At 40.0% G+C, this 57,671-nt stretch carries 50 protein-coding genes and 4 pseudogenes (1 of these 54 running past the window's edge); 33 read left to right on the top strand and 21 right to left on the bottom strand.

Going from position 1 to position 57,671, the window contains the following annotated elements:
* The 6 genes and pseudogenes from PTT44_RS11650 to trxB form a co-directional block, all read left to right on the top strand.
* On the top strand, window positions 1–348 hold a 348-nt coding region (locus PTT44_RS11650), incomplete at its 5' end, for an ArsC/Spx/MgsR family protein (protein ID WP_273795648.1).
* A 57-nt stretch (window positions 349–405) separates the two neighbouring features.
* A complete protein-coding gene (locus PTT44_RS11655) occupies window positions 406–726 on the top strand; it encodes a metalloregulator ArsR/SmtB family transcription factor (protein ID WP_168158511.1) in 321 nt (106 codons plus the stop codon).
* A 6-nt stretch (window positions 727–732) separates the two neighbouring features.
* On the top strand, window positions 733–1,206 hold the full coding sequence (locus tag PTT44_RS11660) for an arsenate reductase ArsC (RefSeq protein WP_168158510.1): 474 nt from the start codon (window positions 733–735) through the stop codon (window positions 1,204–1,206).
* Window positions 1,207–1,213: 7 nt separating this feature from the next.
* Entirely contained in the window at window positions 1,214–2,257 is a 1,044-nt protein-coding gene (arsB, locus tag PTT44_RS11665; RefSeq protein ID WP_273795649.1) for an ACR3 family arsenite efflux transporter, read from the top strand.
* Between the two features lie 5 nt (window positions 2,258–2,262).
* Window positions 2,263–2,968, top strand: a pseudogene (gene arsH, locus PTT44_RS11670) (arsenical resistance protein ArsH).
* 17 nt (window positions 2,969–2,985) lie between these two features.
* Entirely contained in the window at window positions 2,986–3,939 is a 954-nt protein-coding gene (gene trxB, locus PTT44_RS11675; RefSeq protein WP_151836238.1) for a thioredoxin-disulfide reductase, read from the top strand.
* A gap of 134 nt (window positions 3,940–4,073) precedes the next feature.
* On the opposite strand, the pseudogene PTT44_RS11680 reads toward trxB, so the two are convergent.
* Window positions 4,074–5,006 (bottom strand): annotated as a pseudogene (locus PTT44_RS11680) (IS5 family transposase).
* Between the two features lie 164 nt (window positions 5,007–5,170).
* Window positions 5,171–7,741 carry a bifunctional diguanylate cyclase/phosphodiesterase gene (locus PTT44_RS11685; RefSeq protein WP_168158508.1) on the bottom strand — a complete coding sequence of 857 codons (2,571 nt, stop codon included), beginning with the start codon at window positions 7,739–7,741 and terminating at the stop codon, window positions 5,171–5,173.
* A gap of 246 nt (window positions 7,742–7,987) precedes the next feature.
* Here PTT44_RS11685 and PTT44_RS11690 point away from each other — a divergent pair, with 246 nt between their 5' ends.
* Complete coding sequence (locus tag PTT44_RS11690) at window positions 7,988–8,935, top strand: sensor domain-containing diguanylate cyclase (protein ID WP_004981592.1); 948 nt, start codon at window positions 7,988–7,990, stop codon at window positions 8,933–8,935.
* 55 nt (window positions 8,936–8,990) lie between these two features.
* On the opposite strand, the gene PTT44_RS11695 is transcribed toward PTT44_RS11690, so the two are convergent.
* Both PTT44_RS11695 and PTT44_RS11700 read right to left on the bottom strand, forming a co-directional pair.
* A complete protein-coding gene (locus PTT44_RS11695) occupies window positions 8,991–10,370 on the bottom strand; it encodes a heavy metal sensor histidine kinase (RefSeq protein WP_168158583.1) in 1,380 nt (459 codons plus the stop codon).
* Entirely contained in the window at window positions 10,367–11,038 is a 672-nt protein-coding gene (locus tag PTT44_RS11700) for a heavy metal response regulator transcription factor (protein WP_004981589.1), read from the bottom strand. The genes PTT44_RS11695 and PTT44_RS11700 overlap by 4 nt, the downstream gene beginning before the upstream one ends.
* A gap of 105 nt (window positions 11,039–11,143) precedes the next feature.
* Between PTT44_RS11700 and PTT44_RS11705 the strand changes: the two genes are divergently transcribed.
* The 3 genes from PTT44_RS11705 (at window position 11,144) to PTT44_RS11715 (ending at window position 12,478) form a co-directional block, all read left to right on the top strand.
* Window positions 11,144–11,632: a GlcG/HbpS family heme-binding protein gene (locus tag PTT44_RS11705; RefSeq protein WP_171527511.1), complete on the top strand. Its 489-nt coding sequence runs from the start codon at window positions 11,144–11,146 to the stop codon at window positions 11,630–11,632.
* A 10-nt stretch (window positions 11,633–11,642) separates the two neighbouring features.
* Entirely contained in the window at window positions 11,643–12,044 is a 402-nt protein-coding gene (gene uraH / locus PTT44_RS11710) for a hydroxyisourate hydrolase (protein WP_168158506.1), read from the top strand.
* A gap of 179 nt (window positions 12,045–12,223) precedes the next feature.
* On the top strand, window positions 12,224–12,478 hold the full coding sequence (locus PTT44_RS11715; protein WP_058952279.1) for a TIGR03643 family protein: 255 nt from the start codon (window positions 12,224–12,226) through the stop codon (window positions 12,476–12,478).
* A 14-nt stretch (window positions 12,479–12,492) separates the two neighbouring features.
* Here PTT44_RS11715 and PTT44_RS11720 read toward each other — a convergent pair whose 3' ends face one another.
* Both PTT44_RS11720 and PTT44_RS11725 read right to left on the bottom strand, forming a co-directional pair.
* The gene (locus tag PTT44_RS11720) at window positions 12,493–12,627 is read right to left on the bottom strand and encodes a DUF2256 domain-containing protein (RefSeq protein WP_159128059.1); all 135 of its coding nucleotides are present in this window, start codon (window positions 12,625–12,627) and stop codon (window positions 12,493–12,495) included.
* Between the two features lie 3 nt (window positions 12,628–12,630).
* Window positions 12,631–14,154, bottom strand: a complete 1,524-nt coding sequence (locus tag PTT44_RS11725; RefSeq protein WP_168158582.1) for a cryptochrome/photolyase family protein — start codon at window positions 14,152–14,154, stop codon at window positions 12,631–12,633.
* Window positions 14,155–14,537: 383 nt separating this feature from the next.
* On the opposite strand from PTT44_RS11725, the gene nudC reads away from it, so the two are divergent.
* The 9 genes from nudC to PTT44_RS11770 all read left to right on the top strand — a co-directional run bounded on the left by nudC (window position 14,538) and on the right by PTT44_RS11770 (window position 23,650).
* A complete protein-coding gene (gene nudC, locus PTT44_RS11730) occupies window positions 14,538–15,311 on the top strand; it encodes an NAD(+) diphosphatase (RefSeq protein ID WP_168158505.1) in 774 nt (257 codons plus the stop codon).
* A gap of 169 nt (window positions 15,312–15,480) precedes the next feature.
* The gene (locus PTT44_RS11735; protein ID WP_168158504.1) at window positions 15,481–16,029 is read left to right on the top strand and encodes a lipocalin family protein; all 549 of its coding nucleotides are present in this window, start codon (window positions 15,481–15,483) and stop codon (window positions 16,027–16,029) included.
* A gap of 134 nt (window positions 16,030–16,163) precedes the next feature.
* On the top strand, window positions 16,164–17,150 hold the full coding sequence (locus tag PTT44_RS11740; RefSeq protein WP_168158503.1) for an acyl-CoA desaturase: 987 nt from the start codon (window positions 16,164–16,166) through the stop codon (window positions 17,148–17,150).
* Entirely contained in the window at window positions 17,147–18,430 is a 1,284-nt protein-coding gene (locus PTT44_RS11745; RefSeq protein ID WP_168158502.1) for an NAD(P)/FAD-dependent oxidoreductase, read from the top strand. The genes PTT44_RS11740 and PTT44_RS11745 overlap by 4 nt, the downstream gene beginning before the upstream one ends.
* Window positions 18,431–18,439: 9 nt before the next feature.
* Window positions 18,440–19,228, top strand: coding sequence for a DUF1365 domain-containing protein (locus tag PTT44_RS11750; protein WP_004981574.1), 789 nt, complete (start codon window positions 18,440–18,442; stop codon window positions 19,226–19,228).
* Window positions 19,225–20,430 (top strand): SAM-dependent methyltransferase, encoded by a 1,206-nt coding sequence (locus PTT44_RS11755; protein ID WP_168158500.1) that lies wholly within the window; start codon window positions 19,225–19,227, stop codon window positions 20,428–20,430. Before PTT44_RS11750 ends, PTT44_RS11755 begins: the two co-directional genes overlap by 4 nt.
* Before the next feature lie 24 nt (window positions 20,431–20,454).
* Complete coding sequence (locus tag PTT44_RS11760) at window positions 20,455–21,234, top strand: DUF1295 domain-containing protein (protein ID WP_168158499.1); 780 nt, start codon at window positions 20,455–20,457, stop codon at window positions 21,232–21,234.
* An 8-nt stretch (window positions 21,235–21,242) separates the two neighbouring features.
* Window positions 21,243–22,292, top strand: a complete 1,050-nt coding sequence (locus tag PTT44_RS11765; protein ID WP_168158498.1) for an SAM-dependent methyltransferase — start codon at window positions 21,243–21,245, stop codon at window positions 22,290–22,292.
* Window positions 22,293–22,327: 35 nt separating this feature from the next.
* Complete coding sequence (locus PTT44_RS11770; RefSeq protein WP_168158581.1) at window positions 22,328–23,650, top strand: sensor histidine kinase; 1,323 nt, start codon at window positions 22,328–22,330, stop codon at window positions 23,648–23,650.
* Between the two features lie 17 nt (window positions 23,651–23,667).
* Here PTT44_RS11770 and PTT44_RS11775 read toward each other — a convergent pair whose 3' ends face one another.
* The 4 genes from PTT44_RS11775 to PTT44_RS11790 form a co-directional block, all read right to left on the bottom strand.
* On the bottom strand, window positions 23,668–24,354 hold the full coding sequence (locus PTT44_RS11775) for a response regulator transcription factor (protein WP_004981566.1): 687 nt from the start codon (window positions 24,352–24,354) through the stop codon (window positions 23,668–23,670).
* Between the two features lie 11 nt (window positions 24,355–24,365).
* Window positions 24,366–24,863: a chalcone isomerase family protein gene (locus PTT44_RS11780; protein ID WP_168158497.1), complete on the bottom strand. Its 498-nt coding sequence runs from the start codon at window positions 24,861–24,863 to the stop codon at window positions 24,366–24,368.
* The gene (locus PTT44_RS11785) at window positions 24,839–25,411 is read right to left on the bottom strand and encodes a nuclear transport factor 2 family protein (RefSeq protein WP_004981561.1); all 573 of its coding nucleotides are present in this window, start codon (window positions 25,409–25,411) and stop codon (window positions 24,839–24,841) included. Before PTT44_RS11785 ends, PTT44_RS11780 begins: the two co-directional genes overlap by 25 nt.
* A gap of 113 nt (window positions 25,412–25,524) precedes the next feature.
* Window positions 25,525–26,418: a LysR family transcriptional regulator gene (locus tag PTT44_RS11790; protein WP_168158496.1), complete on the bottom strand. Its 894-nt coding sequence runs from the start codon at window positions 26,416–26,418 to the stop codon at window positions 25,525–25,527.
* A 102-nt stretch (window positions 26,419–26,520) separates the two neighbouring features.
* Between PTT44_RS11790 and trpB the strand changes: the two genes are divergently transcribed.
* Both trpB and trpA read left to right on the top strand, forming a co-directional pair.
* A complete protein-coding gene (gene trpB / locus PTT44_RS11795) occupies window positions 26,521–27,732 on the top strand; it encodes a tryptophan synthase subunit beta (protein ID WP_004981558.1) in 1,212 nt (403 codons plus the stop codon).
* Window positions 27,729–28,514 (top strand): tryptophan synthase subunit alpha, encoded by a 786-nt coding sequence (gene trpA, locus PTT44_RS11800; RefSeq protein WP_168158495.1) that lies wholly within the window; start codon window positions 27,729–27,731, stop codon window positions 28,512–28,514. The genes trpB and trpA overlap by 4 nt, the downstream gene beginning before the upstream one ends.
* 123 nt (window positions 28,515–28,637) lie before the next feature.
* On the opposite strand, the gene ribA is transcribed toward trpA, so the two are convergent.
* Window positions 28,638–29,240: a GTP cyclohydrolase II gene (ribA, locus tag PTT44_RS11805; protein ID WP_168158494.1), complete on the bottom strand. Its 603-nt coding sequence runs from the start codon at window positions 29,238–29,240 to the stop codon at window positions 28,638–28,640.
* Window positions 29,241–29,715: 475 nt separating this feature from the next.
* The gene (locus PTT44_RS11810; protein ID WP_168158493.1) at window positions 29,716–30,447 is read right to left on the bottom strand and encodes a Fic family protein; all 732 of its coding nucleotides are present in this window, start codon (window positions 30,445–30,447) and stop codon (window positions 29,716–29,718) included.
* Window positions 30,448–30,594: 147 nt separating this feature from the next.
* Here PTT44_RS11810 and PTT44_RS11815 point away from each other — a divergent pair.
* The 4 genes and pseudogenes from PTT44_RS11815 to wecB all read left to right on the top strand — a co-directional run bounded on the left by PTT44_RS11815 (window position 30,595) and on the right by wecB (window position 35,221).
* Window positions 30,595–31,594 (top strand): annotated as a pseudogene (locus PTT44_RS11815) (Fic family protein).
* Window positions 31,595–32,038: 444 nt separating this feature from the next.
* A pseudogene (locus PTT44_RS11820) lies at window positions 32,039–32,521 on the top strand (tyrosine-type recombinase/integrase); the annotation flags it as partial.
* Window positions 32,522–32,894: 373 nt separating this feature from the next.
* A complete protein-coding gene (locus PTT44_RS11825) occupies window positions 32,895–34,073 on the top strand; it encodes a tetratricopeptide repeat protein (protein ID WP_171527510.1) in 1,179 nt (392 codons plus the stop codon).
* 2 nt (window positions 34,074–34,075) lie between these two features.
* Entirely contained in the window at window positions 34,076–35,221 is a 1,146-nt protein-coding gene (gene wecB / locus PTT44_RS11830) for a non-hydrolyzing UDP-N-acetylglucosamine 2-epimerase (protein ID WP_168158492.1), read from the top strand.
* A 1-nt stretch (window position 35,222) separates the two neighbouring features.
* Here the strand turns inward: wecB and PTT44_RS11835 are convergent, their stop codons facing one another.
* From PTT44_RS11835 to PTT44_RS11860, 6 genes are all read right to left on the bottom strand, one after another.
* On the bottom strand, window positions 35,223–36,092 hold the full coding sequence (locus tag PTT44_RS11835; protein ID WP_168158491.1) for a hypothetical protein: 870 nt from the start codon (window positions 36,090–36,092) through the stop codon (window positions 35,223–35,225).
* Window positions 36,093–36,094: 2 nt separating this feature from the next.
* A complete protein-coding gene (locus PTT44_RS11840) occupies window positions 36,095–37,918 on the bottom strand; it encodes a hypothetical protein (protein ID WP_168158490.1) in 1,824 nt (607 codons plus the stop codon).
* Complete coding sequence (locus PTT44_RS11845) at window positions 37,915–39,168, bottom strand: glycosyltransferase family 2 protein (protein ID WP_168158489.1); 1,254 nt, start codon at window positions 39,166–39,168, stop codon at window positions 37,915–37,917. Before PTT44_RS11845 ends, PTT44_RS11840 begins: the two co-directional genes overlap by 4 nt.
* A complete protein-coding gene (locus PTT44_RS11850; protein WP_168158488.1) occupies window positions 39,165–40,058 on the bottom strand; it encodes a hypothetical protein in 894 nt (297 codons plus the stop codon). The genes PTT44_RS11845 and PTT44_RS11850 overlap by 4 nt, the downstream gene beginning before the upstream one ends.
* Window positions 40,055–40,816, bottom strand: a complete 762-nt coding sequence (locus tag PTT44_RS11855; protein WP_168158487.1) for a hypothetical protein — start codon at window positions 40,814–40,816, stop codon at window positions 40,055–40,057. Before PTT44_RS11855 ends, PTT44_RS11850 begins: the two co-directional genes overlap by 4 nt.
* Window positions 40,817–41,294: 478 nt before the next feature.
* Complete coding sequence (locus PTT44_RS11860) at window positions 41,295–42,095, bottom strand: undecaprenyl-diphosphate phosphatase (protein ID WP_168158486.1); 801 nt, start codon at window positions 42,093–42,095, stop codon at window positions 41,295–41,297.
* Window positions 42,096–42,728: 633 nt separating this feature from the next.
* On the opposite strand from PTT44_RS11860, the gene kdpA reads away from it, so the two are divergent.
* From kdpA to PTT44_RS11885, 5 genes are read left to right on the top strand one after another with little or no spacing between them, the layout of a single operon-like run.
* Complete coding sequence (gene kdpA / locus PTT44_RS11865; RefSeq protein WP_168158485.1) at window positions 42,729–44,426, top strand: potassium-transporting ATPase subunit KdpA; 1,698 nt, start codon at window positions 42,729–42,731, stop codon at window positions 44,424–44,426.
* 16 nt (window positions 44,427–44,442) lie between these two features.
* On the top strand, window positions 44,443–46,455 hold the full coding sequence (gene kdpB, locus PTT44_RS11870) for a potassium-transporting ATPase subunit KdpB (protein ID WP_168158484.1): 2,013 nt from the start codon (window positions 44,443–44,445) through the stop codon (window positions 46,453–46,455).
* A 9-nt stretch (window positions 46,456–46,464) separates the two neighbouring features.
* A complete protein-coding gene (gene kdpC / locus PTT44_RS11875) occupies window positions 46,465–47,100 on the top strand; it encodes a potassium-transporting ATPase subunit KdpC (protein ID WP_168158483.1) in 636 nt (211 codons plus the stop codon).
* A 12-nt stretch (window positions 47,101–47,112) separates the two neighbouring features.
* The gene (locus tag PTT44_RS11880) at window positions 47,113–49,761 is read left to right on the top strand and encodes a sensor histidine kinase (protein WP_168158482.1); all 2,649 of its coding nucleotides are present in this window, start codon (window positions 47,113–47,115) and stop codon (window positions 49,759–49,761) included.
* Between the two features lie 10 nt (window positions 49,762–49,771).
* Window positions 49,772–50,482 (top strand): response regulator, encoded by a 711-nt coding sequence (locus PTT44_RS11885; protein ID WP_273795650.1) that lies wholly within the window; start codon window positions 49,772–49,774, stop codon window positions 50,480–50,482.
* A 38-nt stretch (window positions 50,483–50,520) separates the two neighbouring features.
* On the opposite strand, the gene PTT44_RS11890 is transcribed toward PTT44_RS11885, so the two are convergent.
* The 3 genes from PTT44_RS11890 to PTT44_RS11900 form a co-directional block, all read right to left on the bottom strand.
* Window positions 50,521–51,411, bottom strand: coding sequence for a DMT family transporter (locus tag PTT44_RS11890; RefSeq protein ID WP_435781931.1), 891 nt, complete (start codon window positions 51,409–51,411; stop codon window positions 50,521–50,523).
* A gap of 76 nt (window positions 51,412–51,487) precedes the next feature.
* Window positions 51,488–53,038, bottom strand: a complete 1,551-nt coding sequence (gene garD / locus PTT44_RS11895) for a galactarate dehydratase (RefSeq protein ID WP_234951282.1) — start codon at window positions 53,036–53,038, stop codon at window positions 51,488–51,490.
* 76 nt (window positions 53,039–53,114) lie between these two features.
* Window positions 53,115–54,476, bottom strand: coding sequence for an MFS transporter (locus PTT44_RS11900; protein WP_168158478.1), 1,362 nt, complete (start codon window positions 54,474–54,476; stop codon window positions 53,115–53,117).
* Between the two features lie 480 nt (window positions 54,477–54,956).
* Here PTT44_RS11900 and kdgD point away from each other — a divergent pair, with 480 nt between their 5' ends.
* The 3 genes from kdgD to PTT44_RS11915 form a co-directional block, all read left to right on the top strand.
* Complete coding sequence (gene kdgD / locus PTT44_RS11905) at window positions 54,957–55,868, top strand: 5-dehydro-4-deoxyglucarate dehydratase (RefSeq protein WP_168158477.1); 912 nt, start codon at window positions 54,957–54,959, stop codon at window positions 55,866–55,868.
* Between the two features lie 30 nt (window positions 55,869–55,898).
* Window positions 55,899–57,485 (top strand): aldehyde dehydrogenase (NADP(+)), encoded by a 1,587-nt coding sequence (locus PTT44_RS11910; protein WP_168158476.1) that lies wholly within the window; start codon window positions 55,899–55,901, stop codon window positions 57,483–57,485.
* A gap of 67 nt (window positions 57,486–57,552) precedes the next feature.
* Window positions 57,553–57,671, top strand: the 5' portion of a protein-coding gene (locus tag PTT44_RS11915; protein ID WP_004981514.1) for a type II toxin-antitoxin system Phd/YefM family antitoxin. It continues 73 nt past the right edge of the window; 119 of the gene's 192 nt are visible here — the first part of the coding sequence; its start codon is at window positions 57,553–57,555; its stop codon lies beyond the right edge, outside the window.

Genomic DNA, 57,671 nt, shown 5'->3' on the forward strand with positions numbered 1-57,671 from the left:
ATTGAACCTGAAGTGATTGAGTACCTTGTAACACCTCCATCTAAAAATGAACTGATTCAAATGATCGCGGATGCAGGTTTAACGGTGCGAGAGGCGATTCGTAAGAATGTTGATCCATATATAGATTTAGGAATTGACAATGAAGACTGGACCGAAGACCAATTATTGTGCTTTATGCTTCAGTATCCAATTTTAATTAACCGTCCATTCGTGGTGACTGAACGAGGAACTCGTTTAAGTCGTCCTTCTGAAATTGTGCTGGAGATTTTGCCTTTACCGCAAAAGGGTGCTTTCACTAAAGAAGATGGTGAACAAGTAATTGATGCGAATGGGCAGAGATTGAAATAAAAATTTCATGGATATATGTGAATATTGATATATCCATATGTTTGAGTGAGTAAAAATATGGATCAAATCAATTTCTTTAAATGTTTGGCTGATGAAACTCGATTCAACATTGTCATGTTGGTTCTTGGGAATAATGAACAGTGTGTCTGTGATTTGACTGAAAAATTACAGCTGAGCCAACCTAAGATTTCACGGCATTTAGCCTTACTGCGTTCTTCGGGTCTCTTACAAGATCGACGTCAAGGGCAATGGGTTTATTACAGTCTTAATTCCAATTTACCCATTTGGTGCCTAGACATACTTAACACCCTTAAAAATGCCGATTTACAGCCAAAAATTGCCCCATCATTTCAGCAAATCAATAGTTATTGCGAGTAGAACAAGATGAAATTTCTTTTTTTGTGTACTGGAAATAGTTGCCGTAGCATCCTGTCCGAAGTGCTATTTAATAGTCGTGCCCCAGAGGGTTGGAAAGCATACAGTGCAGGTAGTAAGCCATCAGGGCAAGTACATCCATTGACCATAGAAACTTTAGAAAATCTAGGTCTGTCAACTGAAGGGTTGTGGAGTAAAACCATTGATGATTGTGAACAATACCAACCTGATGTGGTAATTACGGTTTGTGATTCGGCCGCTCAGGAAGCATGTCCACTGTATTTAGGTGGAGCAATCAAGGCACATTGGGGGTTGGCTGATCCATCACACTTAGACTTACCGAAAGAAGAGAAGCTCAAAGCATTCCAAGTGACTGTAGACCATATTAATCGTCGTTTAGATGCATTGTTGGCACTCGATACAGCGCACATGTCTCGTCCTGAATTGATTGCTGCAATCAATCACATCTCAGATATTGAATGAGAACATCATGGCTCAACAAAGATTATCTTTTTTAGATCGTAACCTCACGCTATGGATTTTCATTGCGATGGGGTTGGGAATAGCGATAGGTGTGTTCTTTCCACAAGCCTCAGTGGCGTTGGATAAAATGAGTGTGGATTCCGTCAATATCCCGATTGCAATCGGTTTGATTTTGATGATGTATCCGCCATTGGCAAAAGTGGACTATGCGACGTTGCCGCAAGTATTTAAGGATAAGAAAACACTAACTTTATCCTTAGTACAAAACTGGCTGATCGCTCCCGTGCTCATGTTTGCATTGGCAATCATATTTTTACAGAGTTATCCGGAATACATGACAGGCGTAATCCTGATTGGTTTAGCACGATGTATTGCGATGGTTTTAGTCTGGAATGGTTTGGCCTGTGGTGATAATCAATATGTCGCAGCATTGGTCGCTTTTAACAGTATCTTTCAGATTTTGTTTTTTAGTACTTATGCTTGGTTATTCTTGACCTTCTTACCGCCTTATTTTGGCGTTGCAGGGCAAGTGATCAATGTTGATTTTTGGACCATTACCCATGCTGTTTTGGTTTATCTCGGTATTCCGTTTTTATTAGGTTTCTTAACGCGCTTAATTTTGGTGAAACAAAAAGGCGTGGAGTGGTATCAAACCAAGTTTATTCCGAAAATCAGTCCTCTAAGTTTGATTGCTTTGCTGTTCACGATTTTGGCTATGTTTAGTCTCAAAGGGAACGATGTGGTGAGCTTGCCACTCGATGTCTTGCGTATTGCGATTCCTTTAACAATTTACTTTGTATTGATGTTCTTTATTAGCTTCTTTATGAGCAAATGGATGGGCAATGATTATCCGAAGACAGCAGCAATCTCTTTTACTGCGGCTGGAAACAACTTTGAATTAGCACTTGCCGTTGCAATCGCCACATTCGGTTTAGCTTCACCAGTCGCTTTTACAACGGTGATTGGGCCATTGGTTGAAGTGCCTGTACTGATTGCTTTGGTGAGCGTTTCATTGTGGTTAAGAAAAAAGTTTTTTAAAGCAGAGGTGTAATTTCTATGACTCTCCCAAATGTAGATGTGAATCTTCTCGATCAACCGACTTTAGAAAAAGTACAAGCTAAAGAGTTAGATCATCCACCGCGTATTTTGCTGCTGTATGGTTCAAACCGTGAGCGTTCATACAGCCGATTGGCGGTGATGGAAGCAGGGCGTATCTTGGAGCAGTTTGGTGCCGAAGTAAAAATCTTTCATCCTAAAGGTTTACCTTTACCTGAAGATGCAGATATGGAACATCCAAAAGCCAAAGAACTACATGAACTTTTGGCATGGTCAGAAGGCATGGTGTGGTGTTCACCATGAACGTCATGGTTCAATGAGTTCAATCTTTAAATCGCAGATTGATTGGATTCCATTGGCTGGCGGTGCGATTCGAGCAACACAAGGCAAGACTTTGGCCTTGATGCAGGTCAGTGGCGGTTCACAGTCTTTTAACAGCTTAAACCAGATGCGTATTTTAGGCCGTTGGATGCGGATGATCACCATTCCAAACCAATCGTCTATTCCTAAAGCTTTTTTAGAGTTTGAGGAAAATGGACGGATGAAACCTTCATCCTTCTATGATCGAATTGTCGATGTAATGGAAGAACTATATAAGTTCACCTTGCTCACTCGTGGGCAGAGTCAGTACCTCACGGACCGTTATTCAGAGCGAAAAGAGTCGGCAGAAGAATTATCTAAGCGTGTCAATCAACGTAGCTTATAAACTTTAGGTGATCAGAAATGCAAAAGAGACATTCTAAATTAGTGATCTTAGGTTCAGGGCCTGCGGGTTATAGTGCTGCTGTGTATGCAGCACGTGCAAACTTAAAACCTACATTGATAGCGGGTATACAACTTGGTGGTCAATTAACAACGACTACTGAGGTAGATAACTGGCCGGGCGACCCAGAAGGTTTAACTGGTCCTGCACTTATGGAAAGAATGCAAGCCCATGCTGAACGCTTTGGTACAGAGATTGTGTATGACCACATCAATGAAGTTGATTTAAGCGTCCGTCCATTTGTGCTAAAAGGCGACATGGAAGAATTTACTTGTGATGCACTGATTATTGCAACAGGTGCGACAGCACAATACTTGGGTCTTGAATCTGAAGCTAAATTCATGGGTCAAGGTGTCAGCGCATGTGCAACTTGTGATGGTTTCTTTTATAAGAATCAAAAAGTCATGGTCGTGGGTGGTGGTAACACAGCAGTTGAAGAAGCACTTTATCTTTCTAATATTGCTGAACATGTCACCTTAGTTCACCGTAGAGACAGTTTACGTTCAGAGAAAATTCTACAAGATCATCTTTTTGCCAAAGAAAAAGAAGGCAAAATTAGTATTCTTTGGAACAATCAAGTTGATGAAGTCTTAGGTGATAATACTGGTGTTACTTCAGTTCGCTTGAAGTCAACTTTGGACGAAAGCATACAAGATGTTGAAGTTCAGGGCTTATTTGTTGCTATTGGTCACAAACCGAATACAGGTATGTTTGACGGCCAACTCAACCTACGTGATGGCTACATTCAAGTACAAAGTGGTACTTCAGGTAATGCAACTGCAACTTCTGTTGCTGGTGTATTTGCTGCGGGTGACGTTGCTGACAGCATTTATCGCCAAGCAATTACTTCGGCAGGCTCAGGCTGTATGGCAGCTTTGGATGCCGAAAAGTATCTTGATCAATTGAGCAATTGAAAGGCTCATTTAAATGCTTGAAAATTGTATGAAATACGCCCAGTCTGTTGAGCAGACTGGGCGTTATTTTGATTATAACAAGGCTTTGTTGCACAAAGATTTAAAAGACAGAACTCTGCTCACTTGAGCAGAACTCAAGTGAGAATTTGGGTATGAGGACGACCTAATTCTGTAAATTTATTCAATACAGCTATGCGTGCATGAATCTCACTTACCTGACTAAGAAAACTCCTTGCTGTTAATTTATCGCCCAATAATTTGATGGAATGCATCTTGGTTTCGACCAAACTTCGACGATGATAACCTGACCATTTTTTCCAAAGCGTTCTTCCTAAACGTTTCACTGTTTTTAGTAATTCATTCCGCTCTAAAGATCTCAATTTCTGATTTTTCCATGGTTTTGCATTTTTTCTTGGCGGAATGACCGCATATGCATCTCGATCTAAAATGACTTGTCTGCAGTGCTTCGTGTCATAAGCACCATCGGTATAGACTGAGTCAATTCGTTCATCTAAAGGAATTTGAGCAAGTAAATCACCGAGTACTTGCGAATCACTTACATTATTTGTAGTAAGTTGTACTGCACGTATTTGCAGCGTTTCAGCATCAATACCAATATGCAGCTTACGCTATTGGCGACGATATTCAGGTCCATGTTTTTTACATTTCCATTCACCTTCACCTAGAAACTTCAAGCCAGTTGAGTCCACAAGTAGATGTAACCCATCGCTACTTTTTTGATAGCTAATCGCAATATCAATATGTTTTTGTCTTCGACAAAGCGTGCTGTAATCTGGCGCAGTCCAATTTAATCCACACAGTTTAATCAGACTTTAAACAAAACCCGTGACCATTCGTAAGGAGAGTCTGAATAAGGATTTGATCATTAAACAGCATTGAATAGCGGTATCAGAGTAAGTTTGATTTCTAACTTGTTTGCCGTGTGATTGTGCATACCATTGAGTGTTTGGATCAAACCAAATGGAAATATTACCCCGGTTAATGAGGGCACGATTGTAGGAAGACCAGTTAGTTGTACGATAGATTTTAGGAGTAGGCTTATTCATATTGAAATTATAGGACTGAATAAACCTTCTAGGCTAGGTTTGTGCAACAAAGCCCATCTACTATAGGAACTGAACCGCTTATAGATATTGCTTTATTACTTAATAAGTTTTAGTTTTGAAGTAACATTATTTGTAGATTTTAACTTTTAGCTAAAATCTACAATTTAACATTCTTCTAGTGAGTAGTATTTAAAAATTAGGTTATTCAGTTCAACTGGCTTCGTGTAAAAATATCCTTGCAAGAGATCACAATTTTGATAATGAAGTATTTTTGCTTGTTCTAGTGTTTCTACTCCTTCTGCAACAACCTCAAGATTAAGCTGATGAGCTAAATGAATTATAGATTGAACTATAGATGCATCTTGAGAATTATTTGTCAAATTATCTATAAACTCACGATCTAATTTAATTTGATTAATTGGTAATCGACGTAAATAGCTAAGACTTGAATAACCTGTTCCAAAATCATCAATTGAAACTTTTACTCCTAGCTCACGAACTGACTTTAATATCTCAATTGCTCTATCTGCACCATTAATAATCACGCCTTCTGTAATTTCGATTTTAAGAAGATTAGCTGGTAGTTTACTTTTAATCAGTACACTTTCCAAGCAACTAAGGAAATTACTGCGACCGAATTGAAGAGGAGAAATATTGACAGAGACCGAAATTGTAGCGTTATTTTTTCCATTTATATGGGCAATATCAAAACACGCTTGTTCAAGAACCCACTGACCAATTGCGACAATTTGACCAGTTCTTTCGGCTAATGGAATGAAAGTATCAGGAAAAATAAAGCCTTTTTGAGGATGATGCCAGCGAATCAGTGCTTCTACACTGTGAACTTTTCCTGTTCGTGGATCCACCAAAGGTTGATAAAATAATCTAAATTGTTTTTCCTTTAGTGCAGTCATAAGTTCTAATCGCAAAAGAGCATAATCTTTCTCTGGGAAAAATTTGTTTGGATCTCTTTTATATAAATACCACGTGTTTCTTCCTTGTTTTTTTGCTTCTTTCAGGGCATTCATGGATTCATATAACAGCTCTGAAGCATATCGAGTATTAGAGTTTCTTACGGCAATTCCAATACTAGCTGTTAAATGTAGAGTTTTATTTTCAATCTGAAAGTTTTGAGAAATAAGGTCAAGTATACTTTCTGCCAAAGTAAATAACTGGTTATGATTTTTAGAATTTTTTACTAATAAAATAAACTTATCTTCAATATATCGACTCAGTAAACCATCTTTTTTTAATAAGTCCTGTAAACGTGAGCCGATATCTCTAATTATTTTATCACCGATCAAATAGCCTAGACTTTCATTCATAGATCTAAAATCATCAAGATCAATGTAAAATAATGCCAGACTAGCTGGGGATTGATTTTTTTGTTCAAATTCTTTTTCTAAAAATTTATTAAATGTTCTCTGATTTGGCAAACCAGTGATTGAGTCACGGGTATGTTGATACTTAATATAACTTCTGTTTTTTTCATCCTCAGTTATATCTTCAATATTACCTAAGAAGTGAGTACAAATATTATTTTGATCGAATACAGGCCCAAACGTTAAACGACACCAAAACCAAGTTCCATTTCTGCGGTACTTTTTTAATTTCACTGTTGCTTCTTTTAGTTCCTTTATTCCTGTTTTGATCTTTTCTACCTGAATTAAATCAGTTTCAGGTCCTGACAAGAAGTTATAACTTTTGCCTAAAATTTCTTCTGGGCTATATCCAGTTATAGATGTAAATGAGGGGTTAACAAAAACTATTTCTAATTTATCAGAGATGTCAGTTATGAAGATCCCATTTGGACTCGCATCTACCCCGCGCTTTAATAAGCGCAGGCTTTCTTCATTTTTTAATCGTGTAGAAATATCACGTGCGATGGCAAATACACCAGTGACTTTTTGATTTTGAATAATGGGTAAATTTGTAAGATCAAGCCAAATGAGTTTTCCAGAAGCATGATATGCAGGAATTTTATAATGTTTAGCAATACCTTTTAATGCATCTTTAAATGCTAAGTTAATAAGTTTATGATATTTAGTTGGTATAAAAGTCCAAAAATGTTTTCCTAATATCTGTTTTTCTGAGAATCCAAGAATTTTATTACAAGTAATATTTGAATTTAAAATATAACCATTAAGGTCAATTTCAATAATTAAATCAGGATGATGTGTATAAAAAGAGCTATATTTTTCATTAATAGCTAGTCTCTGTTTGTATTCATTTTCTCTTTCAATTGCTAACGCAATTAATGATACCGCTTGATTTATAAATTCAAAGTGCTCTGATCTGGGCGTCTTCTCTTCACGATAGTAGGTGCCAAAAGTTCCATATAAGATACCTTTAGCACTTATAATAGGTACAGACCAACAACTAATAATATTTTCTTCTCTAACAAACTCTAAATAATTTTTCCAATTAGGATCAAGTATCAAATTACGACTAATAATAGTTTTTCTAGAAAAAGCAGCTGTACCACAAGATCCATTCTTATCCTTAACTTTTAAAGGACTGATTGAACGACAATATTTAGAAGAAAAGTGATGTTCCCCATTTACAAGTGTTAATGTTTGCTCCACTTCTGAATAAAGCATAATTGTGACTAAAGCATCTGTAATATTTGATTCAAGCCAAGAACATATCGAGTTAAGTATAAGTTGAAGATCTGTACTTTTATCAATAGAATTTAAAACATACTCAATATTTAGCTTTCTAAGATCACTCTTCACTTTTCAGACCCTCCTTGGCTCCAATACATTTTATGCGAAATAAAAGTAATTTTTTATTTAATTTAAGTATCAATAGTCTATATTGAAAAACATTGTAAAGTAAAAACAACTTTATGAAAAATATGTTTTTTTTGTGTATATTAATTTAGCTGCTTTTATATGTTTTTTAATTTTGATATAAGAATGTATGTTTAGGATCAAAAGTTTCACCGAAAGATGGCTAGTATACAACCAAGGACTACTTTAATGAATAAACAAAAGTTTAAAAATTTTGAAGATGCAGGAAGAGAAATTTTAAATTTTTTACATCAGAGGTTTGGATTTGACTTATGTATGATTACTCGGGTAGAAGGTGATGATTGGATAGTATTACAAACAGAAGACCATGGATACCATATTAAACCAGGTCAAGTTTTCAAATGGGCTGATTCATTTTGTTGCCATATGGTTAAAGGAAATGGTCCAAAAATTGCTCCTGCCTCAGAAAAAATTGAACTATATGCAAGTGCACCAATTAATAATCAGGTAAGTATTAAATCATATATTGGCCAACCTATAACTAATGAGGATGGTAGCTTATTTGGAACATTATGTGCTATTCACCCTCAAACAAAATCTGAAAATATAAGTCAAGATATAGCTATAATAGAATTATTAGGAGATTTACTTAGTAGAATACTTCAAGCTGAATTACGTCAATTTAAGCATATTAATGAGTTTAAAAGTTTAAGAAAAAAAGTATTTAAAGATGATTTGACTGGTCTGTACAATAGAAGAGCTTGGGAAGAATTCTTAGAAAAGGAAGAAGAGCGATGTAAACGGTATGGCCATCCAGCAGCAATTTTTTTTATTGATATAAACGATTTGAAACAAGTTAATGATAGTTTGGGGCATTCGGCTGGCGATCATTTAATACAGTGCGCTGCAAATGTGCTTGTGAATACAGTGCGCAGTAATGATATTATTGCTAGATTAGGTGGAGATGAATTTGTAATATTAAGTATGGAAAACAACTCAGTAGGGGCTGAAATACTTTTAAAAAGAATTCTAGATGCTTTTTGTGAGGTTGATATTAGTATAGCTATTGGTTTTTCAATGAGAGTCCCAAATAAAGGTTTATTATTTGCAGCAGAACAAGCTGATAAAAAAATGTATATGCATAAGAAAAAATTAAAGTCTAAATTAATTTTTTAATATAACGTAAATATTTACTTTACTGATGTCCTAATACATACATTTAAATTTAAGACTATTTAGGAAAACACAATTCAAAGCATATACCTTCTGCGCTATTGACTGCCTGATACATTCCCTGATGAAGCGTTAAAATGGATGCAACAATCGATAGGCCTAAACCACCCGTTTGATGAGGACTTTGTCTGCTGGAGTTGCACTGATAAAAACGCTCAAAGAGATGAGGCAAATGCTCAGGGGCAACTTCCAAACCACTGGTGATTACAGATAATGTAATCATCTGCATATTATTAATGATCTTCCGGTGGCTAAGCACATAAATAGTTCGGTGATTGCCGCCGTGAACGAGCGCATTTGATATCAGATTATACAGCACTTGTTGTAACAGTTCAGGATCTGCCGATAGCTCAGTCGCCTCAAGACTTAAAACAAAATTGCAGTGTTGTTCTTCGGCTTGATACTCGAAAATACTGAATATATCTTCTATAAATGATTGAAGTTGAATCTTCTGTTTGTTTAAGCAAACTTTGTGCGCATCTGCGCGTGCTAGAAATAACATGCTGTCAATCATTCGTTTTAAACGTTGATAGTCCTCTAAGTTGGAAATCAAGAGTTCCTGATACTGTGCGGGACTACGTTTACTCATGAGTAAAATTTCGGTTTGCCCGATTAAATTATTCAAAGGTGTTCTGAATTCATGAGCAATGTCTTCGGAAAAACGATTCAGTTGGCTATATCCTAGTTCAATACGGTCAAGCATGGCGTTAATATCGGAGGCTAGTTGTTCGATCTCTTGAGGAGGATGATTTAGATTAAGTCTCTGTTCAAGTTTGTGAATACTAATAGCATGAGTTTGTTTGCGTAGTGTTCTTAATGCGTTCAATCCGAAACGGCTGGCAATCGCGCAAAGTATGAAAATGGCTAGAATGCCGCTAAATACATAGATAAATAGACGTTTTTTAAAAGGCGAGATAATCGCTAAACGTTCCGACCACTGCTTGCCTGCAATTAATAGATAGGGTTGTCGATTAATTTGAATAGTTTTCCATGCAACACGGGTGGGATAAGTATAAGCCGATAAATCACGGAATTGAATCTGGGGCTGGTGGGTAAATTCAGGCAGTGGAATGCCAAGAGGATTAATGTTGATCAGAGCCTGATTCCCTTTAAGCAATACAAATAGATTGTCCTGATTGCCGAGCATATTTTGATACAGCTTCGGCTGCGCAATAATCTGCTCAATATTGCGACTGTCCTGCAATAAAATTTCCAGACGTTCAATACGTTCAACCAAAGCCCGATCTTGCTGTGTAATTAGAATCTGGTTTATGCCAAGATAAGTCATCAACGCCACAGTACACAGAACCATCGCAGCACAAGTGGTAGCTAGTAGTGTTAATCGTAGTTCTAGCGAACGAATGGGGTTAAACATTATTTGTCTACCGAAATTTTATAGCCCAAACCGCGAACAGTATGAATTAACTTTATATCATGTCCCTCATCAATTTTACTGCGTAAACGCCGCACAGCTACATCAATAAAATTAGTATCGGTATCAAAATTGATCTGCCAGACTTCAGACGCTATTTGCCTGCGCGTAATAATTTCATTCGGATGGCGAAGTAAGAAGCGCAAAAGATTGAATTCTTTTTTACTGAGTTCTACAGGCTGTTGGTTACGCCAGACTTTATGATGGATTAAATCCAATTTTAAATTTGCAATTTCTAATTGATTTTCCTCTACATACTGCTGACGTCTAAGTAGACTTTTAATTCGGGCCAGTAATTCAATATAAGAAAAAGGCTTGGCTAGATAATCATCGGCGCCTAGTTCCAAACCTTTGACCCGATCAATCACTTGGTCTTTTGCGGTAAGAAAAATTACTGGAATCTTAGAAAATTGTCGCAATACTGTCAGGACTGCCCAGCCATCTATATCGGGCAACATCACATCTAATATAACCAGACTATATGCATGCATTTTTAACTTTTCCAAGCCTTCTAGCCCTGAATGGACACATTGCGCCTCATAGCCAGATTCATTTAACCCTTTAACTAGATATGAGGCGATTTTCACTTCATCTTCGATAATTAGAATACACATTTTGTTCAGGCTCATTTTGAAGATGACAACTTTGTAATGTGATTGTCATCATCCAAATCATTCAGATTGTATAAGATTTTTAAAACTTAATTCAGGGCAATCATGATGAACAAACTCAAAGGGCTTATTGCAACAGTAATGCTGATGAGTAGCAGTACTTTTGCACAATCCGTTCAATTGAATCAAGTTTATTCACTTGATTCTCAGACAGCACAAACTCTTATTGATGCTGCTGTGACCGTATGTCAAAAAATACAGCACAATATTGCCGTGGTGGTGGTAGATCGGGGAGGAAATACCTTGATTTCAAAGAGACATGAAACTGTCGGGCCACATAATTTAGGCGCAGCCGAAAAGAAAGCCTATACCGCTTTATCCACCAAAATGGAGACCATGTTGTTAAGTCAAAATGCCCATGAAAATAAGGATGCAAAAAATTTAACCACTTTATCAAATTTACTATTGTTAGGTGGCGGCGTACCTGTGCGTTATGAGAGTCAAGTGGTCGGCGCCATTGGCGTTGCCGGAGCAGGGGGCGCAAAAAATGACCATTACTGCGCTGAAACAGCTGTTAAGTCTATTTTCAATCCTTAAGGAATCCATCATGTTTAAAAAATTATTGCCACTCTCAACACTATTGTTGACCTCAATGACTTTTGCACAAACTAACCCCTTAAGTGTGCATGTGTTGAATCTAGAAAATGGTCTGCCTTCCGCTCAAGTCGAGGTGGTACTCGAAAAAAGTACCGGGAATAAATGGGTGAAATTAAATCAGCAATATACTGGCCCTAATGGCCGTATTACTGGATTGTTTCCTGAAAATCAGAAGCTTGAAGCTGGTATTTATAAAGTTACCTTTAAAACCGAGGACTGGTTTAAAAAAAATAAGCAAGATACCTTCTTTTCTGAAGTTCCTGTAATTTTTAAGGTAGATGGAAGTGTCAGCCATTATCATATTCCTCTACTTCTAAGTCCTTATGGATATTCGACTTATAGAGGCAACTAAGATTTAAAAGGGCTAGTCTAACTAGCCCTATTATTTGTGTTTAGTCCGTAAACTAGAGAAAATCACAAAAAATTCATGATCGTATTATTATGCTTTTAGTTGAATTAAAGTTGACTCAAGTTATGTAAATGAGTTGATAGAACTTATTGAAGCTTCATAGTAATTAAAATGAGAATGGCATGAACCAATTTTCTGAAGAAGACTTATCCAGAATTATCGAAATGGCCTGGGAGGATCGAACCCCATTTGAAGCCATTCAATGTGAGTTTGGTTTGAACGAAGCGGCAGTGATCCGCTTGATGCGGCAAAATATGAAACCCAGTAGCTTTAAAATGTGGCGTGCACGTGTGACAGGCCGAAAAACCAAGCATCTGCAGCTGCGTTTACCTGATGTGATACGGGCCTATTGTTCACGCCAATACAAGCGTTTCTAAGTGTTTGATTTTGATTACCGTCTGGACTCACGTTTACATCGTTCAGAACAATATTGTACTTCCTCCCAGCAGCGGTACCATTTCTTGCGCCAACTAAAAGGGCGCAAACAGTGGATACAGATTTTTTCAGGGAGATGCTGTTTTTTCATCGTTTATAACTCATTGATCTGGCTAAGAAGTTGCTGGGCATGGCTGATAATCTGATGCCGATCTTTAAGTTTATCTAGCTGTCGATAGATCATGCCCATACGTGGATGAGTACGAAATTTCGCCTCATTCCGGATCATAAAATACCAGTACAGGCTATTGAACGGACAGCTATCTAGCTCTGTGCGAGTTTTGACATTGTAGCTACAGTGCTTACAGTAATCGGACATCTTATGGATGTAATTGCCCGAGGCCGCATAGGGTTTGCTGGCCATAAAGCCGCTATCGGCATGCATCACCATACCCAGCGTGTTCGGTAGTTCTACCCATTCATAGGCATCGGCATAGACTGCCAGATACCACTCGCTGATCTGCTGCGGGTCTACACCAGTTAATAAGGCAAAATTTCCAGTCACCATCAAACGCTGGATATGATGTGCATAGGCATGCTGAAAAGTATTACGGAAACACTCAGCCATACAGTTCATCCGAGTACGGCCAGTCCAGTAAAATTGTGGCAATGGTGCTGAGTGCTGCAGTGCATTGCGGCTGGCATATTCTGGCATGTACAGCCAGTAAATTCCGCGAACATATTCGCGCCAGCCGAGAATTTGTCGGATAAAGCCTTCCACTGCATTCAGTGGTGCATGACCGGCATGGTATGCAGCTTCTGCCGCATCACAGACTTCTTTAGGTAGTAGCAGACCACAGTTCAGATAAGGTGAGAGCAGGCTGTGAAACAGCATGTCTGAGTCTTGAACCATGGCATCTTGATAATCGCCAAAATGTGGCAAACTGTGGGTAATGAAATGCTCCAGTGCAAGCAGAGCATTGCTACGTGTGGTGCCCCAGCGGAAGTTGTCAAGGCTGCCAGAGTGACGGGAAAATTCACGTTCAACCAATTCAAGCACATCCAGATCAATCTGATCGTGTTCAAAGTGAAGTGGTGCAGGCAAAGGGGGATTGCCAGCCCAGGCCCTACGATTGGCGCTGTCATAGTTCCACTGTTCTCCAAACGGCTGCTGTCCTTGCATCAAGTAACCGGTCTGCTTGCGCATTTCCCGGTAAAAATATTCCATACGCAGTGTCTGGTAGCGACTGGCCCAGTGTCGGAACTGCTCCGGACTACAGAAAAAACGTTCATCATTCAGGCATTGTACTGGCAATTGCAGCTGCTGGCTCCAATACTGTTCAATCTGCTGCTGTAAACGATATTCCCCGCAGTGCGTAATGACCAGTTCTGTGACTGGTAAGAGTTGCTGCTGTGACTCTACGAAATCCAGCAGGCTACGAATCGGACTATCAGATTTAAAAGCATGGTAACGTACACGCCAGCCTTCGGCTTTGAGTTCTTTGGCAAAATGACGCATGGCGCTAAAAATCAGGGCAATTTTCTGCGGATGATGGGCGACATAAGTGGCTTCCTCAACAACTTCGGCCATCAGGATCACATCCCTGATACGATCCAGCGCTTTGATCGTAGCAAGCTGATGATGAAGCTGGTCACCCAGAATTAAACCGAAACGCATAGCCATTCCAGACCCTATGAAAGATAGCGCAGTGTAAGTCAAGACAGTTCAATTTTTTGTGAAAATAAAGATCATCCTGCATGTTGAATCAATCCAACTCGACCAGATGGCCCGCTGACATCGCACAGAAATGATGAGTACTGCTATAACAAAATATTCATCCCTACAATGCTAAAGCCAGTTGATGAAACTCGCTTTACATGATTTCTTAATACATGAGTAGTGTGAAAATTATGTGATTTTAATCAAAAAGATAAAAATTATTATGGTTGTAATTCAAGTAGCTCACGCCTAGTATCTGGCTTGAAGTTACTCCATGTGAGCTTCCTTAGTTTTGTCCCATACACCCCTCTGTATGGGATTTTTTTAATCAGGGAATTGTCATGAGCATGCATTCAAAAGCGTATATTTTTAGACAGCAGCAATTACTATTGGATGAGCATTTTCAGTTGCCGCAGGTAGAAAGACTGCAGCACGACCTAAACCTGTCGGAAAATTGCGAGATCATTGCTCGTGACCTGAAAGAAGACGAACCGGTGCCGGAAGGTTATCAGCTGGTTCCAATCCGGCAACTGGTGCAAGTCTGGAGCAGACCGCAGTTTGAACAGGCCAGCCGTGCGGTACAGTTACTGGAATGGCGCCGTAACCACCGCTTTTGCAGTAAATGCGGTCACGCCACCCAGCAGCATGTCAGCCAGTATGCCATGATCTGTCCATCCTGTGGCTATAACCAGTATCCGCGGGTGAATCCCTGTGTGATTACCATCATTACCCGAGGTACAGATGAAATTCTGCTGGCAAAAAATGCTCGCAACAAAACCCAGATGTACAGCCTGATTGCAGGTTTTGTTGAAGTTGGAGAAACCCTGGAAGAGGCAGTAAGCCGTGAAACGCTGGAAGAAGTGGGACTACAAATCAAAAATATTCAATATCTAGCCAGTCAGCCGTGGCCGTTTCCCAGCAATCTGATGATGGCCTTCAAGGCAGAATATCAGGGAGGGGAAATTCAGATTCAAGAAAATGAACTCAGCGATGCGCAATTTTTTAAATTTGATCAGTTACCCGAGATTCCGTTTAAGGGTAGTATAGCCTATACCATGATTCAGCATGTGATACATGGAACGCCTGTTGCAGATGACAGCAAAAAATGGCTTTGAAAAAGTAATCTTGTTTGGGTCTCTCAAATAAACTGCAATAACGCATTAGGTAGTGAATATTCAGATGGCATTTCCTGATCTGGAGAAACTGAATCGCATCATTTGATCTTCACGCTTTGTTCACATCTAGCTGGGTTATCTTAATCCTGAGATCCAACAAGGCTAAAAAATGAAGATGCGATTTAAGTCTGCTTTTGCAGCGATAGCACTGTCTATCATCAGCTTAAATACAACGACTCAAGCAGAAACTGCTGCGCCTCAGGCAGTTGATCGGGTATATATACAGAAGTATGCCGGTAAATGGTATGAAATTGCGCATTTACCGATGTATTTTCAGCGTAAATGTATAGCTAATATCACGGCACAATATAGCGTCAATGCCGATCAAACTATCGGCGTATTGAATAGCTGCCGAACTGCCAATGGCGAGATAATTAGCTCTGAAGGTGTTGCGTATTCGCAAAATCAGGGGAACAGCAAACTGAAGGTCAGCTTTTTGCCTAAAGGTTTAAGATGGATCCCCTTTACTAAAGGTCATTACTGGGTATTACGAGTAGACCCGGAATATAAAGTGGCACTGGTGGGTGGCCCAAGTAATAAATACCTATGGATTTTGTCACGTGAACCGCAACTAGATGAAGCAACTTATCAGTCATATATAAACACTGCGAAAGATTATGGCTATGACGTGACAAAACTTATCAAATTGCCTCATTAATCTGCTAATCTTTTGCCGAACTGATAAATCTCTCAACAGTTCGGTTTTTTTATTTACTTCACATAAAATTCATACCTGACTGATTACACTCATCAAATAGAATAAATACAATCGCTCGAAAGTAGGATGAGTCCATGTTGAAAACTCTGATGCGATGGATAGACAGCTGGTCCACACCCACAGCGCCCGAAACACTGACGGCTGAAAACAGCAAGATTCAGTGGCAGCGGATTTTACCCTTTATTCTGTTGCATCTGGCTTGTCTAGCAGTGTTCTGGGTGGGAGTGTCGTGGTTTGCAGTGGGCTTTATGCTGCTGTTCTACCTGATTCGTATGTTTTCCATTACGGCTTTTTTTCATCGCTATTTATCGCATAAAACCTTTCAGACCTCGCGTCCAGTGCAGTTCCTATTTGTATTACTAGGCACCATGAGTGCACAGCGTGGCCCCTTATGGTGGGCAGCCCATCATCGTTATCACCACCGCTATACAGATTCTTCACAAGACCCGCATTCATCTACTCACGGTTTTTGGTATAGCCATGTGGGTTGGTTTCTGAATGAATATAACTTTGCCACGCGTAAAGAAGTCATCAAAGACTGGCTGAAATATCCGGAATTAATCTGGCTAGATCGGTTTAGTCTAATTGTGGTGCTGTTGACCGCGGGTGGGATTTATGTGCTAGGAGAATGGCTGGCAATAGCTTGGCCGCAACTGGGGACTTCCGGCTTGCAATTACTAGTCTGGGGATTTGTGGTGTCCACCGTGTTGCTGATCCATGCGACCTTATGTATCAATTCACTGGCGCATCATTACGGTAGCCGTGATTTTGACACTGATGATCAAAGCCGCAACAATTTATTCTTGTCTATCATTACTTTGGGCGAAGGCTGGCACAACAATCACCATTATTATGCAGGCAGTACCCGACAGGGCTTTTACTGGTGGCAGATTGATGTGACCTATTACCTCCTAAAAATTATGTCTTGGCTCGGGATAGTCTGGGGTTTAAAGCCAATTCCAGCGCGGGTCTATGACGTCAGTAAAATTGCACAAGCTCGAAAACAGAGAAAAGTAGCCAAAACAGGCGCTCCTACTATTCATTCGAAGGAATCACCATGAAAATTGCGATTATTGGTTCAGGTATTTCCGGTTTGTATGCGGCTTGGAAATTAGGTAAGGTGCATGACGTTACCGTCTTTGAAAAGAATAACTACTTTGGCGGCCATACCGATACCCATCAGTTGAATATAGATGGCGAACAGGTCGCGGTGGACAGTGGCTTTATTGTATTTAATGAGCATAACTATCCACTGTTCTGTGCAATGCTCAAAGAACTCGGGATTCAATCGCAAAGCAGTGACATGGGCTTTTCGGTGAACAATCAGGTCACTGGCTTGCAGTACAACCCTTCAAAAAAATTCTCGCTGTTGTTCCGACCGCAAAACTTCTTTAACGCTGATTTTCGCGTGATGTTGTCGGATCTGTTCCGTTTCTATGCGGCGAATAAAGATATTGATGTTGAACAGGTCGATGCTCAGCTCAGTATTGATGCATATCTCAATCGACATGACTATTCCGAAGCCTTTCGTCAGGAACATCTCTATCCGATGTGCGGGGCGCTATGGTCCTGTCCAGTAGAGCAAGCTGGACAGATTCCGTATAAATTTGTGGTGAGCTTTTTTCAGCACCATCGTATGTTGCAGCTGAAAGAGCGACCTTCATGGCTTACGGTCAAGGGTGGATCAGCTCGTTATGTTCGTGCCATTCAGGCCCAATCGAATATGACTTTCCGCAAGACAGGTGTGCTTCATGTATCCCGTAGTGCAAATGATGTAGTGATTGAAACTGGACAGGGCCGTGAACGTTTTGACTGGGTCATTTTTGCCAGCCATGCTGATGATAGCTTGAATTTACTTACAGACCCGTCAGCGCAAGAGCGGGAAGTACTTGGCAAGTTTCGTTATCAGGATAACCATATGGTGGTGCATTCCGATACTCATATCATGCCCAAATCCAGACGCCAATGGGCCAGCTGGCATGTACATGTGACACCTAGTCGTGTAACCGAATCAACTCCATTCCAGCATAGTGGCATGCATTATGGTTTCAGTTACTGGATGAACCAGTTGCAAAACCTGAATTGTAAAACCCAAATCTTTGCCACACTCAATCCTAACTTTAACCTCGATCCGAAAAAAATATGGGTAGAACGATATTACCGTCATCCAGTATTTGATGCTGCCGCGATTGAGGCACAACAACGTTGGGCTGAGGTTAATGGTCAGAACCGGACGTCATACTGTGGTGCCTACTGGGGCTGGGGCTTTCATGAAGATGGAGCGCGTAGTGCTTCATGGGTTGTAAATCAGTTGCTACAACACACTGAGCAAGCGGCTTAGGAGTACAGAATGCAAATGTATCCACTGGCTATCGCTTCTACCGAAATTCGCCATCGTCGCTATTTGCCCAAATCGCATGCTTTTGAGGTGAAGCTTAGCTATTTATGCTTTGATCCGGATCAACTGGCAAATTTTACCCAAAAATCTTGGTTCTGGTCTTCTAGTCGCTGGAATTTATTGACCTTGGATGAACGTGACTTTCTAAACATGGAATATGGATCGATTCGGCAGAAAGTTGCACGGTTACTGATCAAGCACGAAAACTATCATTTACCACATGCTGCATCTATTCGTGTACTGGCTTTACCACGCACACTGGGTTTTCGTTTTAATTCTGTGGTGTTTTATTTGATCTTTGATACGACCGATCAACTGATTTTTATACTGAGTGAAATCACCAATACACCGTGGAATGAACGTCAGGTGTACATTCACGATTGTCGGCACAATGTAACTAAACATACGCCTTACCAGAGCCACCAGTTTGACTTTAAAAAGGCCTTTCATGTGTCACCATTCATGCCGATGTCACTGGATTATCGTTGGCATTTTAGCTTTTCAGAACAGCAAAATGTGATTCACATGCAGCTGTTTGAACAAGAAATATTGCAATTTGATGCCACGATGAAATTTAAGCTGCAAGCCATCACACTTCCTTCACAGCAACATCGATATGCTGTATTAAAAGTTCTTGAGCCCTTTAGGATGGTGAGCGGGATTTATCTACATGCTTTGCGCTTATGGAAAAAGAAAATTCCGTTTTATCGGCATCCTAAAAAAGAAAAAGGAAAGACATGACTATGAAAACACTGTTAATGGGAGAGCATACCGAACTGCCGATAGTCCTACGCCATATGCTGAAATTGCGTCATGGTCAGCTAATATTTAAAGGTATCTGGAATGGTCTGGTCGGGGAAAATTACAGTGACTTGCATGCAGTAATTCAAGTTCACGACCAACGCCTTATCGATTTGCTGTTCCGTAATGGTGTACTGGGGGCAGCAGAAGGCTTTATTCGTGGTTACTGGAGCAGTGAAGATCTGGTCAATGTAATTCGTATTCTAGCGCGTAATCGTGATGTGCTTGATCGAATGAATCAAAATGTGGTGGCAAAAGCCAGCCAGTTGGTACTCAAGGCTTGGTATAAATCCCGCAAGAATTCGATTGATGGTAGTCGTCAGAATATTGCTGAGCATTATGACTTGAGCAATGAGTTTTTTAAATTGTTCTTAGATTCCAGCATGATGTATTCCAGTGCTGTCTTTAAAGACCCTTGTATGAGTTTGGAACAAGCTTCAGATTATAAAAAAGAATTGATCTGCCAGAAACTTCAATTGAAACCGATGGACCATTTGGTCGAAATTGGTAGTGGCTGGGGAGGCTTTGCCATTTATGCGGCTCAGCATTATGGCTGTAAGGTCACCACTATTACCATTTCCAGGGCTCAGTATGATGAAGCACTCGCTCGCGTTGCTGAAGCGGGACTGTCTCATCGGGTGTCTGTACAGCTTCAGGACTACCGTTTACTCGAGGGTAAATACGACAAATTGGTGTCCATTGAAATGATTGAAGCAGTCGGTGAGCAGTATTTACCAACTTATTTCCGAAAATGCCGCGAGCTCCTCAAGCCGAATGGTCTAGCCTTGATACAGGCGATTACGATTGAAGATGCACGCTATGTTAAAGCTTTAAATACGGTAGATTACATTAAGCGTTATATTTTCCCCGGTAGTTTTATTCCATGTATCAGTGTGATGACGCAAACGGCTTCTGAGCAAAAACTTCGTCTCAAACATCTGGAAGATATTGGTCAAAGCTATGCACAAACCCTCAAGTGTTGGCGCCAGCGTTTTCTGGAGCAGCGTGATCAAGTGCTGCAACTTGATTTTGATGAGCGTTTTATACGTATGTGGGATTTTTATCTGTGTTATTGCGAAGGTGGTTTTAGGGAAGGTGTGATCAGTGATGTTCATTTGCTGTTTGAAGCCAGTGCTTACTAAGCAGAAATAAAACAGGAGAGCTAAATGCTGCTAGATTTATTTTTGCTCAATGTCTTCATCATGCTCTGTAGCTGGGTGTTAGTGACCTATAACCGCAGAGCGGGGCTGGTCGATGTCGCTTGGAGTTTCAGTATTGCCCTTAATGTGATTATTGCCGCTTGGGCGATTGACAGTGCACCGATGTTGGTTCGGTTATTTCTGGGACTGGCGAGTGGGATCTGGTTTTCACGGCTGACTTGGCATCTGTTACGGCGCTATTCCAATGAAACCCAAGAAGACACGCGTTATGCCAACATGCGCCGAGCGATGGGGGATTATCAGCATCTTGGTTTCCTGGTGTTTTTTATATTTCAGGCAGGTTTGGCTCTACTGTTTTCGTACCCAATGCTGAAGTTGTTAAGTATCTCGACCCAGCAATGGAATGACTGGACTTTGGTCACTGTGATTGTGGCGGGCATGATCATGCTATCTGCTTTGATAGGCGAAAGCACTGCCGATCAGCAACTTTACCGTTTTAAGCTAGATGCACAGAATCAAGGTAAAACCATGGATCAGGGCTTGTGGAAATACTCACGCCATCCGAATTATTTTTTTGAATGGCTGCATTGGTTTGCCTATCCAGTGCTCGGTCTGGCAGCAGGATGCTATGAATTATGGATTTATCCGCTGCTGATGTGGCTATTCCTGTACTACCTTACGGGTATTCCATTTAGTGAAAAACAGGCCCTCACCCACCGTGGTGACAACTATAAAGACTATCAACGACGAACTTCAATGTTTATTCCGTGGCCACCCAAAGAGTAGGTAAATACATGGACTTTATGATTCAAAAATCTTTAGAACTGATCGAAAATGGCAAGGTGCCAGACCCAGTGATTCGTGCTGGTATTAAAATCTTGAGCAAAAAACGTTTGGCACAAGAAGGTCGGTTTAATCCCCCATTGGCAGCGCAGCGCTATATGGATGTGCTGACCATGCTGAAAAGCAGCGAAATTGCCATTGAGACAGACAAAGCCAATGAGCAGCATTATGAACTGCCGACCGCATTTTTTCAGGCAGTACTCGGTAAGCGTTTGAAATATAGCGCGAGTCTATTTGAACATGCCGATATGACGCTAGACCAAGCCGAAGAAGCTGCCCTTGCATGCTATTGCCAGCGAGCACAACTGAAAGACGGGCAGGATATTTTGGAAATTGGCTGCGGTTGGGGTTCTTTAAGTCTATATATGGCCGAGCATTATCCAACGGCCCGTATTACAGTCGTGTCAAATTCTTCAACGCAGCGCGAGTATATTCAGGAACAAGCCCGTTTAAAAAAACTGGATAACCTTAATGTGATCACTTGTGATGTCAATGTGTTGCAACTTGAACCTGCGTCATTTGACCGTGTGGTATCGGTGGAGATGTTTGAGCATGTACGCAACTATCAAAAACTGTTTGAAAATATTAGTATTTGGCTCAAACCAGATGGCTTATTGTGGTGTCATATTTTCTGTCATCGTTTCTTGCATTATCCGTTTGAAGTCAAAAATGAGTTTGACTGGATGTCGCAATATTTCTTTAGTGGTGGTTTGATGCCAGCAGCCTCAACTTTCCTACATTTTCAGCAGCATTTACAGCTAGAACAGCACTGGCAATGGGCGGGCACGCAGTATGAACGTACCGCAAATGCTTGGCTAGAAAATATGGATGGTAAACAGGCCGAGCTAAAGCCCTTATTTGAAAAAACTTATGGCGCGGATGCCGCAATCTGGTGGCAGCGCTGGCGGATTTTCTTTATGGCCTGTGCCGAGCTATTTGGTTATGACCATGGACGCGAGTGGGTCATTGGCCACTTTCTGTTAAAGAAGAAAGCCGTATAATTGAACAGTGGGATTGGCCAGCGGGGAATGCATCAATGTTAAAGCTATTTAGGGACAAACGTGATCATCCTCTGGGTGAGGTGTTTAACCGCTACTACTGGCTGCAAATCGGATTCATTGCCTTGTCTGTGGTGATTGGGATTGGCTTCAGTGCCTGGGTGATTAAAGGTTCTTTGCTCAGAACGGCGCTAGAACAGGAAATGTCACACTACTGGCAGCGATTAGAACGTAATCCTGCCGCAGAATTGCCCGATACCAAAAACCTGTATGGTTACCGCTGGAATACTGTGTCTCCCTCCCAATTTAAGAATATGTCACTTGAGCAAGGGGTGAATCGGCATTTTGTCGATGGTAAGGAACGCATGACCGTTTATGGCGAAAAAGATGGGCAGCATGTCCTGTTAGTCTTTGGTGAAAGCAATGTCAATAAACTGGTCTGGCTGTTTGGTCTGGCACCACTGATGGTCAGCTTGTTTGTACTTTATAGTATGTTATGGTGGTGGAACCGTCGTGCCCGACGCTATTTTTCTCCCATTACCAGGCTTGCCAACGCACTGGAACATATTGATTGGGAAGATTATAAAAATCAGGCTTCACCGTTTCATGACATCCGGACTGATTCAAATCTGGAAGCGGAATATCTGAAGCAAGCGCTAGAAAAATATCATCAGGTATTAAGCGAGTTTATTCAGCGTGAACGTGAATTTACTGGTGATGTCAGTCATGAGCTTCGCACACCACTTACCATCTTAAAAGGCAATGTGCAGTTGTGTCAGGCACGCTATGGGGACAATAAATCATTTACTCGCTTGAACAACACCATTGAAGACATGCAACTATTAGTTGACACACTACTGGCTATCGCCCGCAATACCACCAATACTTTAACCGCTGAATCGACTATGCTTTCTGAATGTCTGGAAAATGTAGTTCAGGATCTGGATAGTGTTAGCCATAACAAAGGCATGCGGATAAATTTTCAAAAAGATCTAAACGAACAGCCACGTAAACTTTACCCGTCGATGACCAAAATGGTATTTGGCAATATTTTGCGGAATGCACTGAATTATTCACAAGGCACAGAAATTGATGTCATTTTGCAAAAAAATACAGTATTGATTGCAGATAATGGTGTCGGCATTCCTTTACCGAATAACTCAAAGGTACAAGAACTGTCGGGGCAGCAATTGCAATTAGAGATCAAAGGTCATGGCATTGGACTGCAATTGGTACAGAAGTTGTGCAAGCAGCTTGGCTGGCGAGTGGAATTGTTTGATCGGCAGTATTATCTCAATACCCATCAGGATGTTGATCTGGCGATGACGACTGGACTGATTGTCGTCGTGTATTTAAATTAAGGCTGGGCTTCTAGAGCTTAAGCTTCTAAAGTGATCTTTAACCCTACACCAGATATGGTGTGAATTAGTTTTTGCTCAAAAGGCTTATCGACCATTTTACGCAAATTATAAATATGACTACGCAGGGCATCGCTTTCAGGCTCTTGATCCCCCCAAAGCTCTATCATAATTTCTTGTTTAGTCAGAACTTTAGGCGAATGACGCATCAGTAGTTTGAGCAGTTTGAATTGAATGGGGGGCAGTTCAATGGTTTGTCCTCCACGAGTCAGTTGCTGTGTTGCAGGGTCCAGAATAAGATCATGAATTTGAAGACGGCTAGAGGAGACTTCACCCTGTGAACGCTTGATCAGAGCTTTGACTCGAACCACCAGCTCATTAAAGTCAAATGGTTTGACTAGATAATCATCCGTGCCTGAATTGAAACCTTTGAGTTTGTCATTCAGCGTATCGCGTGCGGTGAGCATCAGCACAGGGAGGTCCATACCTTCTTTATTTCGTAGCCATTCACATAGTTCATAACCCGAACCATCAGGCAAGTTAATATCTAAAAGTAAAATATGATAGCGTTGCTGTTTTAGCAATTGGCGCGCAGCATTTAAGTTTCGAGCATGATCGACCACAAAACCATGCTCTTCTAGAAACTCGCATAAGGTAGATGCCAGTTCATAATGATCTTCAACCATCAAAATAAAATGTTTAGACATAACTGTAGAGACTACTTTATTAATTGCTGTTTTAATTTAGCACTAAATGGCTGAGGACCTAGCCATATATTAAAATATTGCTGGGCCTGCGGGTTTTGGAGTTGTCCCTGCATTTTCTGGTTTAAGTATAGGCTTAATGTGTGTGTGGCATGGATATACTTCAGTTGGTATAGATCTCCTGACTTCACTGGACGATACAAATCGGTGATTGGATTGAAAACAGCATGAATTTTTTGATCTTTGATATTACGTTGGAGTAGATGTGTGGCCGCACGTTTGAATGCCCATTCTGGAATATTCTGCGTATAGGTAAAATCCATCTGTATGTTTTGGCCTTGCCAAGGCTGATTACAGTTTTGCGCAAAGTAACTGGCCACACCGACCTGTTTTTGTCCCACCATGAGTGGGCCATTACCACATTTATTTAAGCTCTGTGCATGCGCCCACGAACCGAAACTCCCGAGCATCAGTACAGTGGTTATGGCTACTTTTTGAAAGGCAGTACCCATGAATAGGTTCCTCCTACATATGGCAAAGAACGATACAGACCATTGGCCGGATCCCAGAAATCTTGTTGGAAAATAATCTGATGGTTTGGGTTGACCTTTATTTCACTGATTCCAAATGAATCCATTGTTCGTGTCTTCCCGAACATTTTAAAATCATAAACCATATGCCAATGCACATAGGCAGAGTCTTGATGATATGAAGTATTTAATAGGCTGACAGTGACATTACTCACCCGCTGGTTCATACCTTGAAAATGTTCAAGCAGTTTTTTACGCGATGAAAATTGCGACAGAGTGTCGTTAATAAAAAGCTGATCTGCATACAGTGCTCCAGCATTTTCAACGAATTTAGGTGTGCCCAACGTATTAAATGCCGAAGTGAAGCGGGTGCCGATTTCTAGTGCTTTTGCATCATCTAAGGGTATTCCTTGAATACTCGCTCTGGCATTTGCATAATCAGAGGAATAACGAGGAACACTTTTACATCCTGACAGGAAAAGCACTGGTAAGGATAAGGCAATTGCCATTAACGTTTTGACTTGATTCATATTCACTGTCCATCTTCACAGTTTATCCTCCCACTTTAGAGAGGCTAAAGTGAACAGAATGTGAAGATAGATACTAAAGACAGTACATTGAATAGAATTTTGATGATTAAGGATTAAATTTCACTTTCTCTTTTTTCTTCAGTCATTAGCCAATGAATGATATTCATGACATCACGATTTTCGTTATTTTTTCTGACCATTGCATAAAAATTATAGTCACAATAGATAAAACCAAAAGGGGCAATGACCCTTCCATTTAATATTTCTTTTTCTACTAAAATTTGAGGCGCTATCGCAATTCCTAACCCAGACACAGCAGCTTCTATCATCAAATTGAGACGATCAAAATAACGATCATTCGCTTTTGGGGAAAAGTTAATTTTGGACTGATCAAACCATGTATGCCATGCACTTTTATTTGAGTGGGTATGAAGTAATGGATAATCTAAAAGATCATGTTTTGTATGGAGAGGATTTATTTCCCGATTACAAATAGGCCCCATGTTATCGGGAAATAAAAGATATTTATTCAAAAAGTTGGAAAGTATATGATTCTCACTGATGCTATTGATAAATATGTCAACTTTCTCTTTTTCTAACAATTTTAAGTCATTACATGTCATTAATTTGATATGGATATTGGGATAAATGACTTCGAGCTTTTCTAATCGAGGAATCAGCCAATTTGCCATAAAACTATGAGAAGCACCTATTACCACCTCTACCTCTGACGTTTTATTTGTTAACTCAAAGACGCATTGTTCTAAACGATTAAAAAGCTGCGTACAAACGAGCGATAATTCTTCTGCGTCCGCCGTCAGAGAGATGGTCGAGGAATGTCGAATAAACAATTTTTTATCTAACCATTCTTCTAGCTGTTTTATTTGATGGCTAATCGCACTATGGGTGACACACAATTCTTCCGCAGCTAAGCTGAAACTTTTATTTCTGGCGACGGCTTCAAATGCTTTTAAAGCATTAAGGGGAGGTAATGTTCTGCGTTTCATGTTGTAAAATTTTCTAACATCATCAGCTCAAAATATATCAATTATCAGAAAAATGAAAATATTTTAAGATCAAACAAATTTTGATAGTAAAAGAGATATGAGATGACAACCCCTTATACAGGTAATGGTCCTGATGACTTGGGATTTTTTGGTAAGTTTGGCGGATGTTACATGCCAGAGAGCTTAATGCCAGCACTTCGAGAATTAGAGCAAGCCTTTAATACTGTTCGGCACAAACCTGAATTTTGGGCTGAATATCAGCAGATTTTAACGGACTTTGTTGGTCGTCCTAGTCCTCTTTTTTATGCAAAAAACCTAACAGCGTATGCGGGAGGTGCTCGAATATATCTCAAGCGAGAAGATTTGAACCATACTGGTGCGCATAAAATCAATAATTGTGTTGGGCAAATCTTATTAGCCAAATTTATGGGGAAAACTAGAATCATTGCAGAAACTGGTGCTGGACAACATGGTGTTGCAACAGCAACTGTTTGTGCACTGTTTAAGATGAAATGTACCATTTTTATGGGAGAAACAGACATTCAGCGCCAACAAGTGAATGTTGAACGCATGAAATTACTCGGTGCTGAAGTCAGAAGTGTTCAAAAAGGTCGTAGGACCTTAAAAGATGCGATGAACGAAGCATTACGTGACTGGATTAGTCATGTTGATACAACCTATTATCTGTTGGGTACTGGTGCAGGTCCTCATCCATATCCCATCATGGTCAGAGAATTTCAAAAAATTATTGGTCTAGAAGCCAGAAACCAAATACTCCTCAAAGAAAATAAACTGCCTGATGCTTTGGTTGCTTGCGTTGGTGGTGGATCAAATGCATTAGGGTTGATGCATCCTTTTCTAGAAGACCTGAATGTCAAAATGTTTGGCGTTGAGGCAGGTGGAAAAGGAACAAATAGCGGTGAACATGCGGCCTCTATTTGCAAAGGTCAAGTCGGTGTGCTGCATGGTAATTTAACCTATTTATTACAAGATTTAGATGGACAGATTTTAGAGGGCCACTCTATATCAGCTGGCTTAGATTATCCTGGTGTCGGCCCTGAACATGGCCTTCTGTTTGAAACAGGACGTGTGACATATACGGCTATAACCGATCAAGACGCTGTAAATGCATTTCAGCTTTTAAGCCAACAGGAGGGCATTATTCCTGCTCTTGAGAGTTCTCATGCGATTGCATATGCGATTCAACTTGCTCAAGAAATGCAGCCAGAACAGATCATTATTGTCAATTTAAGTGGCAGAGGTGACAAAGACTTAAACACGGTAAAAAAATATCTTGCAGGAGCTACAGCATGAACCGTCTAGATCAAAAATTAGAGCAATTAAAACTGGAAAATCGAAGCGGTCTGGTTTGTTATTTTACTGCTGGAGATCCTAATTTCGCAGAAAGTTACCGTCTGTTAAGCCAATTGGGTCAAGCTGGAGCTGACATTATCGAAGTTGGCATTCCTTTTTCAGATCCAGTGGCAGATGGTGAGATCATTCAGGCAGCACATCTTAGGGCATTAAGTGCAGGTCAAACGGTAAAACAAACCATTGAGTTGGTAAAAGCAATCAGGCTACATGATGAAAAAACACCAATAATTTTCATGACTTATTTAAATCCGATTATGCAATATGGTTTTGAGACACTTATCGCCGAAACAGAAAATCTTATAGATGGAATATTGATTTTAGATGCTCCCTATGGATATCGAGAAAACTTTGAAGTGCAATTAAATGAAAAAAATATGCATTTAATTGCAATGACAGCGCCGACTACCCCAATTGAAAGGTTAGAGCAAATTTCAGCGCGTGCGACAGGTTTTTTATATCATGTTGCAGAAAATGGTTTAACAGGAGGAGACTTCAATCTGCTTAATCTTGAGAAAAAGATTGCTGAAATTAAACCTATTTTTAATATTCCTGTTGCAATTGGCTTTGGGATCAAAAATGAAAACCACGTTAAAGCACTAGCCAATAAAGTAGATCTTATTATCATTGGCTCAGCGCTTGTCGATACTTTTTTTAATAAGGGAATGAATGCGACTTTAGAAAAAGTCACAGCTTTTTCGAAAATCCTGAGAGAAAATAAATAAGATCCTGCTTCTTTAATCACGATTTTTTTAAGTTAATTTAATAATAACCATATGTGATAAAACCTTCTCCCGAAAGGGAGATCGAACTTTGGATGTGGAGTTTTTTCTAAAAGTGATCGCTTTTTAAAAATCACTATTATCATATAGATGTGACATGCGTTTTTGCTTTGTTTCGAGATAACTCTTATTAAAGCTATTTAAGCCTACTTTCAAAGGAATACGTTCAACTACGTTAATCCCTAAATCATTCAAAGATTTGATTTTAAATGGATTATTGGTAATTAACTTGACGTCTTTTATTTGTAAATAATCAAGCATTATTGTACACATATCATACCTGCGAGCATCTGCTGGCAGGTTTAATAATAAATTGGCATCAAGAGTATCATGTCCTTGGTCTTGAAGTGCGTAGGCACGAATTTTATTGGTTAGTCCTATGCCACGGCCTTCTTGGCGTAAGTATAAAATGACTCCTTGACCTGCATCATTAATCATTTTCATGGTTGAGTGTAATTGTGGACCACAATCACATTTGAGTGATCCAAAAGCATCACCTGTTAAGCATTCTGAATGTATTCTGACAAGTACAGGTTGATTGGGAGCGGCATTCATCCCTTTAGCAAGAGCGATATGTTCTTCACCAGTACTTTGATCTTGAAATGCTATAATTTCAAAATCGCCAAATGCAGTAGGTAACTTTGATTTGGAAACAAATTCTATAGCCACGGAAGAATACACCTATATAAATTTATATTTGATACAATTTACTTAATCTATCTTAAAAGCATCGGCCGAATTTTTTGCAGTTATAAATTTCAGCGTTTTACTTCCAATTAAAGAGTATGCATCTGATAGTGAATTTTATGTGAAATGTTATTTAGAATATTTTATTAGCGTTCTGCTTTGTTGCAAAAACACTCAAAAGCTGAGGCTTGCCTAAACCATCAATATTTAAGATAAGTTGGGTTTTTGTATAGTTAATTGAATTTATTGAATTTATTGAATTTATTGAATAAGTTAATAAAGGTAGGGTTGTGGTAAGGTCAATTCTTTGTATGATAGGTTCTATGTGTAGGCTTCTTCATTCTGAAATTATATTGCTGAACAATTTTTTGAGAACAGCTTTAGGCAACAAGGCTCTAATAAACTAAAATGTCCTTAGCAGCAGTACAAATAAAGAAACATGTAAATTGGAGTAACTCTAAATTCCTAAAATTATCTGATATGGTTTAAATCCTTCGATCACCGCTTCAGAAATCAACTGGATAAAAGCTTTAGTTTTGTCATAAGCCATCCATTGATCTAAAGCTTTATAATAAGCTAAACGATTCTCTACAGTAATCACGCATGGTGGATAACCAGCTTTCATTAGTTCCAAGTTCATTAGTAGACGTGATGTACGGCCATTACCATCAATAAAGGGATGAATACCAACGAAATCAGCAAGTACTTTGACTGCACGTTCAATGGGATGAAATGTATGGGCGGCACTATTATACCAATCAACTAAATGAGCCATTTTGTCATTTAACAGAGTGTAATCAGGTGGCATAGTTGTAGTACAGGAGATTAAGACATTTTGTTGGCGATATTGACCTGCATTTTCATCATCGATATTTCTTAGAATAAGTTGGTGTATATTTCTTATCTGGCACTCTGAAAACGATTCTTCCTTACGAATAATTTTTTCAACGTAGTAGATTGCATTTCTATGATTAATTACTTCGAAGTGATCTTTTAATTTTTTACCGCCGACAGTAATACCTTCTAATACGACTTTGGTTTCTAATAGGCTGAGTCTATTTCCTGAGATAGCATTTGAGTGAAAGATCCAGCGAAGAAAAAGATCATTTTCAATGTTTCTTGAAGTAAAGTCTGACAAAGACCTGCTTTGATCAAGTTTATTCTTAAGACTATCAATAATTGCAAACAAATGGATAACCTCTCAGTATTTACGACTAGAATTGATTGCTCTTTTGGTCAGTAAAAAAATATATATGAATGACTTATGTTTTAAGTTTTGAGAAATTGATATTTTAGAGTTTAATTAACTAGAACCTTTATGTTATTTAGGAATGGCATGAAATATCAACCGCCTTATACAATCACCTCTAAAATTATTCACTTGATTGCACAAATTAGTGAATCAATAGGGCGTTTGACTGCATTAACCCAAATTCAAGATAGTCTTAAATTGCGAAAAGCCAATCGTATTCGAACGATTCAAGGGTCTTTAGCGATTGAAGGGAATACCTTGAGTACAGAGCAAATCACAGCGATCCTGAATGGCAAGACCATTATCGCTCCACCTAAAGAAGTTCAAGAGGTACGTAACGCCCTAAAGGCATATGAAGAAATTCAAGATTGGAATCCTGATCAAGAATCGCATTTGCTTAAAGCACATCAAATATTGATTGACAGGATTGATTGATGAGGTTGGACAGTATCGTCATGGTGGTGTTGGTGTGATGTCAGGGGATCAAGTCGTGCATATGGCTCCGCCTGCAAATCAAGTCCACCGTTTAATGGGAGAATTATTGCAGTGGTTGGCTGAAGGCAATGAGCACCCATTAATTCAGAGTTCAGTATTTCATTATGAGTTTGAGTTTATACATCCATTTGCTGATGGCAATGGGCGTATGGGGCGTTTATGGCAAACTTTAATCTTAAGCCAGTGGAATCCAATTTTTCTCAATATCCCTGTAGAAAGCTTGATTTATCAAAACCAAAAAGCTTATTACTATGCATTGCAAGCGAGCACAGATCGTTCAGATTCTGCACCTTTTATTGAGTTTATTTTGCAGATGATTCTAGATGCAATACTCAGTTCTGATGCCAGCGATCAAGATACCGCTCAAGCTAGCGTACAAGTTAGCGATCAAGTTAAACGTCTCATCCAGAATATGGAGCAGAAGGAATATAGCCTAACTCAGCTGATGGCTCTATTAGACTTGTCCCACCGAGCAACATTCCAAAAAAATTATTTAACTCCAGCATTAAAAGCAGGTGTGGTTGAACGCACTCTTCCTGATAAGCCTAAGAGTCCTAAGCAAAAATACAAATTAAAAATTGAGTTATAATGAGGTTAAGGGATTATTTGTACTATAAGAAAATAATTGAAATGATATAACATTGTAATTATTTTCAAATATAGTGTTCTGCTATAATGCTGCATACCATTTCAAATCCTGAATTTGGATTTGAACAAGATATTAAAGCGATTCAATGCACTAAATCTAAGTTGGGTCAAAATTGGGTCAATGAAATATATTTTTTGTTATAAATTACATAAAAACAGTTGCTTGGGTTTTGAGTTCAATTGACGCCACCCCAAAATTCCCGATTAAAGATGATCGCTAATGATCAGGTTTAATCAAAAAAGTTAATAAAAGCCTTGGTTTAGAAATAAATCAGGGCTTTTTTTCTGCCTGTTGTTTATCAGCGTCCGTTATTGTAAGTCATTGATAATTGCTTTCTATCAAATATACTTGTGATACAGTAGTGACACGCGTGTAACAACAAGAATGCTTACAGACATCCAAGTTAAAAGTCTTAAACCAAAAGAAAAGCGATATTCAATGGCAGATGGGGAAGGGCTTTCTATTGAGGTATTTCCTACTGGGAAAAAGAAATGGGTGCTTTCATATCGAATTGAAGGAAAGCAGACCAGGAAACAACTGGGTGAATATCCCGAAGTAGGCTGTAAAGAAATAAGAAAAATTGCACGGGACTTTAAAGCCGAGGTTTCAGGTAAATCAAAGGTCTCCCATCATTTGAAACAAGTGTGTGATGAATGGTTTGAATTAATGAGTCCGCAGTGGACAAGTGAGAAATATATCAGCACGGTTAAATACCGTTTGGACTACATCACTGAAGATTTTTTAGAGCTACCTTTAGATGAAATCACACGTTTTCAGGTTTCATCCAAAGTAAAAGAAATTGTGGCCAAAGGAACACTCGAAACGGCCACACGTTGTCTGCGTTTACTCAATGCGGTTTTTAACTTTTAAATCTTTGTGCAACAAAGCTAAATTAAAGTATGTAATCTGCTGGATTTATTTAAAATTAATTTTAATTTAATAGTTAGGGGGGATAGATAAAAGTATACGTGAATTTCTAATTTATATGTCATGCAGGGTTAATATAATTTAAAATAGAATGAAATATTTTTTATTTAATAATGGTGGATGGTTTTTAATTTTTTGTATAATTTAAAGATAATATGTGAATAATGGTTGTTGTTTTAATTGAAATTTTATGCTTTTTGAAGTTGTTTTTTATAAAGAATATATGTAGTTTGGTAACCAATATTAACTATCTCAAACTTAAAAGAAAATTGCTGATATATTGTTCTAGAGACCGCTAATTTTACTATTTAGAATGAAAAATTTACATATAGTTTCAAGTGCTTGTGTGTTAGTTGTGAGTTCCTTTGTACACGCTCAAGTAGAAGTTACGCCTGAAGCATATGCCTTATGGAGTGAATATTATCAAATAGAAAATAATGACTTAGAAAAAGCGAATGAAATTTTACAAAAATTAAGCTTGAAAACTCCTCAAGATTCGAAAGTTTGGAAAACATGGGCATATTTAGAACTACGAAAAAAAAATAATTCCCAAGCTTTAACTTACATAGATCGTGCTCTAACGCTTAATCCAGAAGATGAAGAATTATTACTACAAAAAGCTTATTTGTTAAATACTGCTCAACGTGACCCAGAAGCTTTAGAGATATTTAAAAGATTACAACACTCTTCAAATCCAGAAACTGCTGAGAAAGCTCAACAAGCAGTAAAAAATTTGAGTGGAACTGAAAGAAGTTCACCTAAAACAAGTTTCTCAGATATTTACTTTTCGCCTTCTTTTGAAGGTCGTTACGACACCGCTATTTTACCTCTAAAACTACGGTATGGGCGATATTGGGGGGAAGAAAACCGTGGACAGGTTTATGGTTTTGCTAATGTCAACCGTGATACACGTTCAACAGGTGGAGCCCGTCCTGAAATTATTGATCAGAATGCCGCTATTTTAGGTGTTGGGGCGAATTATCGTCCTTGGGAATGGCCAATTTATTTATATTTGGAAGTAGGGGGAAGTTATGACCTGATTGATTTAAATCGGGATAAATTCAGAGAAAGCATTAACTTTGGTCTAGCGGGTTATCAGGAATGGTATTGGCACAATACGGAAACCACGCACACACCAAAGCAGAATCAAAATCAATATTTTGCTGAACTATATGGTAATGCTGCGAGCTATTCCCGTGAAGATTATAACGTAATTGGTGATTTGCGCTTACGCACAGGTTGGAATATGAATCGTGATCATTTCGGTAATGTGCAGGCTTATTTAAAATTACACACTATTAACGACTCTAATAACGAGTTTTATAACAATTTGGCCGAGCTTGGGCCAGGAATTGCATGGCAACCTGAAAATTTTCCTATCAAATTACGTGTCGAGCAGATGTATGGCAAATATATCAATGGGGCACCTGTGTCAGGGAAAAGAACTTTTGATAATACACGAGTTGAACTGACCTATTACTGGAGCTTTTAACGATGCTGATTTATCTTTCTTTTATTTTTGGTACACGCCCTGAGCTAATTAAGTTGGCTCCCGTAATTTTAAAAGCTAGGCAAGATTCACGTTTTGAGGTAAATGTTGTATTCACAGGCCAGCATTTGGAGTTGGTGCAAGATGCAATTGAGTTTTTTCAGATTGAAATTGATCATCATTTGCAAATTATGCAACCTGGAAAAAGTTTAAATATTTTATTAAGTAAGGCGCTGAGCGAGCTCGATCAGGTCTATAGTGAAATGCTGAAGTGTGATGTGATTGTGGTTCAAGGCGATACGACAACCGTACTCGCTGGTGCTCTGGTGGCTTTTAATCTGAATATTCATTTGGCACATGTCGAAGCGGGATTACGTTCTTTTGATTTGATGCATCCTTTTCCAGAAGAAGGGAACCGGCAGTTGGTTTCACGTTTGGCGCGCTGGCATTTTGCACCAACTCAACTTTCTGCAGAAAATTTATACCAAGAGAATATTTCCAAACAACACATTTTTATTACAGGAAATACGGTCGTTGATGCGATTCATTATGCACGTGAGTTGATAGAGTCTTCTTCGCAGCAGTCCCAACAAAGATTAGAAAGATTGGGGCTGAATTTGAGCGGGCAGCATCAATTGGTTTTGTTGACAGCGCATCGACGCGAGAACTTTGGTGAGGGGATTCAGAATATCTGTGCTGTGATTCATGAATTATGCCAGCGTTATCCCGAGTTACATTTCGCTTGGCCTGTGCATCTTAATCCTCAGGTTTATGACATTGCCTATAAAGAGTTTTCGAAGCATCCCCAAGTCCATTTATTAAAACCTTTGGACTATCCGGACTTACTCGCAATATTGCAGGCGGCTCATTTTATTATGACAGATTCGGGTGGAATCCAAGAAGAAAGTCCAACTTATCAGAAGCCGGTACTTATTCTGCGGGACGTAACTGAGCGGCCTGAAGTGGTTGAAGCTGGCTGTGGGATACTGGTAGGTACAGATAAAGCCAAAATTATCAAAGCGTTTTCTCAATTGATGGATGACCCTGCCTATTACCAACAGCATGCGGAAGTAGAAAATCTTTTTGGTGATGGGCACGCTTCAGAACGTATCCTTGAGCAAATAGTACAAGACTTAAAAGTAGCTGAATAAATTAGTAATTGATCTTCATCCATAGATAAAGCCAGAACACACTGGCTTTATCTAAATAATGAGGTCCATCAAAAATATATATTCGTTGTCCAGCATAAGCTTTCAGTTGCTTAGCAATTTCCCAAGGATAAGCTGCACGAAAACTCCCATCGGGGTTAGGTCGAAAAGCCTCTAAAATAATCACTACGCGGTTTTCACCAAACTCATTCTTAAGATTTTTATAAATGAGAGCAGCCTCTTCAGGACTGCGCGTTCCTACTCCTACACCATCTTGAAAGAAAACCTGAGCATTGTCTGGTAGCCAGCTTTCTAACCAATAATGTAAAAATGGTGATTTACGATCAGCACTATAAATACTAATCCAGACTGGGTGTTTAAGCGCGGAAATATGATGTGCTAGATTGGCAACCCCATGCCAGCTTGGATCTGCTTCTACTGGAAAATAATAACCAGCAGGTTGTATAGGCAGCTTAGTATGGATTATTTGCTGGGATTGTAAAAAAAGGTGGTCTATATTTTCACGAGCTATTGGTTCCTGATAATTTCCAGCTAAACCTAAAATAACCTTTTCTGCCCAAGGCTGTTCAGAAATTGAGCTCCATTTAGGTTGATGCTCCCATTGTTGTGTGGGAATTTCTTTAAAAAAGGAACGCCCATCAACAATACTCCATTGGGTCACCAATGTATCGATACCCAAGAGATGCCAGTTTCCAGATGGATGACTGATTTGATCGACTTGCCAGAATATACCTTCAATTTTAGGAGGAATAGATTGTGCATCTGCTCGAGTCATGAATAATAACGAGCTAGTCAGAGCCAAAGTAGGAATAGCTAGGAGCACAAACAAACCTAAAAGGAGGTATTTTTTCATCTTTATTCTTCTTTAGACTTCTGCGCTTTACGGTTTCTGCGCCAGATGAGTAGGCTGATAATTAAAACAATCAGAACACCTAAGATAATAGCAATAGTCTGTAAAGAAATCTGCTCAATAATCGGCGGTTTGGCTTTTTCAACCATATTTTGATTCAAAACAGTGATTTGCCCTTGTGCAGAAATAAATAATGCCGTGGTATTGTTGGGTATTTTCTGCTGAATTTCGGGCCAGAATCGTGCAAAATTTTCTGCTCCCAAGTTATTATCACTATAGATCCAAAAGTTTCCATTTTTGACTGTAATCAGGCCACCATTTTTTGTGGTTGGTAAATAGAGAGTTTGGCCATATTTTTGCAATTCGGATTGATAAAGTTGGGCATCAAGCTGGATATTAATGGCTTTCGGTGCATTTAAACTGAGTGGTGTGATATTTAAACCGATGGGGGCATTACTCAACAACATTTTCTTGGCAACTTGCGCCAAGCTAATAGCGATTGGGGTCGCGGCTGGAGTATTGACAGCAATTTCAGGTGTACTGCTAAACGTGCTAGAAAGCGTGATCACACCCTTCTTCATCTGATGCGGTAGATTCAACTTTGATTTTTTAGTATCTATCCATAAAGCATTGCCTGCATTTGGGAGGCAGTAATTGTTATTTAATTGAGTATTGCTGACCATCATGTTAAAGCTAGTGGTATATGGATAGTCGGCACTTATAAAGTCAAACTGACGTTCCACTGGGCTTGAATCTAGCTTAGCTAGGCTGGTGCTCCCCGCCAAACCATCATTTAACCAGACTTGTAAAGTAGATCCCTGTAATAGTCCACTTTGAGAACGAAAACTAAGTTGCCCATTTAAAATATCAGTTGCTTCCCAAACAGCTGGAAAGACCAGTGAAAGGTTTTTAGGGGAATTATCGAGCTTAAAATCCGAAATACCTAAATCAGCTAGGCTCTCGAATTTACGTAAACTGGCCCATGTAGGTCTTGCAACGGGGCCATTTAATGATGCTGTTGGGGTATTGAGCTGTTCTAGATATTGGCGGTTGAGCAGAGCATTGATAGCCATCAGCAACTGTGGTTCTGTCTCATATTCAATATTTAAAGAGGGTGTTTGGCTTGTTTGACTCAGACTAATTTGTGCATTCGGTAATGTCTTGGTTGAACGCTGAATGCTGATAATAAAATCGGGTTCGGCTTCTGTATTTTCAGCTAGTTTCCATTGTATGGGTGTAGCAAAGTTCCAAGCCGTGGTAAGTCGGCCGATCATGCTAGCTTCCATGAAATTCGTAGTATCAAAGCGCAGTAATGCCTGTATAGGTTCTGCGCGGTTGAGCTGGCTATTAAACAATGCATCTGGTAGCTGATTGAGCTGTAGGGCTTCACGCTGTGGTTGATAGCTCAGACTTGCCTGTGTGAGTGCCGTATAGAGATTACTAGATTCTAAGCACATATTTTCAGTGCTTTGTGCTTCAGTAGAGGGCTTTTGTAAAATACTAATATCGAGTCGGTGGAAGCCGCTTTGGGATGGTTGAAGGTTGAAACTTAATGTGCCTTTACCACTTAAGTTCTGCTGATGGATGAGCTGGTTGTCATAACGTACAATAACTGTACTATTGCCCTGTACATTAAACTGACTATTGAACAGGACGTTTTGCCAGCTTTCCCCTTTAGCCACATAAAAGAAATAAGGCGTACTTTGCTCAATGTTCTGTGAGATGAAATCATCTAGCTTCCATGTATCTGCATGGACATGTGCGCTACATGCAAGAAATAGGAGCGATGACATTAATGTAAAAGGAGCTGTTTTTATCTGCAAGGTCATTTTTTTTCCTTCTTCCGTTCTGTCTTGTACCAAGTAATTCCTTCACCTTTAATTTTTCCTTTCAGCATATCCCAAGCGGCTTTGAAAACAATCAACAGAAAGACTTGTGAATAAGTGAAATAGGCAATAAAGGCGTAGAAATAAAATCTTTTCGGTACTTCTTTTTCAAGGCTAAGTGTGAACCAAATTTGTATTAAATAAAGGATAAAGGCCAGAATGAACAGTAGGGTGAATGGGCCTGGAATAGTAGTACCATCAATACCCAGCAAGCCAATGATCATGGTTAAGTGACTTAAGAACAGGGCTGGAACAAACATGATGTAGCACATAATATTATTTCCGATTTCCATTCCAATTGGAAAAGGGTGTCGAATAGCTGTTCTTAAATATTTGCGTGTTACATAGAAGTTACCTTGAGTCCATCTAGAGCGTTGTTTGATGAAAATACCTAGGTCACCAGGATCTTGCTGCCAGCCCACGGCATAAGGTACCCATTTAATTCGTTTATGACCTAAAAAAATCCGATAACTCATTTCTGTATCATCAACTAGAGATTTTTCATCAAAGCCACCCAAAATATCCAATGCGTCTCGCCAGATGACATAATTGGTGCCCATTAATGTGGATAGACGAAAACGCAGCCAACGTCCGCCCTGAAAAATCCATTGAAAATAAATAAATTCAATTGCAATAAATGTACTGAGAGCACTGTCTTTCCAGTTACGTGTACGTACCTTTCCATTGACAGCGACGAGGCTGGAATCTGCCAATAAGGTTTGCGCAATCAAACGTACACAATCGGGTTCAGGTGTACTATCTGCATCATAAACGGCAATCAGCTCGCCTTGGGCATACTTGAGGCCGTTATTTAAGGTTCTAGATTTTCCTTTACCACCTTGGCCTTTAGGGACATTAACTACACGAATGACAGGAAACTCGGCAGCTATGCGATCCGCAATTTCCTGTGTATCATCTTTGGATGCATCATTAATCAGGAGTACCTCATAGCTTTCAGCAGGGTAGTCCTGTGCGGCTAATGCACGTAAGGTATCCTCAATCACCAGCCCCTCATTATAAGCAGGAATCAATACACTGAGCATGGGCCAGCGTGGAGGTACTGGGAGGTTGGCCAGTTCTTTGCTAGCTCGAATAGAGTAGCGCCAAGCAGAAAAGCTAAGCCAAGCCCAAAAAGCTTGAGGAATCCAGATCCCAATAAATCCGATAATAAAAAGAATATCGATAGTACTCATGATTTTTTAAACCTCCTCCATAGCATAGTAGAGAGAAGAATGAGCATTAAAATAATGATTATAAATACAGATACCCAAGAGGTAGATGTACCCCAAAAGCTTAGTAACCCTGGGTAATGAGTAGAGAGCACAAGATGAAAAGGTAAAATCACTAAACCAGCTGAAAGTAATACATAACCAATCAGATTGGTGTGAATCCGGTCTTGTTGGCTATTAAAATGCAAATTTAAAAAATTCCAAGAAATTCCCAAGTCAGGATATTCAATATCACTTTCTGCAAGGCTGACCTGCGGATTTAAAACAATTCCAGTGCCATTAAAAGGTGAGTGAGTGTAAGCCGTATAAAAGAGCTGTTGGCCTGATTGGATACGCCGTGCAGGTAAAGGGAGTCGACCGGGGTTCGCTTGAACAACATATAAGCCACTTGGTAAGACCTTCAAGTTTGGGTTCCAGCCTTCTTGAATATAGGCCCCCATAGGGCGTAAGCCTGCACTGGTTGCCAAAGTTGCTAGACCAGGGAAGTGCTGCGGTTCAACACTACTCAGATCGAGTAGTGGGATTGCTCCTTCAGAAACCTCCTGTTTGACCTTAAAATAAATGGCAGGTCTCATAAAATTTTGAGGAATAAGTAGGCCAGATTTAATCCCTTGGCTCTTCATTTTTTTATAGCTTTCAGAGTCAAGTTGATCAACTGTAAAAACAGGCCATAATTTTTTAGTTGTTGAAAAATGTTCAGGAATTTGACTGTAATCAGAGATTCCTTTTTGCTGAGTTGTAGAGGCCTTTTCCAAACGGCAGTGGTAATACTGCTGATAATAAGAAGAAAGGATTGGATCGGGCTGCGTATGGACTGAAATCAATAATCCGCAGGCGAAAATCATGCTACTCATAGGATTTCCTCTGAAAAAGAAGTTTGCCCTTTGAGATGCGAATGATGGGTGATTTTCGTTTTGATTAGTTCAATCTGCTTGATTCTGTCAATCAACTGCTTAGATATCACGGAGTCCTGATCGGCAATCATAATCACATGGAGAGTTGAAAGTCGCGTATCCGTAAAAGAAAAATGTGGGGTTTCAAAATTATTTTCTAGCACATTGATAATTTTCTGCTGTAGGTGTTTTAACTCATCCACCTGCAACATATCTCTTAATAAATTATGGTTGGTAATTTCTATATGAATTTCATTGTATTGAGGAATAAGACCTCGATTCAACATGTGCTGAACTTGATCATGCGTATATTGATAGGTACTAATAGGAAGTGTTTTATATGTTAAATTTTTACGGTACGTATCAAGTAAGTCATTGGTCTGCCGATTGGTCGACATCATTTCATAATAAATACTCAATAGCATAGGTGCTACAGGGAAAACGAAAAGCTGCAATAATTTGGTATTGGTGTCGATTGTATTGACTTGGATATCAAACAAAATATAAATAAAGAAGACTATAAAAATAAAAATACTCAGAATCATTGCTTGAATTAAATTCAAAAATCGACCCAGTAAAATAAAAGCAATCAAAAGTACCCAGCTCCCTACAAGCTCAGTACGTAACCATTCATATCCAACGATTCCTATAAAAAGGGCAATCAGCATAGGAATGAAAGTGATGGTTTGATTTGTTCTTACTAACCAATTCTTTTGCATTAAAATTACTTTTTAAGAAGTGTAATGATGTAAATAACTGTTAATTTTCATCTAAATTATTACATAAAGCATTGTAAATAAACTGTGTAAAAAGGATGTAAAATTATTATATTAGCCTGAAGAAAGTTGACTTTTATTTAGAAAGCTTAACTTTAATGACTTTATTAAATTTTCTTCTTGGGATGTGTACAGAGTATTGATTTCAGTAAAATTTGATTGAGGGTTAGATTGGTATTAATTCTATCTAAGATTCCTAATAGCTAAATTTATTCAATCAGGGAGAGGTCAATAGCATCCGTAAATATCGTCCCAAAAATTCTGATAATGCTTGAAGAAGTGGTAATGATGTATGACATATTAAAATTTTAAATATGGTGTCTAGTATAGTTTGGAGCAGAAAGGCTTAAAAGGCTGAGAAAAATGATTTTTTGAATAAGACTCCATTTTAAACAAAGTCTTACTCATTTGAATTTTTCAATTATAAGAATACAATTAATAAAATCACACCTAAAACGACGCGATACCAAGCAAATACTCTTAACGTATGTTTTTCTACAAATTTTACTAAAGCTTTTACAACAAGTAATGCCGCAATAAATGCTGCGACAAAGCCAACAGAAATATTCAGTAAATTATCAGAGGTTAGTACACTTGCATTGCGAATTAGGTCATAGGTTGCTGCACCGAGCATAGTCGGCATGGCTAGAAAGAAAGAGAATTCCGTTGCTGCTTTACGAGAAAGCCCCGATAACATCCCGCCAATGATGGTTGCACCTGAACGCGAAGTACCTGGAATCATTGCGATGCATTGTGCAAAACCAACGATAATGGCTTGTTTGATGGTAATATCCGTTGCTTCAATAGTTTTAGGCTCAATTTTTCGAGCTTCTACTGCAAAAATAATCAATCCCCCGATAATCAGTGCACATGCCACTACCAGCGGGCTAAATAGCACTTGTTTAATAAAATCAACTGCTAGCACCCCAATGACCACTGCAGGAATGAAGGCCAAGATGACATTGATGGCAAAACGTCGCGCGTGTTGGTCGCCAGAAAAAAAGCCTCGAACCAGTTCAATAATTTTGTGCCGGTACAACCAGCAAACCGCCAAAATTGCACCGAGCTGAATCACGACTTCAAATGCACGTCCCGCATCGGATTGGAAATCAATGAGATGACCAAAAAGAATCAAATGCCCCGTACTGGAAATCGGTAGAAACTCCGTTAATCCTTCGATAAGCCCTAAGAATAAGGCTTTGAGTAATTCCAAGTTGTGCATAAATAAAAAAGTTAATAATTAAAAATTGGAATCTGTTTTAAGGCATTTCGTACTACTTTGAAATGGGGCGGAGGAAGTTTTTTAGTTTTTTTATGTCATAGGTCTTGAGATGGATAGAGTGTTCATGTGCTGTATGCGTATTTAGGGTCGTTGCGGATGTTTTCTGAATGAAGAAAATGATGAAGACCGTAGAATGGTGCATCCAAACGAAAATATTCTAAAATCATATTCTATTCAGCGATAAAAACTCTTGGACCCTATTCAACGCTCTAAATGAATGGTTTTTGAATTTTTTGTCATCACTCTTGTGTATACCTTGGATTATCCTTTGTTTAGATGAAAAATTGCATAGAAATCGAAACGTGACCAAACAGGATGTAGACATAGAAGGTTGCTTAAGGAGCATGTGATCAGAATTTCAGTTATCTAAAGAGTAAGCCAATCATTGCTTCACTTTTTTGACTGAGTTGTCATCGGAACTAAAAACGTTGAAATAATGATAAGAAAAAGATGCTTATTAAATTTTAAATAAAATAATTTACGCAAAATTTACGCCATCCGCATTTTTGAATATAGAGAATTTACGCCCTCAATTTCCATACTAAAGCTGACCTATTTTTAATGGCATATGCTATGTGGGAATTTATTTCAGTATTTATCCTTTCATTGCTGTTGGCTTATCCGCTAGGACACTATCTTGCGGATGTAATGCAAACCAAACCAATGAAGAGTGACCGCTTTTTTAAGTGGATTGAACAACCGATCTACGCTGTTCTAAATGTGAAGCAAGTGGGTATGAACTGGCGGCAATATCTAGGTGCTTTTGTTCTGAGTAATGTTCTACTGCTTGGGGCGAGTGTGACTATTTTAATGACACAGGCATGGCTCCCATTGAATCCTGATCATATTCCGAATATGAATTGGGATTTGGCTTTACATACCACTATTTCATTCCTGACCAATACCAACCAACAACACTATTCAGGACAGGCTCAACTGTCTTATCTATCGCAAATGACAGTCATTGTTGGATTGCAATATTTATCGCCAATTATTGGGCTGGCTTTGTTGGTGGCAATGTTGCGAGCATTATTTTTACAATCAGCTCAACAACAAGACCTAGATCAAAACAAATGGAATCGCATTAATCTGGGTAACTACTGGATGGATATCATCCGACCACTATTTCGATTTTTCATTCCTTTGGGATTTATTTTTTCTTTACTGCTCACTTTTCAAGGTGTGCCTGCAACTTTATCTGCGGGTCCAACGGCACAGGTCTTGGATCAAAGCACAGAAGTCAAAACACAACATATTCCACTTGGTCCTGTTGCGCCCATGGTTGCAATTAAACAGCTTGGCAGTAACGGTGGTGGTTGGTATGGACCAAACAGTAGTGTGCCTTTAGAAAATCCAACGCCGTTATCCAATGTGATAGAGATGATCGCGATTTTACTGATCCCATTGTCTGTGGTGTTTATGGTGGGACGCTTTATCCAACGTAAGAAATTGATGTGGGTGATTTTTGGCACCATGTTGCTGATGTCATTGGCTTCAACCTCATTAACGTTGTGGGCTGAAAAATCTTCGTTGATTCCAAATATTGCTTTGATGGAAGGGAAAGAAGTTCGCTTTGGTGCAGAAGCATCGGCACTGTGGGGAAGTTTGACCACACAAGTGAATAACGGTTCGGTCAATATGATGCATGACTCTGCCTCACCCCTAACGGGATTGGTTGAGCTGTGCAATATGCTGATTAATGCCATTTGGGGCGGTATCGGCTGTGGTCTATTACAGTTCTTTATTTATCTGTTTTTAGCAGTATTTATCGCAGGCTTGATGACAGGGCGTACGCCTGAATTATTTGGTCGAAAAATTGAAGTCACTGAAATTAAGTTGTTAGCACTGGTGATTGTATTACAACCAGTAGTGATTCTGGGTTTGACGGCCATCGCAATCGCTTTCCCATCCATTACAGGCAATTCAAATCCAGCATTTCACGGCATTAGCCAAGTGTTTTATGAGTATGTCTCTGCTTACGCCAACAATGGTTCAGGTTTTGAAGGTTTAGGTGATAACACACTTTGGTGGAACCTCAGTGCCAGTGTCGCGTTATTGGCAGGGCGTTATAGCGTGTTGATCATTCCAGTCTTGATCGCAGCGAGTTTGGCAACCAAACCACAAGCAGCAGAAAGCAAAGGTTCTTTACACATAGAGTCTCCAACCTTTGCCCTGACTTTAATTGGAATCGTGCTGATTCTGACCTTGTTGCAATTCATGCCAGTGTTGGTGATTGGGCCAATTGCTGACTATTTGTCGATAAAAGTTTAAGCGTGGAGCAAGCACAATGAAACATTCAAATGCGACACAACAGATGGATATTTTGAATAAAGAAATTATTCAACAAACCTTTTATAAACTATTACCGCAATATGCGTTTAAAAATCCAGTGATGGCATGTGTGTGGGTCGGAACAATTTTAACGATTGCTGCGACTTTGATGGGAAGTACCAGCTTAGGTTTTGGTTTAGTCCTAAGCTTGATTTTATTGGTCACGGTTTTATTCGCCAATTATGCCGAGGCGGTTGCAGAAGCAAAGGGACGTGGACAAGCTGCATCTTTACGTCAGGCCCGTGAAAACTTAACGGCAAATCGTATTCTCGATTTAAATGCTGTACCGACCGTGATTTCCGCAAATCTACTCAAAAAGGATGATTTAGTCATCGTTAAAGCAGGTGAAATTGTTCCTGCGGATGGTGAAATTATTCAAGGTTTCGCCACCATCAATGAGTCGGCAGTTACCGGTGAGTCTGCACCTGTACTCCGTGAAGCCAACACCGACCGTTCAGGTGTGATTGGCGGCACTAAGGTCTTGTCCGATGAAATTATTATTCGAGTCAGTAATGAAGCAGGGCATAGCTTCTTAGACCGTATGATTGCCTTGGTGGAAGGCGCCAACCGTCAAAAGACACCGAATGAGATCGCATTGAGTATTTTACTCAATATTATGACCATCACCTTTATTGTGGTGGTGGCAACCTTACCTTTCATTGGTTCAATGGTCGGGATCAAAATCAGCATCGTCTTGCTGATTGCACTGTTGGTGTGTTTGATTCCAACCACGATTGGTGGCTTGTTGCCTGCGATTGGGATTGCGGGGATGAACCGTGCTTTAAAAGCCAATGTCTTAGCCAAATCAGGTAAAGCGGTTGAAGTTGCGGGTGATATTGATGTGTTGTTGTTGGATAAAACTGGCACGATTACTTATGGTGACCGCCAAGCCACGGCTTTTTATCCATTGGCAGGTGTAACCCCAAGTGAGTTACGCCAAGCAGCAATGCTGACTTCTTTTGCCGATCCAACGCCTGAAGGGAAGTCGGTCATCAGCCTTGGGAAAGAATTAGGCGAAAGCATCCAAGAGCCGAAAGATGCCGAGTTCATTCAGTTTAGTGCCTCAACTCGTCTTTCAGGAGTAGATCTAGCAACTGGACAAACGATTCGTAAAGGTGCTGTCGATGCCATTCTTCATTTTACCCATCAAGAAATCAAAGACAACATTGAACTCAAAACGCGTGTAGAACAAGTGGCTTCTAAGGGGGCAACCCCTTTAGTAGTGGCATCGAATCACAATATTTTAGGCGTGATTGAACTTTCGGATGTGATCAAACAAGGCATTAAAGAACGTTTTGCACTGCTACGTGAGATGGGCATCAAAACCATTATGGTGACAGGAGACAATCCTTTGACTACGGCTGCGATTGCGGCCGAAGCAGGGGTGGATGACTATATTGCGGAAGCGAGACCTGAGGATAAATTGGCTTGTATTCGTAACGAACAAGCAGCAGGGAAATTGGTCGCAATGGTCGGTGATGGTACCAACGATGCACCAGCTTTGGCGCAGGCAGATATTGGCTTAGCTATGAACTCTGGTACGCAAGCAGCCAAAGAAGCAGGCAATATGGTGGATTTGGATTCCGATCCAACCAAATTGCTAGATGTGGTCGAAATTGGTAAGCAGCAACTGATTACTCGTGGAGCATTAACCACTTTTTCGTTGGCAAATGACGTCTCTAAGTACTTTGTGATTTTACCTGCATTATTCGCAGTGGCGATTCCTGAGCTTAGTGTGCAGAATATTCTGCAACTCAGTAGCCCAAGTAGTGGAGTGATTTCCGCTTTGATCTTTAATGCCTTGATTATTCCAATGTTGATTCCATTGGCACTCAAAGGTGTTCAATTCAAACCTGCCAGTGCGCTGCAATTGTTACGCCGTAATATGCTGATTTACGGTGTAGGTGGGGTAGTCTTTCCGTTTATTGCCATCAAGCTCATTGACCTTGTTGTGTCCTTGTGGATTTAGGAGTTGGAAATGAATATTTTATTGAAGCATGAGCAATTGAACCAACAAAATCTTCAACTATCGAATCCTGTTTATTCAGTTTTACGCCCAAGCCTCGGTTTGGTTGCAGTTGGTTTTTTCATTGCAGGTATGTTGTACGCTACAGCAAGTGTCTCCATTGCGCAGTTGATCTTTCCCAAACAAGCCAATGGTAGTGTCATTGAACTGAATGGTAAAATTATTGGTTCAAGCTTGGTAGGGCAAAACTTTGTTAGTGAAAAATATTTTCATGGACGACCAAGTGCGGTAAGTTACAATGTCGATGGCATGGCGGGCAGTAATTTGGCAATCTCTAATCCTGATTTACAAAAACAAATTAAAGAGCGAATAGTGCAATTTGCCCAGAATAATCATATTACTGAGCAACACGTGCCGAATGAGATGGTGACAGCATCAGGAAGCGGAATCGACCCAGATATTTCACCTGAAAGTGCTTTATTACAGGTGAAACGCGTGGCACAGCAACATCATTTACCTGAGCAGCGAGTGCGTGATTTGGTACAACAACAAATTCAGCCTGCACAATTCGGCGTCTATGGGCAAGCGCGGGTCAATGTGCTACAGCTAAATTTAGCCTTAGATCAATTGTCATCGACCACACGTTGATAGAGCGTAATTATGCAGATCGACCGTAATAACAAAGCAGATGCATGGTTGGCACATAGTCAGCGTGAACAATCTGGACGTTTGACCATTTTCTTGGGTGCAGCACCTGGGGTAGGGAAAACCTATGCCATGCTGACCCGAGCGCATGAATTGATGCAACAAGGGCAGCATGTGGTAGTCGGGGTCGTAGAAACCCACGGTCGATCTGATACAGAACGTTTGATTCAAGGGTTGAATGTTATTCCAAGGAAGCCTGTGGAATATCAGGGGCGAATGTTGGATGAGATGGATCTCGACCAAATTCTTAAATTAAAGCCTCAAATTGTGCTTGTTGATGAACTTGCCCATCGGAATGTACCCGATAGTCGGCATGAATATCGTTGGCAAGATGTCAATGAGTTGTTGGATGCAGGCATTGATGTCTATAGCACCTTAAACATTCAGCATTTGGAAAGTCTCAATGATGTGGTTTTTCAAATTACGGGGATTCGGGTCACTGAAACTGTACCTGATGCACTACTTAAACGTTTGAAAGATATTCGACTGGTTGATTTACCTGTTCCTGAATTATTAGAACGAATGAATCATGGCAAGATTTATTTCGCCGATGTTGCATCCCATGCATTACAAGGTTTTTTTAAAGCTGCAAATTTGACAGCATTACGTGATCTGGCAATTCAAACTGTTGCAGGGCAGGTCGATATTGATTATCGAGAAAAATTTGTTGCACAAGGACAGATTATACCGATTCAAAATCATGTCATGTTGGCAATCGATGGTTCTGAATTTTCTGAAGATTTGGTGCGCCGTGCCCATCGGATTGCGGAAAGACGCAATGCAACGTGGAGCGTCATTTCGATTCAAAAAAGTAAGGTTGAAACGACCCAAGCCTTTGCAGTGACGAAGGCTTTTAATCTAGCACGTAAGCTCGGTGCAGACACTTATTTACTCTATAGCAATCATATTGCATCGACCATTTTACAAGCGGCTTATGATTATGGTGCATCCAATATTTTACTTGGCAAGAGCCCTCAAAAATCGCTATGGCAACGCTTATTTTCAGATCATATTGCTGACCAACTATTAGAAAAACAGCACCCTTTTGAAATCACTTTTGTTCAACCTTTAAAAGCTCAAAATAATCAGACCAGCCCGCAGAACGATGCAGTTCATTCATCTTGGCTGGAACAAGGCTTGGCTTTTAATCGACGCGAAGTATTCGAAAGTATCATCATTGTATTGCTAGGACTGATTGTGGCTGCAATCAGTGATCATTTTATTGGGTATAGTGACTTAGCCTTAATTTTTATTGTGACTGTATTATTGGTTGCGATACGCGCACGCATGCTGATTACAATTATCAGCGTATTCATCTGTTTTTTACTCTATAACTACTTTTTTATTGAACCTCGTTTTACCTTTATGATTAGTGCTGAACGTGGGGTGATTACCATTATCACGTTCATTGTTTCAGCCTTACTGGTCGGACGTTTAGCTAACCAATTACGTGCTCAGGTGCTTAGCCTACGTGCTGCAAATTCAGTGTCGTTACAGTTACAGGAATTAGAGCGCAAGCTATCGACCTGTGTAGATATTGAACAGGTGTTAAATGTCGCCAAACAACATTTGGAAACTTCATTAAATGCCACGGTTTGGTTAAAAGTTGAAAATCAGTCTTTAGGTGATCCATCCGTCTTAAATGAAAAAGATCAAATTGCCGCAGATTGGACGCAGAAGAATGCGAAACCCTGTGGACGTTTTACCAATACGTTGACCAATTCTGATTGGTGGTTCATTCCGCTGAATTTAGTGAAAGAATATGGCGTGATTGCAATTCGCTTTCATCAAAATGCTCAAACCATCAGTTTTGAATTGCAACGTTTAACTGAGTTGATGATTGAAGATATTGCGCAAACTGTTGCTCGGGTTCAACTCTCGTTACAGTTAGAAAATTCTAGAGTAGTGGCTGAAACGGAAAAGCTACGTTCAGCTTTGCTTTCTTCGGTATCGCATGATTTACGTTCACCCTTAGCCGCGATGATTGGTTCAGCAGATACGCTTAAATATTATGGTGAACAGATGCCTGAAAGTGATCGCTATGAATTATTAGACACCATTCACATTGAAGGGGAACGATTGGATCGTTATATTCAAAACCTGTTGGATATGACTCGATTAGGTCATCAGGGTTTGACTTTAAGTCGTGCTTGGATTGCTGTGGATGAACTGATTGGCTCGGCAACTCAACGACTGAAACGCTATCAGCCTGAGGTGAAAATCGAGGTTGCTTTGGTGGAAGAACTTCCGCAATTGTATGTGCATCCTGCTTTGATTGAACAAGCCATTTTTAATGTCTTAGAAAATGCCGCCAAATTTTCACCAGATGGTGTCCCGATTGAAATGAAAATTCAGCAAGAGGAAGAATTTCTGCAAATTGACATTATCGATCAAGGGATTGGGATTCCTGAACATGAACGTGAGCAAATTTTTGATATGTTTTATACCATGCAGCGTGGCGATCGCGGTAAAACAGGAACAGGTTTAGGGTTGGCGATTGTCAAAGCGATTATTGGCGCTCATATGGGCAGTATCGAAGCTTTTGCTGGAACAGATGGTCAAGGTACTTTAATTCGCATACGATTACCGTTACATCAGGGTTAAATGATCTTTTATGCCGCAAACAGTCTATCCGAATGCATCAATTTTAATTATTGATGATGAACCTCAAATTCGAAAATTTTTAGACATTGCTTTACGTGCGCAAGGTTATCAGGTGCATGTTGCTGAAAATGGCATGAAAGGCTTAGAAATTTTGGCAACACGAGGTGCGGATTTACTGATTTTAGATTTAGGTTTGCCAGATATGGAAGGACAGCAGGTGTTGACCGAGATGAGACAGTGGTCAGATATTCCTGTGATTGTGTTATCTGCACGCCCTGATGAAAATCAAAAAATTAAATTGCTCGATGCAGGCGCGAATGATTATGTGACCAAACCTTTTAGCATTCAGGAATTATGCGCTCGTATTCGAGTGATGTTTCGCAATAAACCACAACAGTCTGAACAGAACATTGTATTTAATGATGGTCAATTATCTGTGGATGTGGCTGAGCATATGGTGACGTTTGCTCAGGAAGAAATTGTCCTCACCAAAAAAGAATTTCAACTATTAGCACTCTTGATTCGCCATCAAGGTAAGATCGTTACGCAAAAACAAATTATGACCGAGTTATGGGGCATTAGCCATGAAGAAGATACCCATTATCTTCGAATCTTGGTGAAAAAACTCCGCAGCAAAATTGGAGATTCTGCGGTCACTCCAAAATATATTTTTACCATTGCAGGCGTGGGATTGCGCTTTGACGCAGCAAACCGCACATAGTAAAAAGCTCAGCTTTTTAATAATCGATTTCGGCTAACTTAAAACTTCAAAAGATGCCTAACTTTATTCGTAATCATAGGATTACACGCCAAAATTGCCATTAAAATAATAGAAATCCCTAAAATGCTAAATACATCTGGAACTTCATGCCAGAAAATAAAGCCCCAAATGCCTGCAAATACAATCGCAACATAATTCATCGGTCCAATTTGACCTGCTGGTGCAAGGCTGTATGCATAGGACATAAACAACTGGCTGATGTTCGCTAAAAGTCCCGCGGTAATTAATAGTGCCAGTTCTTTGAGGGTAAATACACGCCAGTGCCAATACATCGGAATTGAGGAAATAAGCGTTCCAAAAATACAGAAGTAAAAAACAATGCGTTCCGGTGGCTCGGTATTGGTGAGTGCGCGTACTGTGACAAATGCCATTGCAGAAAGGAAACATGCGCCTAAGCCAATAAACGATAGGCTGTTAAATAAGCCTTGATCAGGCTTTGCCACTAAAAGTACGCCGACTAAACCGACCACCGCAGCTACAATCATGCCTTGACTAATTCTTTCTTTTAAAAAGAAATAAGCAATCAGTGGAATAAAAATCGGTGAAGAGTAACTAAACACCATCGCATTAGAAAGTTTGAGATGTGCAATCGCGTAGAAAAACCCATACATGGCAGCTAAGCCGACAATGCTACGCCATGTGTGCATCCACAATTTTTGAGTTTTAATAAAACTTAACCCATGCTTTAACAGCATGGGTATAAAGATAATTAGACCAACGGCATTTCTAAAGAAAACCACGGTTGGATTGTCCACAGTTTCCGAAGCAAAACGAATGCATACGCCCATAATGGAAAATAGAAAAGCAGATGTCATGAGACAGAGCAGTGCTTTACCCACGGCATTTGACGATGCGAGCGTGTTTTGCAACATAAAAAGGTTGATCCTATTCTCGAGTTGAATGGGTTAAAAGCTGTATAAAACGATACTTCCAACCCGACAAAATTTAGGTCACAGGTGCTGGGTTGAAAACTGCGAGAGAGTTATGAATTCCCCAGTGATCTGACCAAGTTTTCTTTTCGCCACTTGCAACTTGCAGGATGAGCTCAAACAATTCCCAACCAACTTGCTCAATACTACGCTTGCCGATAGCAATATCGCCAGCACTAATATCAATTAAGTCATACCAACGGTTGGCAATGGTGTTACGGCTCGCCATTTTAATCACAGGAACTGCGGCTAAACCATAAGGTGTACCACGACCTGTGGTGAATACTTGTACGGTAATGCCCGAAGCCATTTGCTGTGTACCACAAATAAAGTCGCTTGATGGTGTTGCAGCGAAAATTAAACCTTTTTTGGTTGGTTTTTGTCCTGGTGCTAACACTTCAACAATGGCAGAACTACCAGACTTGGCAATCGATCCCATAGCTTTTTCAACAATATTGTTTAAGCCACCCTTTTTGTTACCCGGCGTGGTATTGGCGCTACGGTCCACTTTACCAGCAGCAAGATAGTCATCATACCATTGCATTTCACGGATTAAATCTTTTGCAACTTGTTCATTTGCTGCACGCGGCGTTAATAAGTGGATGCCATCACGCACTTCAGTGACTTCAGAGAACATCACCGTTCCACCGCAACGCACAATCAGGTCAGAGGCAAAACCAACGGCAGGGTTAGAGGTAACACCTGAAAATGCATCACTACCACCACATTGCATACCGACAACAAGATTGGAAGCACATACGTCTTCACGTTGGCGTTGATTCAACTTGGTTAAATGATGCTCAGCAACTGCCAAAATATGGTCAATCATGCTTTGGAAGCCATTATGACGTTCATCTTGCAATTGAATGATGTCTTGGTCTTCAACAGGAATACGTTTGTTTTCAGCAGGAATATTCAATAAACGTTCAGGCTGCATTTTTTCACAACCCAAGCTCACCACCATCACTTCGCCACCAAAGTTTGGATTCAGTGCTAAGTTGTGAATGGTACGAATCGGAACAATTGCCGCAGGTGCATCAATCGCAACACCACAGCCATATAAATGGTTTAGACCGACAATACCGTCAACATTTGGGTATTTGTGTAGTAATTCACGTTCTACGATTTTCACCACATGATCGACAATCCCTTCAACGCAGTTCACGCTGGTGGTAATTGCCAATAAGTTTTTCGTCCCGACTGAACCATCTTTGTTTTTATAGCCTTTAAAGGTATAGCCAGAAAGGGGTTCAAGGCTTGGAGCAGGGCGTGTTGCCATGTCTAACGAGTCTAAAGTTGGTGCTTCAGGCATGCGTGTTACAGCTTCATTGACCCATGAACCTGCATTTAAATCTTTATTTGCATAGCCAATAATTTCGCCGTAGCGAACAATTGGATCGCTTTCTTTTAACTCTGTTAATAGAACTTTGTGACCTTGAGGAACAGCTTCAACTAAAGTGATGTCCTGAGCCTCTACATACGTACCTTGCGCAAGACCACCATCGTTCACCACGATCGCGACGTTGTCTTGCGGATTAATTTTGATGAGTAGTGGTCTTTGTTGCATGATCGTTCCTTGTATTAAGTGGCAAACAGAGCTAGCTAGAAGATAGCCAGCTCTGGTAAAGCATGAAGCGGATGAATTAAGGTGTAGTGGTTTTCAGTTGGAAGCGTTCGATTTTGCCAACCATGAATAGATAACACAGCAGTGCGATCACAGCATGGATACCCACAAAGACTAAAGCATTATTGAATGAACCTGTTGAGCTGATGATGTAACCAATTACGATTGGAATCACAATTCCCGCGGTATTACCAAAGGTATTGAACAAACCGCCCGATAAACCGATCATTTCTTTTGGTGCGACATCTGACATCACCGCCCAACCTAAAGAACCAAAGCCTTTGCCAAAGAAAGCCAATGACATAAAGAAGATGATGGCAGTATGTGATTCCACATAGTTACAGATCACAATGCTGGTCGATAAGAATAGACCTAAAATAATCGGCAACTTGCGTGCGAAAGTCACTGAGTGATTCATTTTGATTAAGCGATCTGATACCAAACCACCTAAAATACCGCCAATAAAACCACAGAGTGCAGGTGCAACCGCAGCGAAACCAGCCTGCAAAATAGTCATATGACGTTCTTTTACAAGGTACACAGGGAACCAAGTTAAGAAGAAATAGGTTAAGCAGTTAATACAATACTGCGCAATGAATATCCCCAGTAACATACGCGAAGAAAGAAGCTGTTTAATATCGGCAAAAGAGGTCTTTTTCTTTTGCTGAGTATTATTTTTATCTTCACCCATATTTACCAAACCACCACCTTCTTTGATGTAGTCAAGTTCGGCAGGATTAATACTTGGATGATTGACTGGGCTATAAATAACTTTCAACCACACAAATGACATCACAATACCTAGACCACCCATGATCCAGAAAATAGATTGCCAGTGGACTTGTGCAACAAGCCAGCCCATGAATGGAGCGAAAATAACCGTTGCGAAATATTGTGCAGAGTTAAAAATTGCAGCAGCCGTACCGCGTTCTTTGGTCGGGAACCATGCAGCCACGATCTGACTATTTCCAGGGAACGCAGGGCTTTCCGCTAAACCAACCATAAAACGCAATAAAAATAAGACACTAATGACTGCGCCAGTGCTGCCGAAAATATCAGAGAAGCCAATAAGAACGGTGAATAATGACCATAAGAAAATACTGCCGAAATATACTTTTCGTGCGCCGTATTTATCGAGTAACCAACCACCTGGAATTTGTCCAATCACGTATGCCCAAGCAAACGCAGAGAAGATATATCCCATCGTCACAGAGTCAATACCTAACTCTTGTGTCATTGGTGAAGCAGCCATTGAAAGGGTTGCACGATCACCATAGTTTAATGAGGTGATAATAAAGATCATCGCTAAAATAAAATAGCGGGTCTTTTTGTGACTAGCCGTAGTAGCGGCAGTGGCACTTTGCGTTTGTAAATTTTCCATACACAAACTCTTTTATCCGTAACCTAATTTGTGCGCAATCAAATTAGAGTGACTTCATGTCTATTTAACGAAATAGGTATTTTTTCATCATGATTAAATACCAATTTCTTCCAAAATGCTCAAAGCAGTCTTTAAAGATGTATGACATCTTATGATTATTTTGGAATTGTTTGCAATTTGTTTTTTTTAAGTTTTGGGTTGTTTTTTATTAAGTTGTTGAAAATTAATAAATTAAATAAATTTAGAGGTATGATGACTGAGTGTGGGGATTAAATTTGAGTTATTTTTATACAGCTTACAAAGTATTTTATTCTTTTTTAAAAGAGAATTGAATCATCAATTAGTTGAATAAGTATAGATTTTCTTGCTTTTGATGCATATTAGCGGCGCTTTTCGAGACTTTCGCACAAAAAAGATTGGACTTTTTAATTTTATGTTGTAGGATGTCAGACAACTTATAGATGACTACGGAGAGTTACAATGGAAGCAGTTGAGTTAAAGAGTATTATTTCTGACGGTTTACTTTCTTTCCCAGTAACTGACTTTGACAAAAATGGCGATTTTAACAAAGCAACCTATGCAAAGCGTTTAGAGTGGTTAGCACCTTACGGTGCAAGTGCACTTTTTGCTGCGGGTGGCACAGGTGAGTTCTTCTCATTAACGGGCAACGAATATTCTGAAGTCATTAAAACTGCGGTGGATACTTGTAAGGGCAGTGTGCCAATTATTGCAGGTGCGGGTGGTCCAACTCGTCAAGCGATCGCTCAAGCGCAAGAAGCTGAACGTTTAGGTGCTCAAGGTATTCTTTTAATGCCGCATTACTTAACTGAAGCGAGCCAAGAAGGCTTGATCGAACACGTTAAACAAGTGTGTAACTCAGTTGACTTCGGTGTAATTTTCTATAACCGTAGCGTATCGCTTTTAAATCTTGATTCATTACAGCAATTAACAGAAGCATGTCCAAACCTGATTGGTTTCAAAGACAGTTCTGGTCAAATTGATATGATGACAGGCATTACCCAAACTGTAGGTGATCGTTTATCTTACTTAGGTGGTTTACCAACTGCTGAAGTATTTGCAGCACCATACAAAGCATTAGGTTGCCCAGTGTACTCATCTGCAGTATTTAACTTCATTCCAAAAACTGCCATGGAGTTTTATAACGCAATTCGTGCCAATGATACGGCAACGACTGATCGTTTAATCAAAGATTTCTTCTTACCACTTATTCAAATCCGTGACCGTAAAGCAGGTTATGGCGTAAGTATGATTAAAGCGGGTGCGAAAATTAGTGGTTATGATGCAGGTCCTGTACGTCCACCATTAAGCGATTTAACTCCGAAAGACTACGAAGACTTGGCTGCATTAATTGCAACTTTAGGTCCGCAATAAGTTTAGACATTTAGGCATTGGAGTTTATTCATGGCAATTAATAATGGTAAGCAATTTATCAATGGTCAGCGTGTCGCAACTCATGCACCGGCAATTGAAAGCATTAACGCAACAGATTATCAACTGACAGGTTATGTCTACAGCCAAGCAACGCTTGAAGAAGTAGACGCTGCTGCAAAAGCTGCTGAAGCTGCTTTCGCGGTTTATAGCCAAACGACACAAGAGCAACGTGCTGAATTTTTAGAAGAAATTGCAGTGCAGATTGAAGCTTGGGGTCCAAAGCTTCAAGAAGTTGCATCGTTGGAAACAGGTTTACCTTTGGCTCGTTTGCAAGGTGAAACAGGTCGTGTAACGGGCCAGTTGCGTTTATTTGCTCAGTTGTTACGTCGTGGCGATTTCTATGGCGCACGTATTGATCCTGCATTGCCAGAACGTAAGCCAATGCCTCGCGTTGACCTTCGCCAATGCAAAGTGGCTGTAGGTCCTGTTGCAGTATTTGGTGCAAGTAACTTCCCATTGGCGTTTTCTACCGCTGGTGGTGACACGGTTGCAGCTTTGGCTGCGGGCTGTCCAGTCGTGTTTAAAGCTCACTCAGGTCATATGGCGACTGCGGAACTGGTTGGTGAAGCGATTGAAAAAGCCATTGTGAACTGTGCAATGCCAGCGGGTACATTCAATATGATCTTTGGTGGTCGTATTGGTGCGGATTTGGTGGCACATCCACTGATTCAAGCAGTAGGTTTCACGGGTTCTTTGGAAGGTGGTATGGCGCTATACAATATTGCGCAAAACCGTCCTCAACCCATTCCTGTATTTGCCGAAATGTCGAGCGTGAACCCAGTTGTGGTGATGCCACAGGCATTAGCTGCACGTGGTGCACAAATTGCACAAGACACGGTTGCTTCATTTAACATGGGTTGTGGTCAATTCTGTACCAAACCGGGTTTAATTTTAGGCGTGAAAAGCCCTGAGTTTGATCAGTTTGTTGCAGGCTTAATTGCACATACACAGCAAGCTGTGCCACAAGTGATGTTGAATCCAGGTACTTTAAAAAGCTATCAACAAGGTGTTGCTGAGTTAAAAACCGAAGCTGGCTTTGAATTGATTGCTCAAGGTCAAGAAGCGACGTTGATTTCACAAGCATCAGCGAACTTGTTCCAAGCAGACCAAAGCGTTTTGTTGGCTGGGAATGCCAAACTACAACATGAAGTGTTTGGTCCAATGTCGATTGTTGTTGCAGTAGATGATGAAGCAACCTTATTACAAGGTCTTGAACAATTGGCAGGTCAATTGACAGCCACCATCATTGGTGAAGATGCTGAATTGGCTACAGCAGCTCAATTGTTGGCATTGTTTACCCGTAAGGCAGGTCGTGTATTGTTTAACGGCTTCCCGACTGGGGTAGAAGTGTCTGATGCCATGGTGCATGGTGGTCCATTCCCTGCAACAAGTGATGCACGTGGTACATCGGTAGGTACGGGTGCAATTGAACGCTTTATGCGTCCAGTGTGTTATCAAAACACACCACAAGTATTATTGCCAGCAGCACTTAAAGATGAAAATCCATTACAAATTAATCGTTTGATTAATGGTGAATTGACTAAAGCAGCACTTTAATTCAATGGATTAAACCAAAGCCACGCTATGATTGATCATGGCGTGGCTTTATTTAGGACAGTATTCTATGGAAAGTTTTAATTGCAGTAATGCCAAAGCGCTGTTGTCCATGATTATGGATAAAGCAGTCGCGGGTGATCCCGTCGAAATTACCCGTAAAGGCCGAGAGTCTGCGGTCATGATCAG

Source organism: Acinetobacter sp. Gutcm_16, assembly GCF_028649355.1.
Taxonomy (GTDB): domain Bacteria; phylum Pseudomonadota; class Gammaproteobacteria; order Pseudomonadales; family Moraxellaceae; genus Acinetobacter; species Acinetobacter johnsonii.

Excerpts from the sequence above, each read along its gene's own strand:
- PTT44_RS11785 (WP_004981561.1), bottom strand. The coding sequence starts at position 25,411 with ATGAATCAAGTCAAAACGTTAATGGCAATTGCCTTATCCTTACCAGTG.
- PTT44_RS11910 (WP_168158476.1), top strand. The coding sequence starts at position 55,899 with ATGGCAATTAATAATGGTAAGCAATTTATCAATGGTCAGCGTGTCGCA.
- PTT44_RS11840 (WP_168158490.1), bottom strand. The coding sequence starts at position 37,918 with ATGACCTTGCAGATAAAAACAGCTCCTTTTACATTAATGTCATCGCTC.
- PTT44_RS11845 (WP_168158489.1), bottom strand. The coding sequence starts at position 39,168 with ATGAGTACTATCGATATTCTTTTTATTATCGGATTTATTGGGATCTGG.
- PTT44_RS11750 (WP_004981574.1), top strand. The coding sequence starts at position 18,440 with ATGCAAATGTATCCACTGGCTATCGCTTCTACCGAAATTCGCCATCGT.
- PTT44_RS11780 (WP_168158497.1), bottom strand. The coding sequence starts at position 24,863 with ATGGGTACTGCCTTTCAAAAAGTAGCCATAACCACTGTACTGATGCTC.
- trpA (WP_168158495.1), top strand. The coding sequence starts at position 27,729 with ATGAACCGTCTAGATCAAAAATTAGAGCAATTAAAACTGGAAAATCGA.
- PTT44_RS11835 (WP_168158491.1), bottom strand. The coding sequence starts at position 36,092 with ATGAAAAAATACCTCCTTTTAGGTTTGTTTGTGCTCCTAGCTATTCCT.
- trpB (WP_004981558.1), top strand. The coding sequence starts at position 26,521 with ATGACAACCCCTTATACAGGTAATGGTCCTGATGACTTGGGATTTTTT.
- PTT44_RS11655 (WP_168158511.1), top strand. The coding sequence starts at position 406 with ATGGATCAAATCAATTTCTTTAAATGTTTGGCTGATGAAACTCGATTC.
- PTT44_RS11745 (WP_168158502.1), top strand. The coding sequence starts at position 17,147 with ATGAAAATTGCGATTATTGGTTCAGGTATTTCCGGTTTGTATGCGGCT.
- kdpC (WP_168158483.1), top strand. The coding sequence starts at position 46,465 with ATGAATATTTTATTGAAGCATGAGCAATTGAACCAACAAAATCTTCAA.
- PTT44_RS11900 (WP_168158478.1), bottom strand. The coding sequence starts at position 54,476 with ATGGAAAATTTACAAACGCAAAGTGCCACTGCCGCTACTACGGCTAGT.
- PTT44_RS11725 (WP_168158582.1), bottom strand. The coding sequence starts at position 14,154 with ATGCGTTTCGGTTTAATTCTGGGTGACCAGCTTCATCATCAGCTTGCT.
- PTT44_RS11760 (WP_168158499.1), top strand. The coding sequence starts at position 20,455 with ATGCTGCTAGATTTATTTTTGCTCAATGTCTTCATCATGCTCTGTAGC.
- garD (WP_234951282.1), bottom strand. The coding sequence starts at position 53,038 with ATGCAACAAAGACCACTACTCATCAAAATTAATCCGCAAGACAACGTC.
- PTT44_RS11855 (WP_168158487.1), bottom strand. The coding sequence starts at position 40,816 with ATGCAAAAGAATTGGTTAGTAAGAACAAATCAAACCATCACTTTCATT.
- kdpB (WP_168158484.1), top strand. The coding sequence starts at position 44,443 with ATGAAACATTCAAATGCGACACAACAGATGGATATTTTGAATAAAGAA.
- wecB (WP_168158492.1), top strand. The coding sequence starts at position 34,076 with ATGCTGATTTATCTTTCTTTTATTTTTGGTACACGCCCTGAGCTAATT.
- PTT44_RS11790 (WP_168158496.1), bottom strand. The coding sequence starts at position 26,418 with ATGAAACGCAGAACATTACCTCCCCTTAATGCTTTAAAAGCATTTGAA.
- arsB (WP_273795649.1), top strand. The coding sequence starts at position 1,214 with ATGGCTCAACAAAGATTATCTTTTTTAGATCGTAACCTCACGCTATGG.
- PTT44_RS11755 (WP_168158500.1), top strand. The coding sequence starts at position 19,225 with ATGACTATGAAAACACTGTTAATGGGAGAGCATACCGAACTGCCGATA.
- PTT44_RS11700 (WP_004981589.1), bottom strand. The coding sequence starts at position 11,038 with ATGTGTATTCTAATTATCGAAGATGAAGTGAAAATCGCCTCATATCTA.
- kdpA (WP_168158485.1), top strand. The coding sequence starts at position 42,729 with ATGTGGGAATTTATTTCAGTATTTATCCTTTCATTGCTGTTGGCTTAT.
- uraH (WP_168158506.1), top strand. The coding sequence starts at position 11,643 with ATGTTTAAAAAATTATTGCCACTCTCAACACTATTGTTGACCTCAATG.
- PTT44_RS11860 (WP_168158486.1), bottom strand. The coding sequence starts at position 42,095 with ATGCACAACTTGGAATTACTCAAAGCCTTATTCTTAGGGCTTATCGAA.
- PTT44_RS11690 (WP_004981592.1), top strand. The coding sequence starts at position 7,988 with ATGAATAAACAAAAGTTTAAAAATTTTGAAGATGCAGGAAGAGAAATT.
- PTT44_RS11705 (WP_171527511.1), top strand. The coding sequence starts at position 11,144 with ATGAACAAACTCAAAGGGCTTATTGCAACAGTAATGCTGATGAGTAGC.
- PTT44_RS11880 (WP_168158482.1), top strand. The coding sequence starts at position 47,113 with ATGCAGATCGACCGTAATAACAAAGCAGATGCATGGTTGGCACATAGT.
- PTT44_RS11735 (WP_168158504.1), top strand. The coding sequence starts at position 15,481 with ATGAAGATGCGATTTAAGTCTGCTTTTGCAGCGATAGCACTGTCTATC.
- PTT44_RS11885 (WP_273795650.1), top strand. The coding sequence starts at position 49,772 with ATGCCGCAAACAGTCTATCCGAATGCATCAATTTTAATTATTGATGAT.
- PTT44_RS11825 (WP_171527510.1), top strand. The coding sequence starts at position 32,895 with ATGAAAAATTTACATATAGTTTCAAGTGCTTGTGTGTTAGTTGTGAGT.
- trxB (WP_151836238.1), top strand. The coding sequence starts at position 2,986 with ATGCAAAAGAGACATTCTAAATTAGTGATCTTAGGTTCAGGGCCTGCG.
- nudC (WP_168158505.1), top strand. The coding sequence starts at position 14,538 with ATGAGCATGCATTCAAAAGCGTATATTTTTAGACAGCAGCAATTACTA.
- PTT44_RS11720 (WP_159128059.1), bottom strand. The coding sequence starts at position 12,627 with ATGAAAAAACAGCATCTCCCTGAAAAAATCTGTATCCACTGTTTGCGC.
- PTT44_RS11770 (WP_168158581.1), top strand. The coding sequence starts at position 22,328 with ATGTTAAAGCTATTTAGGGACAAACGTGATCATCCTCTGGGTGAGGTG.
- PTT44_RS11765 (WP_168158498.1), top strand. The coding sequence starts at position 21,243 with ATGGACTTTATGATTCAAAAATCTTTAGAACTGATCGAAAATGGCAAG.
- PTT44_RS11775 (WP_004981566.1), bottom strand. The coding sequence starts at position 24,354 with ATGTCTAAACATTTTATTTTGATGGTTGAAGATCATTATGAACTGGCA.
- kdgD (WP_168158477.1), top strand. The coding sequence starts at position 54,957 with ATGGAAGCAGTTGAGTTAAAGAGTATTATTTCTGACGGTTTACTTTCT.
- PTT44_RS11850 (WP_168158488.1), bottom strand. The coding sequence starts at position 40,058 with ATGAGTAGCATGATTTTCGCCTGCGGATTATTGATTTCAGTCCATACG.
- PTT44_RS11740 (WP_168158503.1), top strand. The coding sequence starts at position 16,164 with ATGTTGAAAACTCTGATGCGATGGATAGACAGCTGGTCCACACCCACA.
- PTT44_RS11715 (WP_058952279.1), top strand. The coding sequence starts at position 12,224 with ATGAACCAATTTTCTGAAGAAGACTTATCCAGAATTATCGAAATGGCC.
- PTT44_RS11660 (WP_168158510.1), top strand. The coding sequence starts at position 733 with ATGAAATTTCTTTTTTTGTGTACTGGAAATAGTTGCCGTAGCATCCTG.